The sequence below is a fragment of the Microbulbifer litoralis genome (assembly GCF_023634065.1).
Taxonomy (GTDB): Bacteria; Pseudomonadota; Gammaproteobacteria; order Pseudomonadales; family Cellvibrionaceae; genus Microbulbifer; species Microbulbifer litoralis.
This window is the reverse complement of sequence record NZ_JALKCV010000001.1, coordinates 519045-576715: the sequence shown is the minus strand read 5'-3', so window position 1 is coordinate 576715 and position 57671 is coordinate 519045. Positions and strand designations below refer to the sequence as shown.

The window sequence follows — 57671 nt, the reverse complement described above, 5'->3', positions numbered from 1 at the left end:
GCGCTGCTGCACTACTATTTTGGCAACCGCGATCAACTGCGGGACGCGGTGGTCGGGGAGCGGGTGCTGCCGCTGCTGGCGGAAGTGCAGCAAAAGCTCGAGGCCGCCGGCGATGATGTTGGCCAGTTTGTGACCACCTTTGTCGCCGCGATGGGGGAGGCGGTGACACAGAACCCGTGGTGGCCGGCGCTCTGGGTGCGCGAGGTGCTGAGCGAGGGCGGGGCCCTGAGGGAGCTGGTGATCGAGCAGGTGGTGCGCGACTTCACCGCCGTCATGACGGAGCGCTTCGCCGCGGCCCAGCGCGCCGGGCGGCTGAATGCGGCGCTGGATCCGCGCCTGCTGATCGTCTCGCTGCTGGGCCTGACGCTCTTCCCCGCCGCCGGCAGCCATATCTGGCGCGAGGCGCTGGGCGCGGACGATATCACCAGCGAGGACCTGCAGCGGCATGCACTGGCATTGCTGTCGCGGGGACTCGAGTTGCAACCTTGAATAAGGGAGGATTCATCGCGGCGATGGTTGTGTTTCGGTACCTGATTCCGCCCGCGCTGGCACTGCTGCTGACGGCGGGCTGCCAGCCGGAGCGCGACCGGGCCCTGGGAACCCTGGAGTGGGATCGCATTGCGCTGCCGGCCCCGGCGGCGGAGAGGATCGTCGCGATCCAGGTAAGCGAGGGCCAGCGCGTGGAGGCGGGACAGACCCTGTTGCAACTGGATGAACGCCGCACCCGTGCCCAGCTCGCCGCCAACCGGGCACAGGTCGAGCGACAGCGGGCTTTCCTCGAAGAGCTCGATGCGGGCCCGCGCATCGAGGAGATAGAGCGTGCCGAGGCCAGCCTGCGCGAGGCGCGTGCACAGGAGAGAGACGCGCGGGACAACTACCGGCGCCTGAGCGCCCTCGGCGACAAGGATTATGTCTCCCAGTCGGACATCGACAGCGCGAAGGCGGCTGCCGATTCGGCCGCGGCGCAGGTGGAGTCGGCCCGGGCGGCCCTGCTCGAGTTGCAGCGAGGCACCCGCAGCGAGGAAATCGCCCAGGGGCAGGCGCAACTGGCCCAGGCGGAGGCCGACGCCCGCGCCCAGGCGGTTCTCCTGGACAAGCTCCAGGTACAGGCGCCGCGGAACGGCCTGGTAGACAGCCTGCCCTATAAGTTGGGTGACGAGGCGCCGGTCGGCGGACCGCTGGCGATCATGCTGGTGGGGGATACGCCCTATGCGCGGGTCTATATTCCCGAGCCCCTGCGGGCGGATGTGCGTGTCGGCGACTCTGCGCGGGTCCATGTAGAGGGTATCGGCCAGCCATTTCTCGGCCGGGTACGCATGATCCGCAGCGAGCCCAGCTTCACTCCCTACTACGCGCTGACCGGTGACGATGTGGCGCGTCTCAGCTACCTGGCGGAAATCCAGCTGGGCGAGGATGCGGTCGACCTGCCGGCCGGTCTGCCCCTGCGCGCGGAGTTTGGCCGGCGCGAGAGTGCGCAGTTCCTGCCACCGCCGGAGCTGCTGATCAGTAGCCGCGGGCGCGGCGCCCCCCGGGGGATGCAACCGTGAGCGGTGGCGACATTGCCATTCGTGCGCGCGGCCTGACCAAATGTTTTGGCGAGCTGCGCGCAGTCGACGATGTGGACCTCACCGTGGAGCGGCGCCAGGTCTACGGTTTCCTGGGTCCCAATGGTTCCGGCAAGTCCACCAGTATCCGCATGCTCTGTGGCCTGCTGACACCGACCGACGGCGAGATCGAGGTGCTGGGGCTGCGCATTCCCGAACAGGCGGAAACCCTGCGCCAGCGTATCGGCTACATGACCCAGCAATTTTCCCTGTTTGCCGACCTGACCCTGCAGGAAAACCTGGAGTTCCTGGCCGCGGTACAGAACCTGCCGCCGAAGAAGGCGCGCGAGCGGGTGGACGAACTGCTGGAGGAATACCACTTCAGCGACCGCGCCAACCAGCTGGCCGGTACCATGAGCGGTGGCCAGAAGCAGCGCCTGGCGCTGGCCGGCAGTGTCATTCACAACCCGGAACTGCTGTTCCTGGACGAGCCCACCAGCGCCGTGGATCCGGAGTCGCGGCGGGATTTCTGGGAAAAGCTGTTTGAGCTGGCGGACGCCGGCACCACCATACTGGTCTCTTCCCACTATATGGACGAGGCGGAGCGCTGCCACCGACTGGCGATTCTCGATCGCGGCGTGCTGGTCGCCGATGGCAGCCCGGCGGAACTCACCGGCAGGCTGGCCGACCGTACGCTGGAGATAAAGGGCGAGCACCCGCGGCAGGCGAAGCACATCGTGCTGACCGTATCCGGCGTGATCAGCGCGGCGCAGATCGGCAACAGCCTGCGCGTGCTCTGCGCCGAGGCCGGAGATTGCGCGGCGCGAATTCAGGACGCACTGGCGAATGCCAGTGTCGACGCCGAGGTGGTCCCGGCCGCGCCGAATCTCGAGGATGTCTTCGTCGCCGTGACCAATAAACAACCGCAACAACAGCCCTCGGAGCACTCGTGAACCTGCGGCGCCTCTGGGCAGTGGTGATCAAGGAGTTGCGCCAGATCCGCCGCGACCGGATCACCCTGGCGATGATCATCGGTATCCCGGTCATGCAGCTGGTGCTGTTCGGCTACGCCATCAACCTGAACCTGCGCCACCTGCCGGCGGCGGTGGCCGACCAGGCGCTGACCAGCGGCTCGCGCCAGGTGGTGATGGATATGCTCGCCACCGGCGTGATAGAGCCGGTGACCGAGGCCAGCAGCCCGCAGCAGTTGATGACCCTGCTGCGCCGCGGCGAGATCAGCGTCGGTGTCGTGATCCCGCAGGATTTCGAGCGCCGCCTGGCCGCCGGTGACGAGGCCGTGCAGGTACTGGTGGACGGCAGCGACACCGTGGTGCAGAGCGCCGCCGTGCAGCTCGCGCAGATGCCTCTGACCTATACGCCCGGTGAACCGCGGGATTCCTCGGTGCCACTGCCGGCGCCACAGATCAGCGTGGTGAGTTTCTATAACCCGCAGCGGGTCTCGGCAATCAATATCGTTCCCGGCCTGATCGGCATCATCCTCACCATGACCATGGTGATGTTCACCGCGGTGGCGATCGTGCGCGAACGCGAACGGGGCAATATGGAATTGCTGATCGCCACCCCGGTCAGCAGCGCCGAACTGATGATCGGCAAGGTGCTGCCCTACGGTGTGATCGGCCTGGTACAGACCAGCCTGATCCTGATTCTCGGCATGCTGCTGTTCGACGTCCCCATCCGCGGCAGCGTACTCGATGTCTACTGGGCCGGCATACTGCTGATTCTCGCCAACCTGAGCATGGGCCTGCTGATTTCCACCCGCGCCCAGTCGCAGTTCCAGGCCATGCAGATGACTTTCTTCGTATTCCTGCCCTCGATCCTGCTGTCCGGTTTCATGTTCCCGTTCGACGGCATGCCCAGGGCGGCACAGTGGATCGCCGAAGTGCTGCCGCTGACCCACTTCCTGCGCCTGATTCGCGGCGTCATGCTGCGTGGTGCCAACCTGCTGGAGCTATGGCCGGACCTGTTGGCGCTGGTAGTGTTTATCGTGCTGATGATGGCGTTTGCGATATTGCGTTTCCGGAAGCGACTGGATTGAAATATTTCCTGTTTGCGATTTTCGGGCATACGGATTTCGAATTTATTCCTTTATTATGTCGACGCTTGGGATTCTGCTATCTTTCGTCATTATCCCGCATTTGAAATGCACAATTTATCCTCTTCTCCGTGTTAGGGTTTTGTCTGTCAGCCATCTGCGGCTGGTACAACCTGATAACAAGGAGATGTTGTGAAACTCAGAAAGCTTATTCATTTCGCCGGCCTGTCGTCGGCTACTTTCCTGATCGCCGCAACTGTGCGCGCGGATGTTGAACTGCTGCCCTATTTCGCCCACGCGACAGGTTCCCATCCGGAGGCAGTGACTATCGGGGATTTTAATAACGACGGTCGCAACGATGTATTGCTGAATACCTCGACGTATTTTGATCCGGAAAATGATTACAAGCTCAAGGTGTTCCTGCAGGATGAGAACGGCAACTTGCGGCCACCGGTCAGTTACGCGGTCGATGCGGAATACACGAGCCAACCGAAGACGATCGCCGCCGGAGACCTGAATGGCGATGGGCTACTGGATATCGCCGTCGGTATGGACCGCAGCCATATCGAGATATTCCTGCAATATACGGATGGCACTCTCTTCAGCGCCGATACCATCGACACTCCTCTTTCCACGCGTATCGCCGTGGCCGACCTGAATGGCGATGGCCTCGACGATATCGCCGGTATTGGCTGGGGCGATGACAGTGTAGGAGTTTTCTACCAGGAAGAACTGGGTATCAGCCACCAAGCGGAATTGCACTACGCACCGCATGGAGGCAACGACGATCTTGTGCTTGGCGATGTCAACGCGGACGGTGCCGACGATATCGTCGTGATGAGCGGGCAGACTTTCGCGGACAACCTGGCCGTGGTCGCATCGGACGGACAGGGTGGTTTCAAGTCGGTGGCTTTCTACGATCTCGGTGGCAACGAGCTGACAAATGCTGTCACCATCGGCGATGTTGACAGCGATGGCCTGAATGATGTCGCGGTCACCTTTGGGGGCAACCAGCCGGCAGCCTCGATCGCCGTTTTCCACCAGGGAAACGACGGTCTGCTGCAGCAACCGCAGGTACTACCCAGCTATGATATCCCCGAGACCATTGTCACCGCGGATATCAACGGGAATTCGACAGACGATCTACTGGTTTTACACGGCGGCTCGAACAAGCTGGGTGTATACGAGCAGCTTGAAGGCGGCACACTGGGCAGAGAATCCCTGTTCGGTATCCCCTACGCGTCGCATTACAACCCGCAGGGTTTGGATACCGGCGATATCAACGGCGACGGTATTCCCGACGTGGTGGTGGCAGATTACAATCGGGGGCTTGTGGTTTTGCCTGGAGCGGAAACTGCGGAGCAGGAACCACCTGTCGCCGATGCGGGTGTCGATCAATCGGTTTCGGGCAACGCGCTGGTATTGCTCGATGGCAGGGGATCTTCCGATAGCGATGGCGAGATTGTCGGGTATCACTGGACGCAGACTTTCGGCCCCTCCGTCAGCCTGAATGCCGCGGGGGACGGCACCGCGACCTTTGTCGCGCCGGACTCTCCCGGTGAAAACCTGTTACTGCAATTTCAACTCGAGGTTGAGGATAGCAGTGGTCTCGCGTCGACAGATACAGTTTCGGTCGCAGTGCAGGGCAACCTGGCGCCAACTGCCGATGTGGAGCCGGTACAAACCGTGACGGCGGGAGACCAGGTGATACTCGACGGGTCCTCATCCCACGACCCGGACGGCACGATTGTCGAATTTCACTGGCGCCAGCTTTCCGGGACCGCGGTCGATATCGAATCCTTCCCGAATGGCTCTGCCACATTCGTCGCCCCGGTTTTCGGCGGCCCCTTACAGCAGGTGAGAATCCTGGAATTTGAACTCGAGGTCGAAGACGATGATGGTCTGCGGAGCACGGCGACAGTGTTCATCTTTGTACAGGGGCTTCGATCATCTGTTACCAGTGTGCGTGATCAGCGGCCCCCGACAACCTTTTAGCTCGAGATTACAGATCCACTCTCGCGTCGGGCGGAAACGGTTTTGAGCAATACCCGCGCGAGCAGTAATGTTGCAATCGTGAAGGTGGCCAGGCCCAGATAGTCTCCGCTGACTGCGCCGAGGCCGCTGTCTGTGGGAGTGGTTCCGCTGGGGCGGTAGCTGGCCGCGGCCATGCCGGTATAGTGCATACCGCAGATGGCCACGGCCATCGCCAGCGCGCTGACCAGCTTCTGCCAGTAGCCGCGCATACAGAAGGCCATCCACAGGGCTGTGCAGGAGGCAACGGCGGCGATGATCACCGAGATCAACAGGGTATTCAGGTTGTAGTCGATTTCCATCGGCATCAGCATCGCCGCCATGCCGGCGTAGTGCATACCGGCTACACCGCAACCCATGATGCAGCCTGCCGGCAGCAGGTTGATCAACTGGTAGCGGCCGATCCCGGCGATCATGAAGCCCATCGTGCAGGCGCCGATACTGATCAGCGCCGAGAGCAGTGTGACGAGGATGTCGTAGGACACCGCGATATCCATGTCGAAGGCGAGCATGGCGATAAAGTGCATGCTCCAGACGGCGCCACCGCCCATCACTGCCGCGGCACGGAGAATGGCTGAATATTTTTCCCTGCGCGAGGCTGCAGCCGGTATGGCGGTGGCCAGTTCCAGTGCGGTATAGGAGCCGAGCACGGAAACTGCGTAGGACAGGCCCACCAGCAGCAGGTCGTGGTTGGCGAACATCATCGATATGTCCCTTTCCTTGAGAATTTGGGTGAAAAGTGACCAGAAAGATCGGTAATTGACACAATATGTGTATTTACCGCGAGGGTATCCGTCCGGTTCATTATTTTGACGCGAGTTATGATTGGAAATATCTATCGACCTGATAGTCGTCGATATTCGTGCCAAATGGTTAGCGGCCGGGCGGTCGGACTTTTCATCGCAGGGAAACTGTGAACTGAAGGGCGATAGTGCTGCCTACTGCTGTTAGGATTAACTGAAAAACACAATAACCGAGGAGGCAACACCGTGACCGCACTAATGGATAGCCTGCCGCTCTGGCTGTGGTTTCTGCTGGCGCTGGTGGCCTTGTTTGTCGCGCGCAAGCCGGTGCACCAGGGCATCTTTTCCCTGGCGCGTTTCTTTCACCAGTCCCTGCGCCTGGGGGCCAATGCCGTGGCCGGTGCCGAACAGCGCCTGCAGGAGCGCAACCGCGAGGTGTTGCTGGCGGTGGGGCGCGAGGCCGCCGAGCGCCACGTGGAGCGCGAGTTCGACCGTATCGAAGCCACGATGAAAAAGGAGCTGGCGCAGTACCCGGCCCTGCACCGGCGCCTGTGCGAACAGCTCACCGCCATCGACGAGGATTATGTGCGCAGCGCCGAGGTACCGCCGGAGCCCACCAACTGGGCCAAGGCGATCAAGGCGGTGGCGGATATCCCGGCCAAGCAGGATCCGGTGGTGGGCGACGTGCTCGAGACCATCCACCACTCGATGCGCAAGGCGGAGTCCAAGGCGCTGGAGGCCTACCGCGAATCGGCGCGGGAGCGCCACCAGTTGCTGAAGCGCATGATGCCCAACTGGCGCTCGATGCTGACCACGCTCGGGCGGGTCAACAAGAGTGTTGAATCGGTGACCCGCCGGGCCAAGGCCATCGATGGCCATATGGAGCGCTACGAGGAAATCGAGCAGGGCAGCGACCGCGCCCTGCGCATGCTGTCCTCCTCCTCCCTGAGCCAGTTCTTCATCGCCGCCTTCGTGCTGGCGATCGCCGTGGGCGGCGCGTTGATCAATTTTCACCTGATCGCGCGGCCGATGACCGAGATGGTCGGCGGCACCAGCTATATCGGCAGTTTCAAGGTGGCGGATATCTCGGCACTGGTGATTATCCTGGTGGAAATCACCATGGGGCTGTTCGTGATGGAGTGCCTGCGTATCACGCGGCTCTTCCCGGTGATCGGGGCGCTGAACGACAAGCTGCGCATGCGCATGATGTGGGCCGCATTCGTATTGCTGTTTTTCCTCGCCAGTGTAGAGGCGGGGCTCGCCTTCATGCGGGAAATACTGATGCAGGAGGACCTGGCGGTCAGCGCCCAGCTTCGCGGGGACGAGGTGGCGGCCCAGACCGGCGGAGTCTACTGGATCACCACCGCGGCGCAGATGGGCATGGGCTTTATCCTTCCGTTTGCGCTGACTTTTGTCGCGATTCCGCTGGAGAATTTCATCGCGTCCGCCCGCACGGTGATCGGTGTGGTCACCTCCTTCGCTCTGCGAATCCTGTCCGTGACCCTGCGCCTCACCGGTACCGCGGCGCTGCGCGCCGGAACCCTGTTGGTGCGGCTCTACGATATCGTTATCTTCTTTCCCCTGTGGCTGGAAAACAAAGTGCTCGACTGGCGCGCCCGGACCGTCGAGCCGACAAACGCGGAGAAAGCCCAATGAAAATTTCACTGCCAACCATTGCGGCACTGGCCTGCAGCCTGCTGCTGAGCGCCTGCGGCGAGCCAGTGGCGCACAATCGCGGTGTCTATATGCTGATCGACACCTCCGGCACCTATACCGAGGAACTGGACAAGGCGCAGCAGGTGATCAACTACACCCTGGCCAAGCTGAACCCCGGCGATACCTTCGCCGTGGCCAGTATCAACACCGGCAGTTTCAGCGAGAAAAATATCCAGGCCAAGGTCACCTTCGATGACCGCCCCAGTGTGACCAACAAGCAGAAGCAGGCATTCCAGCAGTCCATCCAGCAATTTGTGGACAATACCGAGCCGGCCTCCTATACCGACATCACCGGCGGCCTGTTGCAGGCGGTGGAATACCTGAATGAAAAGCGGCCCGGCACCAAGACCATCCTGATATTTTCCGACCTGAAGGAGGAGATCAAGGAGGGCTACAACCGCGATGTGCCGCTGCAACTGGATGGCTTCAACCTGGTCGCCTTGAACGTGACCAAGCTGCGCAGCGACAATATCGACCCGAACGAATACTTGGGACGTCTGCAGGACTGGCAGAGCCGGGTGGAGAAAAGCGGTGGCAGCTGGCGGGTGATCAACGACCTGGAGCGGCTGGAAAAAATCCTGCCGTAAGGCGCCGCGGCGCCTCCCGCGCGTGTACTTTGAATAAGGCTTCAGATGCTCTGGCTGGCACTCTTTGCAATCGTCGTTTTCCTGCTCTGGTGCTACGCCACTGCGCGCCCTGTACCCTTGACGTCGCTCTCGCTGGCGCACCGCCATCACCCACTGGTCATCTCCCACGGCGACGACGCCGGCAACGGCCTCTATCCCGGCAATACACTGTTCTACCTGCAGAAGATGGTCGAACTGGGGGTGGATGCGCTGGAGCTGGACCTGAATCTCACCGCAGATGGCCATCTGGTATTGATGCATGACGGTACCGTCGACCGCACCAGCGACGGTAGCGGTGCCATTATTGAAATGACGCTGGACGAGTTGCGAGAGCTGAACGTGGCCCATCGCTGGAGCAGTGATGGAGGTCGCTATCCCTATCGCGACAGTCCGCTGCGCATTGCCACCATTGACGAAGTCTTCGCGGCCCTGCCGGAGACGCCGATCGTTATCGAACTGAAAAACGACGATCCGCTGGCGGCGCGGGTGCTCAGCGACGCGATCGAAAAAGCCGGCTGCGAGGCACGCGTGATCGTGTCCTCTTTCCACCGCGGCGTGATACGCGAGTTCCGCCGCCTGTCGCCGCGGGTGGCCACCGGTGCCACCATGCCGGAAGCACTGCTGTTTTTTATCGCCCAGTGGCTTTTCGCCGAACGGTTGTTGAGCCCGGCCTACCAGACGATGCAATTACCCATGCACTACTACGGCATTCCGGTTTTTTCAGCGCGTTTTGTCAACGCGGCGCGCAACTGCGGCCTGCACCTGTCCGTGTGGACTGTCGATGAACCGGAGGATATGCGCGACTATATCGAGCTGGGGCTGGACGGCATCGTCACCAACCGGCCGGACAGGTTAATGGCCCTGTTGGAAGAAACCCCCGATCCGGATTTCAATCCGTAGGGACGAACCTTGTGTTCGTTCTGTTTGTTAATGCCGCTTCGGGCCGTGATGTAAAAGAGTTTAGTGGCGCCTTCGCATCGACATTAGAGTTTCTATCTATCTCTGTACGGGGCCTAAAAAGAACTATGAAGCCGATGAGAAGGCCCTGATGCCGGGAAGGGTTTCGGGACTGTCTGCGAGAGGGACCTCGCAGACAAGCCTCCAGGGATGGATTTACGGCGTGTCCCGAAACCCTTCCCGGCATCAGGGCTGCCACTGCATTTGCTTAGAACATCCAGTTTCGGGGCACGGAAATCAGAGATGAACACAGGTTCGCCCCTACAATTCCCCGACAAGCTCCCCCCGCCGCATCGATTGGTATTCTGTCGTTTCGCTGCTCTCTTCCCGGACTCTGAACCAGGCCGCGTAAAGTGCCGGTAAAAACAGCAGTGTCAGCGCCGTGGCCACAATCAGCCCACCCATGATCGCCACCGCCATGGGACCGAAAAAGTCGCTGCGCGACAGTGGGATCATCGCCAGCACGGCGGTCAGGCCCGTCAGCACGATCGGCCGGAAACGCCGCACCGTGGACTCGACAATCGCCTCCCAGGGCGCCAGTCCCTGTTTGATGTCCTGCTGGATCTGGTCCACCAGGATGACCGAGTTGCGCATGATCATGCCCGCCAGTGCGATGGTGCCGAGCATGGCCACGAAACCGAACGGCTGGCGGAAGACCAGCAGGAACAGGGTGACGCCGACAATACCCAGCGGCGCAGTCAAAAACACCATCGTGGACAGGGAGAAGCTGCGCAACTGCAGCATCAGCAGCGTCACCACCACCAGCACGAACAGCGGCATACCGGCGTTGACGGATTCCTGGCCGCGAGCGGATTCCTCCACGGCGCCGCCGATTTCCAGCAGGTAACCCGGCGGCAGCGACGCGCGGATTTCGTCCAGCCGCGGCCAGACCTGGTTCACGACGGTGGCAGGCTGCTGTTCTCCATAGATATCCGCGCGCACGGTTACCGTCGGAAGGCGGTCGCGGTGCCAGATAACGCCCTCCTCGAAGCCGTATTCCAGCGTCGCAATCTGGTTCAATGGCACGCTGCGACCGCTCCCGGTCTGCACCGCCAGGTTGCCCAGCCTGCCCAGTGCACCGCGCTCGCCGTCGCTGCCGCGCACCTGTACATCGATCAGTTCGTTGTCCTCCCGGTATTGGCTGACGGCAACGCCGGCCAGGGAACTCTGCAGTGCGCGGGAAAGATCGGCGCTGGTCACGCCCAGGGCGCGGGCGCGGGCCTGGTCGATATTGAGCTGCACCGCCTTGCTGGGCTCCTGCCAGTCCAGGTGCACATTACTCACGGCCGGATTTTCCCGCACCCGGTCCGCCACTTCGCGGGCGATTGTCCGCACTTCCGGAATATGTTCGCCGGACACGCGGAACTGCACCGGGTAGCCCACCGGCGGGCCATTTTCCAGCCGCGAGATACGCGAGCGCACCGTGGGGAACTGCTCGTGCATGGTCGAGATCAGCCAGCTGCGCACCTGCTCCCGCTCCTCGATCGATCGGGTCAGCACCACAAACTGCGCGAAACTGGCCGCCGGCAGTTGCTGGTCCAGCGGCAGGTAGAAGCGCGGCGAACCGGTGCCCACATAGGCCACGTAGTTGTCCACCAGCGGGTTTTCGGCCAGCAGTTTTTCCAGCCGCGCGGCCTGCCGTTCGGTTGCGGTCAGCGAGGCGCTCTCGCTCAGTTTCATATCCACCATCAGTTCCAGGCGTGCGGAAGAGGGGAAGAACTGCTGCGGGACAAAGCGGAACAGTGCCAGTGAGCCGACAAAAACAAGCAACGTCAGCGCGATGACCGTTTTGCGATAGCTCAGGCACCATTGCACCAGCCGGCGGAAACGCCGGTAAAACGGTTTCTGGTAGGGATCCTGTACCTCGCCGCTGCTGTCGCGGCGGGTCAGGTCCGGCAGCAGGCGGTCGCCGAGATAGGGCACGAATACCACCGCCGCCACCCAGGAGGCGAGCAGGGAGAGTGTGACCACCTGGAATATCGAGCGGGTGTATTCACCGGTGCCCGACTGGGCCGTGGCGATGGGCAGGAAGCCGGCGGCGGTGATCAGGGTGCCGGTCAGCATCGGGAAGGCGGTGCTGGTCCAGGCGAAACCGGCGGCCTTGAGGCGGCTGAAACCCTGTTCCATCTTGATCGCCATCATTTCCACGGCGATGATGGCGTCGTCCACCATCAGCCCCAGGGCCAGTACCAGGGCGCCGAGGGAGATCTTGTGCAGGCCGATATCGAAATACTGCATCAGGGCGAAAGTCATCGCCAGCACCAGCGGGATCGACAGGGCCACCACCAGGCCGGTGCGTATACCCAGCGAGAAGAAACTCACCAGCATCACGATGGCCAGTGCCTCCGCCAGCACCTTGACGAATTCACCCACGCTGCGTTTTACCGCCGCCGGCTGGTCGGAGACCTTGCGCAGTTCCAGCCCCAGCGGCAGGTCCTGTTGCAGTTCGGCAAAGGCGGCATCCAGGTTTTCCCCCAGTGCCAGGATATCGCCGCCGGCTTTCATGGACACGGCGATACCGATGGCATCGTCGCCCATAAAGCGCATGCGCGGTTGCGGCGGGTCGCTAAAGCCGCGCTGTACTTCGGCGATATCGCCCAGTTGCTGGGTGCGGCCGCCGACAGTGATCGGGAAGCGGCGGATTTCGTCGACGGAACGGAACTGGCCGCTGACGCGAATGCGCACCCGGTCGCTGCCGGTCTCCACAAAGCCGGCGTCGGCGACGGCGTTCTGGGATTGCAGCGCGGACTGCACGGCGGACATGGGAATGCCCAGCGAGGCGAGCTTGGTATTGGAGAGCTCGACCCAGATTTTCTCGTCCTGCAGGCCGACCAGCTGCACCTTGCCCACATCCTCGACCCGCTGCAGCGCCAGCTGCAGGCGCTCGGCGTAATCCTTTTTCAGCGCGTAGTCGAAATCGGCCCCGGTCAGCGCATAGATATTGCCGTAGGTGGTGCCGAACTCGTCGTTGAAAAATGGCCCCTGGATATCCGGCGGCAGTGTGTGGCGGATGTCGCCGATCTTCTTGCGCACCTGGTACCAGAGATCGGGGATTTCACTGGAGCGCATATCGTCGCGGGCGACGAACATTACCTGGGACTGGCCGGGGCGGGAGAAGGAGGTGATGCGGTCGTAGTCACCGGTCTCCATCAGCTTTTTTTCCACCCGCTCGGTAATCTGGCGGGAGACTTCCCCGGCGCTGGCGCCGGGCCACAGGGTATTGACCACCATCACCTTGAAAGTAAACGGTGGGTCCTCGCTCTGGCCCAGTTGCGTATAGGAATAGATGCCCATCAGTCCCATCAGGACGATGGCGTAGAGCACCAGCGGGCGGTTCTTCAGCGCCCACTCGGAGAGATTGAAAGCCATAGTGATTCTTCCTGAAGGTTTTCCCCCGGCCGGGGCCTTGTGGGAGCCTGCCTGCGGGCGAGGGGTCGAAACCCGCCGGCCGTTTGTATGCAGGCAGGTTCTCGCATCAATTCTGCCGGGGCTGCGAAGACTCGATTTCCACCGGCCGGTTCATCCGGTCTACCGGCCGCACCCGCTGGCCGTCCCGCAACAGTTGCGTGCCGGCGGCCACTACCCAGTTGTCGGGAGCCAGGCCATCCAGCACCGGCACCCGCTCCGTGCCGAAGGCGCCCACGGTAACCGGTGTCTTGTGCAGGGTGTTGCCGTCCGGATCCAATACCCAGACGAAGGGGTTGCCATTGTCCGCGGTCAGCGCCGCCAGCGGGATCGACAGGGCCCCGTGGCGTTCACCGGTGTCGGCAAACACGCGCGCGCTCTGGCCCAGGTCGGCTTTGACTTTTTCGTTGTCGAAGGCCACCCGCGCCTCGAAGGTGCGCGAGGCCGGATCGGCGGCGGGGGAGAGTTCGCGAATCTGCCCGTTGAAGGGTTCGCCCGGGCGCGACCAGAGTTCCAGCGTGACTGTCTGCCCCACGGCGAAGCGGTCGATCTGTTGTTCCGGCAGGTCGATGCGCACTTCCCGGTCGCCGTCCGCCGCCAGCGTGAACACTGTCTGGCCGGCGGCCACCACCTGGCCGGCCTCTGCCTGGCGCCGGGCGATCACGCCGTCCCGCGGCGCTTTCAATACCGCGTAGCCGGCGCGGTTGCGGGCCACTTCCAGGTTGGCGCGGGCCCGCTCCAGCTGCGCGGTGCTGGCATCGTAGCGGCTCTCGACGGTATCGAACTGGGACTGGCTGACCAGCTGGCGCTCCAGCAGCGAGCGGTGTCGTTGCCGTTCGTTGCTGGCGAGGCGCTGGTCGGCCTGTGCGGAATCGAGCTGGGCGCGGGCGCCGTCCAGCTCCAGTTGCAGGTCTTCTGCGTTGAGTTCCGCCAGTGGGTCGCCGCGGTTGACCCGGTCGCCCACCTGTACCAGCCGCCGGCTGATCTTGCCGCCGATACGGAAGGCGAGGTCGGGCTCGTAGCGGGCGCGCACCTCGCCGGGATAGATCTCGCGCTCCACGCCGGCCTGCTGTGGCTGCACGACGATGGCGGGGCGCGGTTGTTCGCCGGTATCGGCTTCCGGTGGCGAGCAGGCGGCGAGAGCCAGTGCCGCCGCGGCAATGCCGGTGAGAGTGAGCGATCGGACCATGGAAACTCCCTTCCCTCTACAGGTGCCAACGGGCGCCGGACCCGCCGGTAATGTTATACTGGCGAGTATAGTAATTTTATTGAACTCTCGAGTCCAGTATATGGAGCACTATGTCTGAACTGTCTTCTCCGGCCGCGTCGAGGGGCCGCCCGAAGGACCCGGCCAAGCGCCGGGCGATACTCGATGCGGCCAAGGGGCTGTTCCTGTCGGAGGGCTTTGCCGGTACCAGTATGGATGCGGTGGCCGCGGCCGCCGGCGTGTCAAAACTGACTGTCTACAGCCATTTTTCCGACAAGGCGACGCTGTTCAGCGCCGCGGTGGAGGCCAAGTGCGGCAGCCAGATGCCGATGCCGATGTTCGACCTGGAGGAGGGGGCCTCGGTGGCCGGGATGCTGCAGCGGATCGGCGAGGCCTTCCTGGAGATGATCGACAGTGAGGATTCAGTGCGCCTGATGCGACTGCTGTGCGGTATGGGCGGGCGCGATACGGAGATGGCGCAGCTGTTCTACGAGGCCGGCCCGCGGCGCACGCTGACGCAGATGGAGCGTTTCCTGCGCCGCGCGCAGGAACTGGAGTTGCTGCGGGTGGAGGACCCCGCTACGGCGGCGGAGTTTTTCTTCGGCCTGCTGCAGGGGGGCTGCCGGAACGTGCAGGTACTGATCGGCTGCTGCGAGGCGCCGTCGGAGGCGGAAAACCGCGAGCGGGTCGCCGCGGCGGTGCAGGTGTTCATGCGCGCCTACGGAACCCGCGAATAGGGTGCGCCGTGCGCACCGCCGGCCTGTTACGTCTTGATCCGGTAGCCGGTGCGGAAGATCCACCAGATCCCGGTCATGCACAGCAGCAGGAAGAGCATGGTCATGCCCAGGCTGACCCCCACGTTGACGTCCGCCACGCCGTAGAAGGCCCAGCGGAAACCGCTGATCAGGTAGACCACCGGGTTGAACAGGGTGATCTTCTGCCAGATCTCCGGCAGCATGTTGATGGAATAGAAGGCGCCGCCGAGAAAGGTGAGCGGCGTGACCACCATCAGCGGGATCACCTGCAACTTCTGGAAATCGTCGGCCCAGATGCCGATGATAAAGCCGAACATGCTGAACGTGAGCGCCGTCAATACCAGGAAACCCAGCATCCAGAAGGGGTGCACGATGTGGTAGTCGACGAAAAAGCGCGCGGTAACCAGTATCAGCAGGCCGAGAATGATCGACTTGGTGGCCGCGGCCCCGACATAGCCGGCGACAATCTCGAACGCCGACACCGGTGCCGATAGCACCTCGTAGATGGTGCCGGAAAATTTCGGGAAAAAGATCCCGAAAGAGGCGTTGGAGATGCTCTCCGACAGCAGTGACAGCATGATCAGCCCGGGAATGATGAAGGCGCCGTAGCTGACCCCGTCGATATCCCCCATGCGCGAGCCGATGGCGGCGCCGAAGACAATGAAGTAGAGCGACGTCGACAGCACCGGCGAGGCGATACTCTGCATCAGAGTGCGCCAGGTGCGGGCCATTTCGAATTTGTAGATGGCTCGGATTCCGTACCAGTTCATTCCTGCGTCTCCTTGGTCAACTGCTCTGCCTGCTCACTGCGCGCGTTGTGCACCAGCCCGACGAAAATCTCCTCGAGGGAACTCTCCCGCGTGTGCAGGTCGCGGAACTCGATGTCGGCCTCGTTCAGCCGGCGCAGGAATTCGGTAATGCCGGTATCGCTGCTCTTGATGTCGAAGCGGTAGATCAGCTGGCTGCCGTCCTCGTTCAGGGTCAGTGGCAGGTCGCGCAGTGTCTCCGGCACCTGCTGCAGCGGCTCCGGCAGGTGCAGGCTCAGCTCCTTCTCACCCATCTTCTGCATCAGGGTGTTCTTGTCTTCCACCAGTACCACTTCGCCGCGATTGATCACACCTATGCGATCGGCCATTTCCTCGGCCTCTTCGATATAGTGGGTGGTCAGAATAATGGTCACCCCGGATTCGCGCAGGCCGCGTACCATTTCCCACATATCCCGGCGCAGCTCCACATCCACGCCCGCGGTGGGCTCATCGAGAAACAGGATGTCCGGCTCGTGTGACAGCGCCTTGGCGATCATCACCCGGCGCTTCATGCCGCCGGACAGCGCCATGATCTTGCTGTCCTTCTTTTCCCACAGGGAGAGCTGGCGCAGCAGCTTCTCGAGGTAGGCCGGGTTCGGGGCCTTGCCGAACAGGCCGCGGCTGAACTTGACCGTTGCCATGACGCTCTCGAAGGAGTCGGTGGCCAACTCCTGTGGTACCAGCCCGATCTTGCTGCGCGCCACACGGAAATCGCGGGCGATGTCGCAACCGTCGGCGGTAATTGTGCCGCTGGTGGGATTGACGATACCGCAGATAATGCTGATCAATGTGGTCTTGCCGGCGCCGTTGGGACCCAGCAACGCAAATATCTCGCCGCGACGGATATCCAGGTCCACATTCTTCAGGGCGGTAAACCCACCGGCATAGGTTTTGCCGAGCCCTTTGACGGAGATAATCGATTCCACTGTATTTCTTCCTTTTCAGTATGACCCATCCAGCCTGTCGACCTGGCGCGGGACAGATCGACATCCTAACGCAAATGTCGATGTGCTGTATTGAAGTTGCATAGTTTTGTCCACTCGTCTGCCTGTTTCTGTCAGTTGTCGAGTTCGGTGAAGCTGCCGAGGCTGGCCTCGATACCGAGCCGTGCCATCAGTGTGCGGGGATTGAAGTTGTCCCTCTCGTGCCGGGCCGTCACCACGGCGCGGGCGCTCTCCAGTGCGCCCGCGCTCTGCCACTCGACCATCGTGACCAGGGTAAAATAATCCCCCGGCAGTGGTGATTCCAGCAACAGGTCGCGGACAAAGCCCGGTTGCCGCCGCAATAGCCGGTGGGTTTCCCGCACCCTGTGGAGGAACTCGGCGCGTGCGCTCTCGGGAATCCTGAACCGGTCGAGCCGGAAGATGGCAGCGGTCGGTGTCCCGGTCATGCGACGACCTCCCCGTAGGGAACCTGTGCGCGTGCACTGCGCAGTGCCGAGGCCCACCAGTGCAGGTGGGCGACCAGCCGCTGCAGGGAGCGGTTGGCCCGCTCCGGCTCGCGCAGGCGGCCGTTGTCGAACTGTTCCCAGGCATTGATAAAGCCGACGCTGTCCCGCAGCGTGACCGCGTGCAGCTCGGCGAACACCTGGCGCAACTGCTCTACGGCGCGGCTGCCACCGGAGATCCCGCCGTAGCTGACGAAGCCCACCGGCTTGGCCTGCCACTCGGCCTTGGCGGAATCGATCAGGGCCTTCAGAGGGGCCGGATAGCCGTGGTTGTATTCCGGGGTTGCGACAATAAAGCCGTCGGCCCGATCCAGGCGCTGGTGGAGATCGCCCGGGGCCGCCGGGTCTATCAGGTCGAGCTGGTAGTCGCCCAGTTCCCGGAGGCGCGCGGCGGTCCAGTTGACGATGGTGTCGCAGAGGCGGCCCTCGCGGGTGCTGCCGTAGATCAGCGCAATGCGGAGCGTATTTTCCATGGTGATTTCTCCCGTTGGTTGCAATCTGTTACCGGGCAGTGTAAAAGCTCAAGTTAACTTTAGGTCAATAGGCGACGGCAATTTATTGCCGCTGTGGAGGGGTGGTCATGGCGAAAGGTGACGGTTGCAGCAAGCTCAACCGCGAATTGAGTGTGGGAGAGGTGGCCGAGCGCAGTGGCCTGGCGGTATCCACCCTGCATTTCTACGAAAGCAAGGGGCTGATCAAAAGCTGGCGCACCGGCGGCAACCAGCGGCGCTACGCCCGGGATGTCTTGCGGCGGGTGAGTATCATCAAGGTCGCGCAACGCACCGGTATCCCGCTGGCGGAAATCAAGGCGGCGCTGGACACTCTGCCGGATGGCCGCACACCCAACAAGAAAGACTGGACGAGATTGTCGGCGCGGTGGCACGAGGAGCTGGATGCGCGCATCGAGCAGTTGACAAGGCTGCGCGATAGCCTGGACGGTTGTATTGGCTGCGGCTGCCTGTCGATGAAAAGCTGTCCCCTGCGCAATCCCGGCGACAGGGCGGCGGAACTGGGTAGCGGTGCCTGGTACCTGGAAGAGGTGCGCCGCAAGTCGTAGAGACATGGCGGCGGATCCGGGAGCGATGGTGAAAGGCTCCCGGATTCCGCTGCGCTCCATCCGGGCTACTTGTCCGGGGTGGGCCCGGAGTACGAGTCGACAGGGCGCAGCCCGGATGCAGGCGCGCTCCCGGATTCCGCTGCGCTTCATCCGGGCTACTTGTCCGGGTTGGGCCCGGAGTGCAAGTCGACGGGGCGCAGCCCGGATGCAGGGGTGCTCCCGGATTCCGCTGCGCTTCATCCGGGCTACTTGTCCGGGTTGGGCCCGGAGTGCAAGTCGACAGGGCGTAGCCTGGATGCAGGGGGCTCCCGGATTCCGCTGCGCTTCATCCGGGCTACTTGTCCGGGTTGGGCCCGGAGTGCGAGTCGACAGGGCGTAGCCCGGATGCAGGCGCGCAGCGCCGGAATCCGGGAAAGTCGGTGTCGGAAACGGGGTCGAAGTGCCCCGGATTCCGCTGCTAAGGCCGGGGGCTTTCCCGAGTGAGCCGGTAGGGCTCCACCTCGGGGTTTATATCCAGCCGCGCGACTTCCAGAATCAAGTCAGCCCCCGAACAGTTTCCGGTAGAAGGCCAGGGCGCCTGTCCGGGAATCCCTGGTCGCCTCTTCGCTATACGCCAGCGGGATTCCGAACTTCTCGCCGCGGCCGGTGGCGGCGGGGTTGGTGAAGCCGTGTTTGACGCCCGGGTAGCTGGTCAGCTCGAATTTGGCCCCGGCATTCTGCATTTCCTCGACAAAGGCGCCCACCTGCTCTGCCGGAATCATTGCGTCCGCGCCACCGGTATAGACCTGCAGTTCCGCCTTGACGCCGCCCGGTTTCGCCCGGATATCGCTGGCCAGGTTGCCGTGGAAGCTCACGACACCGTTCAGGTCTAGTCCCAGCCGCGCCATATTCAGGGCCACGGCCCCGCCGAAGCAGTAACCCTGGGCGGCGATTTTATCTGCATCCACGGTGTCGTGTTGTTGCAGGATTTCCAGCGCCGCGCGGAAGCGCGCCTCGACCGCGCCGGGTTTCTCCAGCACTGCGTTCATCAGCGCGGCGGCATCGTCCGGGTTGTCCGCCTGCTTGCCGGTGCCGAACATATCCAGTGCGAAGACGGTATAGCCCTCCGCGGCCAGTTTGTCGGCTTCCCCGCGCACAAAATCGTTGTGGCCCCACCATTCGTGAATCATCAGGATACCGGGGCGTTTGCCGCTGACGCTGTCGTCGCTGGCGATATAACCGGTAAAGGAATCGCCCTCCACGGTGTACTCGATGGTTTCGCTGTGCATGCGTTTCGCTCTCCTTTTCATCCGAATGAAACTATCTCTATTGGGGTGGGTGCGCCGTACGCAACGGCCCCGCGGTATCGACGCGGCCTGCAGAGGCGTGGTTCAGCTCTGCCAGGGCGGCCCCTTGAGCTCCACCACATTGTTTTCCGGATCGGTGATGTAGATGGAGGGGCCCTCGCCCTCGGCACCGTAGCGGGATTCCACCTGCCCCGGCTCCAGGCCCCGTTCGCGCAGGTGGGAGAGTATCGCATCGGCGTCGAAAGGGGACACGCGCAGGCAAAGGTGATCCATATTGCGACCCTCGTTTCCCGGCGGTGCGCCGCCGGCGCGGCCCAGTTTCTGGTTGACCGGTACCAGGTCGATCAGGCTGCTGCCGGCGCGCAGCTGGTAGAGGCCGATCTCGCGCTGCTCCCGTTCCCGGGTACAACCCAGTACGTCGATATAAAAATCCGTCATTGCCTGCAGGTCGCTGACGCGCAGGACGATATGGTCGATCTGTTGAATCTTGAACATGGCCGGTTATCTCAATCCGGTTATCCCAATATTGTTTTACACCCCGCCCGATCAGTGATCTTCCGGGTGAACTCAGGTCAACGGCGCCCCGAAGGGTTCGATGGTCACCCAGTCGCCGGTGTCGCAGTCGCCGCTTTCCCGGGGCAGCACGATAAAGCAGTTGGCGTGGGAGAATCCGGACAGGATATGACTGCCCTGGATTCCGGTGGTTTCCACCACCTGCAGGCCGTCGCCGTCGCGATAGGTAAAGCCGCGCTGGAAATCCAGCCGCCCCGGCGACTTGCGGATCGGGTTCAGCAGGCGCGCGCGGCCCTGGAAACGTACCAGCTCGTCGTCGGCCCCGCGTATTTTTTCCACTGCCGGCAGCACCAGTTGGTAGAGGGTGACCAGCGCGGACACCGGGTTGCCGGGCAGGCCGAAGAAGTAGCTCTCGCCGGCTGCCCGCGGCAGCCGGCCGAAGGTGAACGGCTTGCCGGGCTTGATCGCCAGTCGCCACATTTCCAGCTGCCCCAGTTCCTCCAGTACGCCGCGGGTATAGTCCGCCTCACCGACGGAGACACCGCCGCTGGTGATCACGATATCCGCGCTGTCGCGGGCCCGCTCGAAGGCCGCGCGAATCGGCCCGGGATCGTCGGGCTGGCAGCCGAGGTCGACGACGTCGATTTCCAGCTCCTCCAGCGCGGCCCTGAGCGCGATGCGGTTGCTGTCGTAGATCTCGCCGGTGCCCAGTTCCGCCGCCGGCGTCGACAGCGGTTTCAGTTCGTCGCCGACTGACAACAGCGCCGCGCGCAGTCGGCGCAGTACCGTGACCCGCTGCACGCCGGCCGCGGCCAGCAGCGCGATATCCGGCACCTTGAGGCGCCGACCGACCGGCACGAGGGTTTCGCCGCTGGTGACATCCTCGCCGCGACGGCGGATATGGGCGCCGGCAGCGGCGGCTTTCTGCAGCAGCACGCGCTTGTCATCGAGCTTGATATTTTCCTGCATTTCCACCCGGTCGGCGCCCTCGGGCAGGGCCGCGCCGGTGGTGATGCGCACGCACTGGCCGGGCTCCAGCGCGCCGGAATAGGGGTGGCCGGCCAGGCTTTTGCCCACCAGTGAGAACTGCAGGCCGTCGCCGCACAGGGCGTAGCCGTCCATGGCCGAGTTGTCGCAGGGCGGCAGGTCCAGCTGCGCACTGGCCGCCTCCGCCAGTAACCGGCCGCGGGCCTGTTCCAGCGGCAGTGTTTCGGTTTCCCGCAGTGGCGCAACGGATTCCAGCAGCTGCGCGCGCGCCCGCTCCACCGGGAGCAGGCCCTTCTGCAGGCAGGTATCGATGGTCATGGGCTCTGGTCTTTTATTGCGGCTGTTGCACCGGACAATAGCGCGATCGGCGGCAAAATTAAATCGGTGGATAGCTTCTTGAAGGGTTTGTCGCGGGAGTCCGCTTTCGAAGACTCCTGGGCAAGCGCCGGCGCGATAGCGCCTGCGGGTGGATGGCCGGAGAGAGGATCCGTGCTCAGGCGACGCTTTTCACCCGCGCCCGCAGAATCGAGGCGATCTCCGGCTTGCAGGAGCCGCAGTTGGTGCCGCAACCCAGCTGTTCACCCAGGGCCTCCACGGAGTCGGTGCCCGCGGCGATGGCGGTCTCGATCTGCTCCCGGGAGACCTGCATGCAGCTACAGACCATCTGTGCCGCCGGGGTAACCTTCTGCAACAGCTGGGCGGGGTTGTCGGGCAGGGCCTCGACCAGCCACTGCTCCAACGCGTGGCGGTCCGGCAGCCGTCGCCAGTCGTCAGCGGTAAACAGCAGCAGTTGCAATGCGTCCGTGTACACCAGCCAGCGCTGGGCGCCGGGCAGTTGCAGTTGCTGCCAGCGGAGTGGTTCGCCGACGCTCTCCAGTAACCGCTGTGCCAGTGCGCGGCAGTCGGGTGCGTCGGACAGTGCCAGTTCATAGCGGTAGCCACCATCGCAGGGTACCCGGTACCAATGCTGCAGGGATTCGATTTCGGCCAGTTGGCCCTGCAGTCGGCCCGCGGTTTGCGCCGGGCAGATCAGGCACAGGTAGGTATGCACGGTGAGCCCGCGCAGTCGCACGGCCACCTGCTTGAATTCCGGCTGCCCGGAATGCGGATCGGTTGCCGGCTCCGCCAGGGCGCTGACACGGCTGTCGCCGGCCAGGCTTTCGCTCCAGTGAATCGGCGCGAAGAGCTCGCCTTTTTTCTGCGCCGCGGTGATTTCGGCGCGGCCGCGCATGCGGCCGCGAACGCTGGCCGCTTCCACCAGCTGTCCGTCTTCGATACCGAGGTGCGCGGCGTCGGCGGGGTGGACCTGGATCCGGGGCATCTCGCTGTGATCGAGCAGTTTGCGCGCGCGTCCGGTGCGGGTCATGGTGTGCCATTGATCGCGCATGCGGCCGCTGTTCAACCACAGCGGATAGTCGTCGCTGCGCTGCTGTTGAGGCGCCAGCGGGCGTATCGGCACAAACTGCGCGCGGCCACTGGGGGTGAAAAAGTGGCCGTCGGTGAACAGCCGCGCACTGCCGCCGGGGTTGTCGGCGTTGATCGGCCACTGCACCGGTTGCAACTGGTCGTACTCGCGCTCGTTGAGAGCTTGCAATGCGGAGATATCGAAGGCGCGCGAGCGGTCGTTCTCGAAGCCGGACAGGGCGGCGTGTTCGCGGAAAATCTCCACCGGGTGCCGGTAGTCAAACGCCTCGCCGTAACCCAGCCGCCGCGCCAGGTCGCAGATAATCTGCCAGTCGTGGCGGGCTTCGCCCGGCGGCGCCAGGAAACCCCGCTGCCGCGAGATGCGCCGTTCGGAATTGGTCACGGTGCCGTTCTTTTCGCCCCAGGTGGTGGCCGGTAGCAGCAGGTCGGCGCAGCGGGCGGTATCGGTATCGGCGACACAGTCGGACACCACCACCAGTGGGCACTTCTCCAGCGCGCGACCGATACGCGCCGCATCCGGCATGCTCACCGCCGGATTGGTGGCCATGATCCAGATGGCCTTGATCTCGCCACTCTCCACCGCGCGGAAAAGATCCACCGCCTTCAGTCCCGGCTTCTGCGTCATATTGCCGGCGCGCCAGAAGCGGCCCACGCGGTCGATATCGTCCGGCTCGAAATTCATATGGGCGGCCAGCATATTGGCGAGCCCGCCGACTTCGCGCCCACCCATGGCATTGGGCTGGCCGGTAATGGAAAAGGGACCGCAGCCTGGCTTGCCAATGCGGCCGCTGGCCAGGTGACAGTTGATGATCGAGTTGTTCTTGTCGGTGCCGCTGCTGGACTGGTTGACGCCCTGGGAGTAGAAACTGATGGTTTTTTCCGTGCGCGCGAACAATCGGAAAAATTCTTTCAGTTTCTCCTTCTCGATAGCACAGGCGCGGGCGGTTTTCTCCAGTGTCCAGTCGCGCGCTGCAATTACCGCCTCGGCAAAATTTTCGGTATGTTGTTCGATGAAGGTGTCGTCGAGCCGGTCCTGTTCCAGCAGGTAATTCAACAGGCCGTTGAACAGTGCCGCGTCGCTGCCCGGTGTAATCGGCAGGTGCAGGTCTGCCATTTCGCTGGTGGCGCTGGCGCGGGGGTCGACGACCACCAGTTTCGTCTCCGCCGCCTGCATGCGCTGGAACAGGATCGGGTGGGTCCAGGCGGCGTTGGAGCCGACCAGCACCACCAGCTCGGCCTCTTCCAGATCCCGGTAACAGCAGGGCACTGCGTCTGCGCCCAGGCTGCGTTTGTAGGCGGCCACCGCGGACGACATGCACAGCCGTGAGTTGGTATCCACATTGCCGCTGCCGATAAAGCCTTTCATCAGCTTGTTGGCGACATAGTAGTCCTCGGTCAGCAACTGGCCGGACAGGTAGAAGGCGACGGAGTCGGGACCGTGCTCGGCAATGGTGCGGGCGAACTGGCGGGCCATATAGTCCATGGCGCTGTCCCAGTCGTGTTCGCGGCCGTGCAGGCGCGGGCGCAGCAGGCGGCCGCGTTCGCCGAGGGTTTCCGCCAGCGCCGATCCCTTGACACAGAGGCGGCCGGCATTGGCCGGGTGGCGCTCGTCGCCCTCGATACTGACTTCCTCGCTGGCGCCGCGCTTGTGCGTGGCGGCGACGCCGCAGCCGACGCCGCAGTAGGGGCAGGTGGTACAGGTTTTCTGGGCGTGAAACCGCTCGATCAGTGCCATTGTCAGGAATTTTCCGACCCGGTGGTAATGAGAACGGTATCGCCGTCAAAGGCGATCGGATAGGTGTCGAGCTTGACGGTTTCATCTTCCAGGCAGACGCCGTCGCCGAGGCGAAAGTGCTGTTTGTACAGCGGCGAGGCTACGGTCAACTGGCCGTCCACCTCCGCGACAATACCGCGTGCGATAACACCGGCATTGGAGAAGGGATCCCGGTTGTCGATGGCGTAGAGCTGTGGCTCTGCGCCGGGAATAAAAAACAGGGCAATGCTCTTTCTGTCGGAAGACGCATCGCCCATAAGGGCACACACTCCGGAATTGGCAACCAGATCTGATCGCTGGCAGATCGGCTGCCACTGGGTGCGGGTTATGGCAACTTGATTCATTATTTATACTCCAAAATGCAATAGTTGTGCACTGGTATTTAAAAATTCATTGTTTTGCCCATTCATGGTGCGCCGAGCAGTAGTTCCGCAGACCATGCAGTTGCCTCTCTACGCCGGTTCGGCAATCCTGACGATTTCCTCTTCCTCCGCCGGTCGCGGCTGGCCGCGCTCCTCGACAAATACGATTTTCTCGTCCGGCTCGTCGGTGTTCACGAACTGGCGGAAGCGCTTGAGCATTTCGGGGTCGTTGATGGCGGTTTTCCACTCGCACTGGTAGGTGCCCACCACATTGGCCATCTGCGCCTCCAGCTCGTCGCAGATACCGAGCTTGTCATCGACAATGACTTCGCGCAGGTAGTCGAGGCCGCCGTCCAGGTTTTCCAGCCATACGGAGGTGCGCTGCAGTTTGTCGGCGGTACGCACGTAAAACATCAGGAAGCGGTCGATGTACCTGATCAGCGTCTCGTCGTCCAGGTCGGTGGCGAACAGGTCGGCGTGGCGCGGGCGCATACCGCCGTTGCCGCACAGGAACAGGTTCCAGCCATTCTCGGTGGCGATCACGCCCACATCCTTGCTCTGCGCCTCCGCGCACTCGCGCGTACAGCCGGAGACCGCCATCTTGATCTTGTGCGGCGAGCGCAGGCCCTTGTAACGGTTCTCAACGTCCAGCGCCATCTTCACGCTGTCCTGCACACCGAAGCGGCACCAGGTGCTGCCGACACAGGACTTCACCGTGCGCAAGGATTTACCGTAGGCGTGGCCGGTCTCGAAACCGGCGTCGATCAGCTCGCCCCAGATTTCCGGCAGCTGTTCCAGCCGTGCGCCGAACAGGTCGACCCGCTGGCCGCCGGTGATCTTGGTGTAGAGGTTGTACTTCTTCGCCACCTGGCCCAGCACGATCAGTTTGTCCGGTGTGATCTCGCCGCCGGGCACGCGCGGCACGACCGAGTAGCTGCCGTTCTTCTGCATGTTGGCCATAAAGGTGTCGTTGGTATCCTGCAGGCCCACGTGCGGTTTTTTGTGTACGTGCTCGTTCCACAGCGAGGCGAGAATGGAACCCACCGCCGGCTTGCAGACTTCGCAGCCCTGGCCGCGGCCGTGTTTTTCCAGCAGTTCGTCGAAGGTCTTGATCTCCTCCACCTGCACCATATGGAAAATTTCCTGGCGAGTGTGGGGGAAGTGCGGGCAGAGGTCGTTGTTGACTTCCATACCCAGCGCCGCGAGCTCCTCGTCGACGATATTTTTCAGCAGCGCGGCGCAGCCGCCGCAGCCGGTGGAGGCCTTGGTGGCATCCTTCACTTCGCCCAGGGAGCAGCAGCCCCCCTGGACTGTCTGTACGATATCGCCCTTGCTGACGTTGTGGCAGGAGCAGATGGTGGCGGTGTCCGGCAGGGCGCCGGCGCCCAGGGTCGGCGCCGCGCCGTCGGCGGCGGGCAGGATCAGTTGTTCCGGCTGTTCGGGCAGTTCGATGCCGTTCAGGTGGTACTGCAGTAGCTGGTCGTAGTCACCGGTATCGCCCACCAGCACGGCGCCCAGCAGTTGCTTGCCTTCGCTGTCGGTGATCATGCGTTTGTAAATGCCGCTCTGCTCGTCGACAAAGGTAATGGCAGCGGCGCCCTCGGCGCGGCCGTGGGCATCGCCGATGGAACCCACCTCGACGCCCAGCAGTTTCAGCTTGGTGCTCATATCGGCACTGGTAAAGCTGGCCTCCTCGCCGCACAGCAGGGACACGGTGTTGCGGGCCATGGTGTAGCCGGGGGCCACCAGGCCGTAGATGAAGTTGTTGTACAGGGCGCACTCGCCGATGGCGAAGATATTGCCGTCGGAGGTGCGGCAGGATTCATCGATGACGATGCCGCCGCGCTCGCCCAGTTGCAGGCCGGCGGCCCTGGCCAGCTTGTCCTCGGGACGGATACCGGCGGAGAAGACGATCAGGTCGGTGGCCAGTTCGCGTTCTCCCTTAAAACGCATCCGCAGGCGACCGCCGTCCACTTCCTCGATCAGCTCAGTGGCGGTGCTGGTGTGCACGGTCACACCCAGGTCCTCGATCTTGCTTCTCAGCAGCCCGGAGCCGCCTTCGTCCAGCTGCACGCCCATCAGGCCGGGGGCGAATTCGACCACGTGGGCTTCGAGGCCCAGTTCCTTGAGCGCATTGGCCGCTTCCAGGCCCAGCAGGCCGCCGCCGACCACCACGCCGACGCGGGCGTTTTCACTGGCTGCGCGGATCGCGTCCAGGTCTTCGAGAGTGCGGTAGACGAAGCACTTCTCGTGCTCGTGGCCGGGGATGGGCGGCACGAAAGGATAGGAGCCGGTGGCCAGGATCAGTTTGTCGTAGGGTTTCCCGGTGCCGGATTCGGAGGTGACGACCCGGTTTTCCCTGTCGATGCTCACCGCGGCATCGTTCAGGTGCAGCTCGAACCCCCAGTCGCGGTACTGCTCGATCTTGCCCATGGCCAGGTCGTCGGCCGTGCGGCCGGCGAAGTATTCGGACAGGTGGACGCGGTCGTAGGCGGGTCTGGGTTCGGCGCAGAAGACGGTAACGTCGAACAGCTCTTTTTCGGGCCTTGAAGCCAGCTGCTCGAGAAAGTGGTGGCCCACCATGCCGTTGCCGATGACGATCAGTTTTTGCTTAACCATAATTCCTGCCGTGTGTTGTCTGAATTGCCCGGCAGGAGAGGGAAGGGCGGAGGTGACTCGGCACGGGCGCCTCCTCTTCTGCCGAAGAGTTCAGGCGCCGTTGCCTCGTTAGGGGGGTAAATTGTGTTGGTGACTATGGTTATTCAAGGTTTGTGCCAAGATGGAAAGCTCCGCATTTTGTGGGGTCTGGAGGCAGAGGACCTGACCGGGTGCCATAACTTGGTGCGGGCAAGGTGTATCCGCCCCATTCTGGGGCCTCGCGCGTGCACGGATTACATGATGCCGGCCATTGTTTTGTAGCCCGCGCGGATCGAGCGATAGGCGTCCTCCGGATCATCGCGCTCGACAAACCCGTATTCGAATCCGGCCAGGTCCCGCGATGCGTAGATTTTCCTGAAGTCGAGTATGCCGCTGCCCAGGTCTGCCATTGCGCCGTCGGCGGCCATGTCTTTCAGGTGCCAGAGGGGAAACCTGCCCGGGTTCTGCTGGAAGTAAAGCTGGGCGTCTCTGCCCGCCTTGGCCATCCAGTAGAGGTCCATCTCAAAAAATACCTTATCCGTTTCCGACTCCTCCAGCAGCAGCTGGTAGGGCGTGATGCCTTCTTTTGCTTCGAACTCGAAGTCGTGGTTGTGGTAGGCCATTTTCATGCCGCGCGCGTTGCAGGCCTCGCCCCAGCGGTTGAGATCCTGCGCCAATCTTTTGTATTGATCCAGGGACTGGCGTTGCGCCGGCGACAGCCAGGGCAGAACCAGATACCGATGTCCCACCGTCTGGGCATCATCCAGGATCTGCTGGAAATTCCGCCGCATCATCTCCAGCGGGAAATGGCCGGCGGGAGAGGCCAGGCCCTCGCCGTCGAGAATGGTGCGGATCTCCCGCGGTGGCTGATCGAAGTAGCCGGCGAACTCCACCGATCGATAGCCGGTTTGTGCCACCGCCCGCAGGGTTTCCGTTACGCTCCGGGCCATCTGCTCGCGCAGGGTGTAAAGCTGCACTCCGAGCGCCCTGTTGTCTCCGCCGGCCGGCTCGCGCGCGCTGCAACCGGCCGCCATGGCGCCGAGGCCGGCGGCGGTGATACCGAGAAACTTTCTTCTGTTCATGGTGTTTTCCTCATTGTGATCAAAGGCGCCCCGCCCGGATTTCTTTCACCGCATGGTCGACCGCCCGTGCCGTCAACGCCATATAAGTCAGGGAGGGGTTCTGGCAGGCCGAGGAGGCCATTGCCGCGCCGTCGGTGACAAACAGGTTTTTGACATCGTGGCACTGGTTGTAGCCGTTGAGTACCGATGTCTTCGGGTCCCGCCCCATACGGGCGGTGCCCATTTCATGAATCGCCAGCCCCGGTGCGTGATCCTGCTTGATGGGCGTCGCGTCCCCGATTCCCACCGCCTGCAGCATCTCCACCGCGGAGGACGCCATATCCTCACGCATCTTTCTTTCGTTTTCGCCCCAGGACGCGTCGATCCTGAGTAGCGGTATGCCCCAGCGGTCGCGCTTTTCGGGGTCCAGCGATACACGGTTGTGTCGATAGGGCAGCATCTCTCCGAAACCGGCCAGGTGGAACACCCAGGGGCCGGGCTGGCGCAGGCGCTCCTTGAGCGCGAGCCCGATACCGGCCTTTTGTCCGCGGCGCTGCCAGCTCGGTCGCATGGCGCCGCCCTGATATCCGAAGCCGCGCAGGTAGTCCTCGCCCTGCCGCTGCAGGTTGCGAAAGCGGGGAATGTAGATGCCGTTGGGGCGGCGACCGGAATAATAGCTGTCCAGGTGACCGTCGACGGTGCCGAAAGCGCCGGCGCTCATCGTGTGGTCCATCAGGTAGCGGCCGAGTGCCCCACTGCGGTTGGCGATACCGTTGGGGAAATGATCGGATACCGAGTTGAGCATCAGTTGGGTACTGCCGAGGGTGGAGGCACACAGGAAAATGATCCGCGCACGATAAACGCGCTCCTGCAGCGTAAGGCGGTCGACGACCCGGACCCCGGTGGCGCGCCCGGTTTGCGGATCGAAAATGATGTCCCTGGCGATGCTGTCGTGCACCATTTCCAGGTTGCCGGTTCTCTCCGCGGCGGGCAGGGTGGCGCTGAGACTGCTGAAGTAGGCCCCGAACGAACAGCCGCGATAGCACTGGTTCCGGTACTGGCATTTGCCGCGCCCCAGCTCGGTGTGCACCGGCTTGGGATCGGTGAGGTGGGCGGCGCGGCCTATGATCATGCGCCGTTCCGGAAAGGCTTTTTCAATGCGGGACTTGATCTCCTTTTCCACGCAGTTCATCGGCATCGGTGGCTGGAAAATGCCGTCCGGTAACTGCGGGATATTGTCGCGGTTACCGCTGATCCCGGCGAATTCCTCTACGTGATCATACCAGGGTGCGAGATCCCGGTAGCGGATTGGCCAGTCCACGCCGTGCCCGTCGCGTTTGTTTGCGCCGAAGTCCAGGTCGCTCCAGCGATAGCTCTGGCGCCCCCAGAGGAGTGAGCGGCCACCGGTCTGGTAACCGCGGATCCAGTCGAAGGGTTTTTCCTGGACGTAGGGGTTTTCGCGATCATTGACGAAGCGGTCGCGGCTGAATTCGTTGAAGACATAACATTTTTTCTGGGTTGCGTAGTCGCTCTCCTGCAGCTGCTCAGGCACCATGCCGCGCTGTTCCAGATCCCAGGGATTGCTGAAATCGTGTGGATAGTCCTGTCGATGGACCTTTTGGGGGCCGCGTTCGATGACCAGGGTTTTCATATTGTTTTCGGTCAATTCCTTGGCCGCCCAGCCGCCGGATATTCCCGACCCGACAACAATGACATCGTAGATTTTCTCTTTCATTACAGCCCCCTTGCCTTGCACCACACTAATAAGTCGCCCAGGCGCGACCGATTTCCCGCAATGGAACACAGCCCTTGAATTCCCCCGGAATGGGCTGGTATCGCAATTCCTCGGTTGCCCCGATCTCGGAGGTGTAGTAGCCGAACAGCACCAGTTGTTTGAATTCGCGGAAAAATACATTGCCCGGCAGTTCACTTTCCTGTGCGAATGCCTGTCGATCCAGTTTTTCCACCAGGGCGATTTGCTGTTGCTGCGTCGCATGCAGGAAACCGTCGGTGGCCGAATCCATTGGCAGGGCATCGATGTCTTCCAGACCCCGGCGAAAACGCCGGCGGTGTTCGGGAGGGTAGTGGCTGGCCACCAGGGCATCGATAAACTGCGGCACGCCGGCGCCGATGGCGCCGGCGGTATCCGTCTGCGGAATAATGATCTCGCTCAGGGTTTCAACCAGCTGAAAGTGCGAGCTGGTCAAACCGCGGGATGGATTGGATGCGGCTTCGCTATCGCCGGCGGCCATCAACGCCGAGGCAATCTGCGGGCTGACGGCCGTCGCACCGACTAGCAGCGCGATATCGCGCAGTAACCGGCGCCTTGCCGGGCTCTGGACATCATCGCTCATATTGACACCTTTTTCTTATTGTTGGAGGTGCCCTGTACACTACTTCCTATCTGGAGTAGGCCAGGCCACCGGTCGCCACTGCCTCGCTGCGAAACAGCGCGGCAAACAGTGTGAAAACCACCAGGGAGAAGGCGGCTGGCAGCAGCCAGATATTCCGCCATGCATGGCCCCCGTCGAGCGCATAGAGGTCGGTTACCCACCCCGCAATCCAGAACCCGATCAGCATCCCCAGGCCATAGGTGGCCAGGGTGACCAGGCCCTGGGCAGCGCTGCGATAGCTGGCTTCGGCCTTGCTGTCGGTATAGATCTGCCCGCTGACAAAAAAGAAGTCGTAGCAGATGCCGTGCAGCGCGATACCCAGGATCAGCAGGTAGGAGAATTCACCGGCATTACCATAGGCGAACAGAAAATAGCGCACTGCCCAGGCCAGCATCGCCGCCAGCAGCGTGACCTTTATACCGAAGCGCAGCAGGAACAGCGGTACGCAGAGCATGAACAGAACTTCCGAAGCCTGGCCCAGCGCCATTTTGGCGGTGGAGTTTTCCATACCGGCTTCCGTCAGGAAGAGGCTGGTGTTCTGGTAGTAGAAGGCGAGTGGAATACACACGAGGATGGAAAAAACAAAGAATACCCGGAAATTCCTGTCCCTGAACAGCCCGATGGATTTCAGTCCCAGTATTTCTCCCAGTGTACTGCCGCCACTTTTTTCCGTTGCCGGCGGTGTGGCCGGCAGGAACAGACTGAACAGCCCCAACAACAGTGATGCCGCAGCGCACATCGGGAAGGTGTTGGCAAGCTGACCCGCGTCAATACCCTGGCGGGAATCCCAGGCGAACACATAGCTGATGAGCAGCCCGGCGCAGATCCAGCCCAGGGTCCCCCAGACGCGGATGCCGGAGAACTCTCGAGCCGGGTCGGCCAGATGGCGGAAAGAAATGGAATTTGCCAGTGCCAGGGTAGGCATATAGAGCACCATATAGGCCAGCACGGCGGGATAGAAGGCGGAGAAGTCTGCGGCGCGATACATCAGGAACATCAGCAGTGCGCCCAGCAGGTGCAGGATGGCGAGAATTCGCTCGGCATTGAAATAGCGGTCGGCGATCAGCCCGATCACAAAGGGCGCGATGATGGCGCCCCAGGACTGGGTGGAAAATGCTATGCCGATCTGGCCGCCGTCGGCGCCGAGGTTATTGGCCAGGAAAGTCCCGAGGGTGACAAACCAGCCGCCCCAGATAAAAAACTGCAGAAACATCATGGCGCCGAGCTGGTATTTGGCAAAAGGCTTCATCGTTATTATTCCTTTGACTCATTTTATTCTTCTACGCTTTTAATACAACGCTGATGGGTGCACTTCGTTTTTCCCATCCTGCGTGTCAATCGCTCAATCCCAGTAGTTCCCGGTTCAACTGCGCATCTGTCTGCACCTTGGCAAAATCGTCGAACGCCCGATCCGCGGTGCGTATCAGGTGCTTGCGGATAAATTCGGCCCCCTCCCGCGCGCCGTCCTCGGGGTGCTTGAGACAGCACTCCCACTCCAGTACCGCCCAGCCGCTGAAACCATACTGGGTCAGGCGGCTGAAGATGCCGCTGAAATCGATCTGCCCGTCGCCCAGGGAGCGGAAGCGCCCCGGCCTGTCTACCCACGACTGGTAGCCGCCGTAGATGCCGCTGCGGCCGCTGGGATTGAACTCCGCATCCTTGACGTGGAAGGCCTTGATGCGCTGGTGGTAGATATCGATAAATTGCAGGTAATCCAGCTGTTGCAGCAGGAAGTGGCTGGGATCGTAGAGGATATTGGCCCGCGGATGCTGGCCGGTGGCCTGTAGAAAGCGCTCGAAGGTCACGCCGTCGTGCAGGTCCTCGCCCGGGTGCAGTTCGAAGCACAGGTCCACGCTGGCCTCGTCGAAGGCGTCGAGAATGGGCAGCCAGCGCCGGCCCAGTTCTTCGAAGCCGGCCTCGACAAGTCCCGCCGGGCGCTGCGGCCACGGGTAGACCGTATGCCAGAGCAGTGCGCCGGAAAAAGTCGCGTGGGCGTTGAGCCCCAGCCGCCGGCTGGCGCGAGCGGCATACAGTAACTGTTCATTGGCCCACTGGCGGCGCGCCTCGGCATTGCCACGCAGCTCGTCGGGGGCAAAGCCGGCAAACATGGCGTCGTAGGCTGGGTGCACCGCCACCAGCTGCCCCTGCAGGTGGGTGGACAGTTCGCTGATCTCCAGTCCTGCGCACTCCACCGTACCGGCGATCTCATCGCAGTAGTCCTGGCTTTCGGCGGCCAGTGCCAGGTCGAACAGCGCGGTGTCAGATGTGGGCAGCTGGATGGCCCGGTAGCCCAGCTCCGCCGCCCAGCGGCAGATACTCTCCAGGTTGTTGAACGGCGGCTCGGGGCCGAGAAACTGCGCCAGGAAGATGGCCGGGCCCTTTATACGGGTTTTTGTCTCGCTCTGTGTCATTCTGGTCTCCCTATGTGCGGATCGGGTTCGGGCGCGGCCAGCGGGTGCCATTTTTTGTCCGAGAGGCTGGCCGACACCGTGCCCTCGATAAACGCCATGCCGCGAACAGCCTCGCGGATACCGGGTACATCGCAGGCGATTTCCGGCGCCGGCTCCGCGGTGATCCGCGCGCGAATCTGCCCGGCAAAGTTGCGGTATATATTGGCGAACGCCTCCAGGTAGCCTTCCGGATGCCCGGCCGGTGTGCGCAGATTGGCCAGGGTCTCGGGTGCGAGGTTGCCGACACCGGCGCGCAGCTGCTGTGCGGGCTGGTTCAGGGAGCGCAGCCAGAGGGTATTGGGTTCCATCTGCGACCAGTCCAGTCCGGCCTTCTCGCCGTAGACCCGCAGGCGCAGCCCGTTCTCCTCGCCGGTGCACACCTGGCTGGCGCTGAGCAGGCCGCGGGCGCCGCTGTCGAATTTCAGCAGCACGGTGCCGTCGTCATCCAGCCGCCGCCCGGGCACCGCGGCGCGCAGGTCGGCGCAGATTTCGCGGATTTCGCCGCAGACATATTCCGCCAGGTTGGCGGCGTGGACACCGATATCCCCCATGCAGCAGCTGATACCCGCCTGTTCCGGGTCCAGGCGCCAGGCCGCCTGCTTGCTATTCTCCGCCGCCGCGTCCGCCAGCCAGCCCTGGGAATATTCCACCACCACCTTGCGGATGGCTCCCAGTTCCCCCGCGGCCACCCGGGCGCGGGCCTCCTTGACCATGGGGTAACCGGTATAGGTGTGTGTCAGGCCGTAGAGGCATCCGCTGCGCGCCACACAGTCCTGCAGCTCCAGGGCCTCCGCCAGGCTGCGGGTGGCGGGCTTGTCGGAGAGGACGTGAAAGCCGTTTTCCAGCGCCATGCTGGCCACCGGCAGGTGCAGGTGGTTGGGGGTGACGATGGCGACGAAATCCATGCGCTCGCCCTCGGGCAGCTGCGCTTCGCGCTCGAACATCTCCCGGTAGCTGGCGTAGCAGCGGGATTCCGGCAGGTAGAGCCCGCGGCCGGATTCCCGCGAGCGTTCAGCGCTGCTGCTGAAGGCGCCACATACCAGCTCTATCTGCCCGTCCAGCGCCGCGGCCATGCGGTGTATGGCACCGATAAAGGCACCGCTGCCGCCGCCCACCATACCCATGCGGATTTTGCGCATTGTTCTCCCTTTCGCTGAAAGAATTTCGATTCAGGCAAAGATGCTACCCAAGGGCCGGTGCGGCAGTTAGAAGAGAATCACCGCCCAGGGGGACAAAATCGGCGTTTGCGGCGGTTGGATATTGCACCAATGGTGGGCCCGGGGGTCGATATATTGGTGCATTCGGGTAATATTGGGGCGGGACCTGTCCGTTTTCTCTACAGCCCAAGTTTTGGAATTCGAAGACCTGCAGGTGGCACAAGCCGGGGCGGGATGCGCCCTTCTGGGACTGTCTGCGAGAGGGACCTCGCGGACAAGCCTCCATGGATGGGTTTACGGTGTGTCCCGGAAGGGCGCATCCTGTCCCGGCTCCCGGAACTGAACTCCGAAACCTGAGTTTACAACCCAATAATAATCCAGACGGTATGCCGGACAACTTCGATCACTCCCAGCTGCAGTCCTTTATCGACCGGGCTGGTATTCACCAACTGGTGCAGTCCTTCGACCTGCTGCCGGATATCTCCTTCTGGATCAAGGATGCCGGTGGACACTTCCTGTTTGCCAATCGGCACACCCTCGAGGTCATCGGCACGCACTGTCTGGAGCACACCATCGGCCTCACCGACTACGATATAGCGCCGCGGGACATCGCCGAACAGTTTATCGCCGACGACCAGCGGGTACTGCGGGGTGAGATCATCGACGATCGCCTGGAAATGAATATTCTCCGCAATGGCGATATCGGCTGGTTCCTGACGAGCAAACGGCCGATCTTCGATCGCGACCGGCGTATTATCGGTTCCTACGGCGTTTCCCGCCATGTGGGCCAGGCGCCGATCGCCAGAAGGATCATCGACCAGTTGCGGGCGCCCATCGATTTTATCCGCGAGCACTACAGCAGGCCCATCACCATCCGTGAGGTGGCGGACAGTGCCAATCTCTCGGTCAGCGCCCTTGAGCGACGCTTCAAGACACACCTGGGCAAGACGCCCATGCAGTTTCTCAACGAATTCCGCCTGATCAACGCCCGCCGCCTGCTCACGGAAAGCGCCCTGTCCATCGCCACCGTGGCGGAGCGGGCCGGTTTTGCCGATCCGGGCTATTTCAGCCGGCAGTTTGCGCGGCAGTTTGGCGAGTTGCCGTCCGCGGTGAGGGCCGCGCCTGCCCAACAGTGACGGGCGTAGAGGCAGCTCGCGCGCGATTCGTGACCAGGAGAGCCCGGAGCCTGTTTGGATTGACACAAAGTGCCGCTATTCCGCCCGGCGACCGGGCCCTGAAACTTCATGCGAACGCGTATCCCCGACGCTGTCAAAGGAAGTGCAACAGGTGCGACAGCAACAGCAACAACGCCACCACCTGCCAGAACAACAGCGGATTCCGCTCCATCAACGGCCGCTCCCGCCTGGGGACGAATTCCGGGTTGGCCGTATGCAGATCGTGCACGAATTCCGATAGCGCCGGGTAGCGGTGCCTGGGGTCGGCTGCGCAGGCCTTGTGCAGGGCGCCGTCGATCCACTCGGGGATATCCTCGCGGTGCTGCCGCGCGCTGGTGTATTGCAGGCTGGCGTAGTGCTTCAGCTGGTAGTGGCGGAAACCGGCGCGCTCCGGGTAGGGATAGCGGCCGGTCAGCAGTTCGTAGGCGATGACGCCGAGGGAGAAAATATCCGAGCGGTGGCTGGGGCTGTCGCCGAGGAAATATTCCGGGGCCGCATAGTTCTTGCTGCCCGGCGGGGTATCGCCGCCGAGATTCAGGTGTTCGCGGATGCCGGCGCCGTCAGCACCGCCCAGGTCGATCAGTTTCAGGCGGCCGTCGGCGGTGACCATGATATTTTCCGGCTTCAGGTCCCCGTGCACGATTTCCATGCGCTGCAGCCGGCGCAGCGCGCTGACCAGTTGGGCAATCAATTCGCGTACCTGTTCGACGGACGGCTGCGGGTGCAGCTGCATCCACTGGCGCAGGTTCTGGCCGTCGATATATTCCAGCACGTGGTACAGAAACTGCCGCCCCGGCCTGGGTGGATAGACGCGGATGATACCAGGATGATCCAGGCGGCGACCGGTCCACTCCTCGGCGATAAAGCGTTCGATATAGGCCGGGTCGTCGGAGAAATTCACCGAAGGGGTTTTTATCGCCCGCAGCTCGTCGCTGTCGATATCCCTGGCCAGGTACAACTGGCTGCGGCTGCTCGCGTGCAGCTCCTGCAGGATCAGGAAACCGTCCAGCTTGTTGCCCGGGCGCAGGTCCGGGGGAAAGGGCAGCTCGCGATTGTGGGTGAGCAGGTCGTCGTCGTTGGGCTCGACGCGGTGCACCCGGCAGACGGCGGCGCTCAGGTTGTCGCCGGAACCGGCGGCCAGGGCCGCGTCTACCAGGGCCCGGGCGGAGTCGTCGTCGGCCTGCAGGATATCGACAATGTGTGCTGCTGACAGGAAATCGTGTACACCGTCGCTGCTGACGAGGTAGATATCGCCGGGCCGCAGTTCCTCGCGGCGGTAGTCCACATCCACGTGGGCGTCCATGCCCAGCGCCCGGCTCAGGAAGGTGCGCCCCGGGCCCAGGGCGCGGCTGTGATCGCGGGTCAGTGACTCCAGTTTATCGCCGCGCAGGCGGTAGATGCGCGAGTCGCCGATATGGATCAGGTGCGCGCTGGCGCCCTTGAATATGGCCGCGGAGAAGGTGGTGAGCCAGCCCTGCCTGATCTCGCCGCCGCCGCTCTGGCGGTAGAGCCAGCTGTTCAGGGATTGCAGCACCCGCGCGGCGGCCTTTTTCAGCGGCCAGGTCTGCGGGGTGCTGTAGTAGTCGGACAGGAAACCGCTGATGGCCGCCCGCGCCGCCTCGCCGCCGGCCTCGGCACTGGCCACGCCATCGGCCACTGCGGCCAGGGCGCCGCGGCTGCGCAGTTCCGGACCGTCGGGCTGGCAGATGGCGCAGGCGTCGTCGTTTTGCTGGCGGCGGCCGGCGCTGGAGGCGCTGGAGAATGCCAGGGCGCCGTTCACCCTCTCCGCTGCCAGTGTTTCTTCCCCCGTTCCCGGTTCCAAGTTTCCGCTCCCCCTGTCAGGCGACATCGATCAGCGACACGCTGCCGTCTGGCATCACCTCCGCCATATGGCCCTGTGGTTCCTCCAGCAGGAAGAGTGCCACAAAACCGAGTACCGCGGTGGCGGCGATGACCAGGAAAAAGGTCTGGTAGGAAACCAGGCTCAGCACGGTCAGGAAACAGACGGCACCCACATTGCCGTAGGCGCCGGTCATGCCGGCGATCTGGCCGGTGAGGCGGCGCTTGATCAGCGGCACCACCGCGAACACCGCGCCGGAGCCGGCCTGTACGAAGAGGGCACAGGCCATGGCCGCGGCTACGGCCAGGTACAGTGGCCAGCTGCCGTTTATCTGGCTCATCAGGCAGTAACCGGCGGCGAGCCCGGCCACCAGTACCAGCAGCGTGGGTTTGCGCCCGCAGCGATCGCTGATCAGGCCGCCCGCGGGCCGGGCCAGCAGGTTCATCAGGGCGTAGGAGGAACCCAGCAGGCCGGCCATCACCGGGCTCAGGGTAAAAGTCTCGGAAAAGAACAGCGGCAGCATCGAGATCACCGCCAGTTCGGAGCCGAAGGTGATGAAATAGAGCAGGTTCAACACCGCCACCTGCTTGAACTTGTAGCGCAGCAGCGGCTCCGGCGGTGCGCTCAGCACTTCGCGGTTGACGCTGAAACTCTTTTTCACGTCCAGCAGGTAGAGCAGGCCCAGCCCGCAATAGACCAGCGCCGCCCAGGTTCCCGACAGCAGATTGACTTCACCGGCAAGTTTCCAGATGAGCAGTGCCAGGGCCGCGTAGAGCGGCAGCCGCATCACCAGCAGCAACACCAGATCGCCGGGGCTGGTGACTTCCATGGCACCCATTTTTTTCGGTTTGAAATAGGTGGCACCCTTGGGGGTATCGGTGACGGAGAAGTAATAGATAAAACCGTAGGCCAGGCACAGCAGGCCGGTGAGCCCGACGGCGTAGCGCCAGCCCTCGTTTCCTCCAAACAGCAGCGCGATGGCGGGCAGGCTCATGGCGCCGGCGGCGGAGCCGAAATTGCCCCAGCCGCCGTAGATACCCTCGGCGGTGCCCAACTGCCGGGCCGGGAACCACTCGGAGACCATGCGGATACCGATCACGAAGGCGGCGCCGACAAAGCCCAGCAGGAAGCGGCCCAGGGCCGCCGCGGCAAAGCTGTCCGCCAGTGCGAAGATAAAGCAGGGCACACTGCCCACCATCAGCAGGGCGGAGTAGGTACGCCGCGGGCCGTACCTGTCGGTCAGCATTCCGACAATGATGCGCGCCGGAATGGTCAGCGCCACGTTCAGGATCAACAGCGTCTTCACCTGTTCGCTGCTCAACGACAGGCTGTCGGCAATCGCCATCAATAGCGGCGCGTGGTTGAACCAGGCAAAAAAGCAGATAAAAAATGCCAGCCAGGTCAGGTGCAGCACCTTCGTTTTCCCGCGGAAGGAAAACAGGTTCAGGGAATCTCCGGACATACTTTTTCCTTATCCGTTTCTCTCATCTTCGCTATAGACGGGAAAACCCCGAACGGATCGGAGGTTTCCCAGGGTACCGGTTATTTTTTATTGGGTATCTGATTTCCGGCCTGGCTATTTCACTCAGGTGACATTGATCAGCGAAACGGTGCCGTCCGGCAGCGTCTCCGCCATCTGTCCCTGCGGCTCTTCCATCAACAGCAGTGCGGCAAAGCCGACCACGGCGGTGGCGGCAATCACCAGGAAGAAGACTTCGTAGGACACCAGGCTCAGTACCGTCAGGTAGAAGACGGCCCCGACATTGCCGTAGGCACCGGTCATGCCCGCGATCTGCCCGGTGAGGCGGCGCTTGATCAGCGGCACCACCGCGAATACCGCACCCTCGCCGGCCTGCACAAAGAAGGAGCAGAACATGGCCGCTGCCACCGCCAGGTAGATCGGCCACTCCGAGTTGATCTGGCTCATCAGCAGGTAGCCCACCGCCAGGCCCAGCACCAGGATCTGCAGTGTGACCTTGCGGCCGTACTTGTCGCTGAACAGGCCGCCGGTGGGACGGGATACCAGGTTCATGAACGCGTAGGCGGAGCCCAGCAGGCCGGCCTTGACCGGATCCAGGGTGAAGGTTTCGGAAAAAAACAGCGGCAGCATGGAGACGACCGCCAGTTCGGAGCCAAAGGTGGCGAAGTAGAGCAGGTTCAGGATCGCGACCTGTTTGAACTTGTAGCGGTGGATCGGCTCCGGCGGTGTCCTGAGAACCTCGCGGTTGACGTCGTGGCACTTGCGCGCATCCAGTGCGTAGAGCAGCACCAGGCCGATATAAATGATTGTTGCCGCGGTGCCGGGCAGCAGTGAGACACCGGCCGGCGACAGTTTCCAGGTCAGCAGTGCCAGCGCCGCGTACATCGGCAGCTTCATTACCAGCAGCAGGATGAAATCCCCCCTGCCGGTGACCTCCATGCCGCCGATTTTCTTCGGCTTGAAATAGGTGGAGCCCTTGGGGGTGTCGGTGACGGTATTGTAATAGATGAAGCTGTAGACCAGCGCGATGACACCGGTGAGGCCGACGGCATAGCGCCAGCCGTCTTCACCGCCAAAGATCAGTGCGACGGTAGGCAGCGTCATGGCCGCCGCGGCGGACCCGAAATTGCCCCAGCCGCCGTAGATACCCTCGGCAGTCCCCAGCTGCCTGGCCGGGAACCACTCCGACACCATGCGGATACCGACCACGAAACCGGCACCGATAAAACCGAGCAGGAAACGGCCCAGGGCGGCCTGCACAAAGTTTTCGGCCAGTGCAAAGATAAAGCAGGGGATGCTGCCCACGGCCAGCAGGATCGAGAAAGTCAGCCGCGGCCCGTACTTGTCGGTCAGCATGCCGATCACGATACGTGCCGGAATCGTCAGGGCGACGTTCAGGATCAGCAGGGTTTTTACCTGTTCCGGCGCCAGCGACAGGCTGTCGGAAATGGCCATCAACAGCGGTGCGTGGTTGAACCAGGCATAGAAGCTGATGAAAAAGGCCACCCAGGTCAGGTGCAGTATCCGGGTCTTGCCGCGGAAGGAGAGCAGGTTCAGGGTCTCGCTGGACATTTCGTTTCCTCTGATCGATTGCGCGGGGTAGCTTCCACGCCTTCAAATTCCGCGGGCACGAAAAAAGCCCACGGGTGCAGCCTTGGTTGTGCCTCGGCTGCGGCCGGTGGACTCCGTTGTCCATTGTCTGGTCTGTCGCGCGAACACGGGGTCCGCTGAAAATTGCTGTGCTCAGTGTGTATTCAAATTGCGTGCCATCGTTGTCTGTTCTACCGGTGGGCCGGGTTCACTTCCTGCGCTGCAGGAAGTCCAGCGTCTGCTGGTACAGGTCCTCCCGGAAGGCCTTTTCCGCACCGGCGCTGATGGGCGAAAAGCGCTCGCACAGGCCCAGCAGTTGCTGCGCCTTGTCCCCGCTGGGGCGCCCGCAGTCGCTGTCGGTGTGGGCGAACAGGTGCCAGCCGGGATTGGCCGAGGGCGGCTGGTCACCCCCGGCGTGAAGCTGGTCATTCAGCGACGGCGCCAGGCTGCCGGGCTCCAGGTCCAGGTATTCCTCCCGCGCTAGGATGGTTGCGGCATCGCGCCGCTGGCCGCGGTCCGCCAGCCAGCTGCAGGCCTGCAACAGCGCCGCGCGCAGGGCCAGGTGGGTGCGCGGGTTGCGCGCGTGCCAGGATTCGGTGGCGGCCAGCACCTTTTCCGGCATCGCCGGCAGCAGCGCATTGCAGGCGGCGACGATGGTGCCGAGCCCGCGCTGTGCGGCGATGGTGTTCCAGGGCTCGCCGACACAGTAGCCGTCGATATCGCCGCGTTTCAGCCGCTCGACCATCTGTTCCGGCGGCAGTACCTGGATCTGCAGGTCGCGGTCCGGATCGATACCGGAGCTGCGCAGCCAGTGGCGCAGTTGCAGAGTGTGGCTGGAGAAGGGGTAGACGGTGGCCAGCTTCAGCGGTGTCGCGCCCGGCGTGCGGCGCCGCAGGTAGGCGGCCAGGGCGCTGCCGGCGGCCCCGCCCGCATCCGCGGCCGAGAGCCCCAGTCTGGCATGCAGCTCTGTCGACAGGGTGATGGCGTTGCCGTTGCAACTGAGGATCAGGCCGGTCAGCAGCCGCTCCTCGCAGTGGGGCAGGGCCTGCTTCAGCGTCAGTGGCATGGGCGCGAGCATGGCGGCGGCATCGGCGACACCGCCGATCAGCTTGTCGCGCAGCGTCGCCCAGGAGGTTTCGCGCTGCAGTTGTACCTCGAGCCCGAAGCGGGCGAAGAGGCCCATCTCGCGGGCGACGATCAGCGGCGCACTGTCGGTCAGCCGCAGGTACAGCAGTTTGAGATGGGGCTTTTCCGGTGTCAGTGGCGTTGCTGCGGTCATGGCTGGGACTGTAGGTGATTGATGATCTGCTCCGCCACGGCGAGCATGGTGGAATTACTGTTCATGGCGATATTGCGCAGCGTGCGGTGTGCCGCGTCCTCGTCGAGCCCTTTCCTGGCCATCAGCAGGCCCTTGGCCCGCTCGATGGTCTTGCGCTCCTGCAGTTGCTTCTGCGTGCGCTCCAGGGACTGGCGCAATTGCTGGAAGTTGCGGAACTGGGCCATGGCGATCTCGATCGCCGGCGCCACCCGCTCGGCGCTCATACCCTCGGCCATATAGGCGCTGACCCCGGCCTCCACGGCGCGGCTGATAAAGTCGCTGCCGCCGCGGGCGGAGAACATGGCCACCGGGGTGGGGTTCTGGCGGTTGATGATGGTGAGGCTCTCGAGAATATCGCGATCCGGGGATTCGATATCGATCAGCACGATATCCGGGCGGTGGGCGTCCACGTGTTGCAGCAGCCCCTCTGCGCTGGTCAGCTGTACGAGCAGGCGGTAGCCGGCGGCGCGCAACTGCCGGCCCACCATCTCCGCGCGCTCGGGCTGGTCGTCTACCAGCATGATGCCAAGGGGTTTACTCATCGAGTCCGTCTTTTGTTTTTTCTGCTCTCGGGTTATCGGAGTTGCAAGGGCGGTGCCAGCCGCCCGGCCGGATTGTCCGCGCACAAAAAAGCCCGGCGAATCGCGGGGGAGTCACCGGGCTTCATTGCCGATAACAAAATATAATCAAAAGACGTGCCAATTGGCGCCGGCCGCGCGCGAGCGCCGTTTCGCCCCGGGGAATCCGTCCGTTCGCCGATGGCTGCCGGGTCGGCGCTTCCAGGAATCCGCCGCACTGCGCTATGCTGGTGCGGTGCCTGTTTGCCCGGCCTGATTTTGGTGCGCCGGGTACCGGCGAGTGCCGGGCGGGCTCGGCTGTCCCCCGCATCCGGGCGGTGGCACAGAGTTTGCCTGATTGAACAGGCAATCACCGATTGGAGCTGTTCTTATTCCAGAACATTGAGAACAAATCGAATTCGCTGACATCGTAAACACCGAGCCCGTCGATCTAAGTTCCCCGGAATAGGATTTGCGGGCCGTGACCGAAACCGCGACAAGCGGTCGCGGTCACCAGGGTCGGCAGAGAAATCCTCCGGCCTCCCGAGAGCCAGTACCGCCAGCGGCGCTGCGGCTCGATGACTTGGAAAGGCGTTTGATGCTTAAAGATAACCTCGGGCGCAGGTTCTATTACCTGCGCCTGTCCGTCACTGATGTCTGCAACTTCCGTTGCAGCTACTGCCTGCCCGATGGCTATCAGTCGACTGACGAATCCCCCCATCTCTCCGCCGCGGAGGCGGCGACCGTGGTGCGCGCCTTTGCCGGCCTGGGCACTGAAAAGGTGCGCCTGACCGGCGGCGAGCCGTCGCTGCGCGCCGACCTGCCGGAGATCATTGCCGCCAGCAAGGGAGCGCCCGGTATCCGCCGGGTGGCCGTGACCAGCAATGGCTACAAGCTGCCGCGGGTCATCGATGCCTGGTGCGATGCGGGGCTGGACCAGCTGAATATCAGTATCGATACCCTGGACCGCCGCGAGTTCGCCGACTTTACCGGCCACGATTGCCTGCCCAGGGTGCTCGACGGCATCGAGCTGGCGCGCGCCCTGGGAGTGCAGGTCAAGGTCAACGCGGTGCTGCTGGCCGATGGCGCCGAGCGCCGGCTGCAGGCCTTCCTGCACTGGCTGCGCGACACGCCGGTGACCCTGCGCTTTATCGAGCTGATGCGCACCGGCGACAACCGCGACTATTTCGCCAGCAACCACCTGCGTGGCGCCACGATCGAGCAGCAGCTGCTGCGCGACGGCTGGCAGCTCCTGCCGCGGGCGCGCGACGCGGGGCCGGCGCGGGAATACAGCCACCCGGATTACCGCGGCCGCATCGGCCTGATCACCCCCTACAGCGAGGATTTCTGCGACAGCTGCAACCGCCTGCGGATTTCCGCCCAGGGCCGGCTGCACCTGTGCCTGTTCGCCGATCAGGGCCTGGACCTCTACGACATCATCCGCTCCGGCGACAGCGATGCCGTCGCGGCGCGGGTGCGTGAACTGATCGGCCACAAGGAGCCCAGCCACTACCTGCAGCAGCAGCGGGTGGGCGCCACCCGCAACCTGGCAATGCTCGGTGGTTAGCCGCCTGAGTGTCTGCCCGCTGGTGCTGGCCGGCGGCCGCTCGCGCCGCATGGGACGCGATAAGGCGCAACTGCGGCTCGCCAGCGGACAGACACTGCTGGCGCGGGCGGAGTCCCTGCTGCGCAGCCTGCGGGTGCCGGGGCTGGAATTCCTGCCGCCGCTGACCAGCGGCGACAGGCCCGGTGGCATTGCGGACCGGGTGCCGGATCGCGGCCCGTTAGGCGGCCTGCACGCTGTCGCCCACTTCCTGCAGGAGCGGCAGGTCCGCTGCGACGCACTGCTGGTGATACCGGTGGATATGCCGCTGCTGCAGCGCGCCCAGTTGGAAGCCCTGTGCTGCGCGGGCCCGGAGAGCGGCGCCGGAGCGCTGTGCTTCGACCGGTTTTACCTGCCGCTGTGGCTGCGCCTGGATGAACGCTGTCGCAATTACCTGCGAGCTGCGGTCGAGCGTCCTGAAACACCGCCGGTGCGCGCGCTGATAGCAACCCTGGGTGGCTGTCAATTGCGGAAGCCGCTGGGCGACTGGCACCAAAATGTAAATACCATGCGGGAGTTTTCGAATCTCACGCTTCCGTAGCATGGGCAAAGCGAAGCGCGCTCATCACCGGGCTTGATGGGCACGTCGCCGTGCTCTTTATTTCGAGGAAAACCAGACAATGCAAGATCGAGAAAATAACGCACTATCCATCGCGGTGCTGACGGTCTCCGACACCCGCACCGAAGACACGGACACCTCCGGCCAGTATCTGGCCGAGGTACTCCAGTCCGCCGGCCACACGCTGCATGAAAAGAAAATCGTCCGCGACGATATCTACCAACTGCGCGCGGAGGTTTCCCGCTGGATCGCCGATGACAATGTGCAGGTGATCCTGACCACCGGCGGTACCGGCTTCAGCGGCCGCGATTCCACCCCGGAGGCGCTGGCGCCGCTGTTCGACAAGCGGGTGGAGGGATTTGGTGAGCTGTTTCGGGCAATTTCCTACGACGAGATCGGGTCCTCGACAATCCAGTCGCGCGCACTCGCCGGCCTCGCCAACAATACGCTGGTCTGCTGTATGCCCGGTTCCACCGGCGCCTGTCGCACCGCCTGGGAAAATATCCTCGGCCAGCAACTGGATGCGGCTTTCAAACCCTGCAATTTTGTCGCCCACCTGCGGGGGAAATAAATCGTGTTGACCCATCTGAATCAGCGGGGTGAAGCCAGTATGGTCGATGTCACCGATAAATCGGTGAGCGAACGCATTGCCCGTGCCGAGTCCCTGGTCTGTATGAGTGCCGAAGCCTTCGGGCAACTGCAGGCTGGCCAGAACAAAAAGGGCGACGTGCTCGCCACTGCGCGCATCGCCGGTATCCAGGCGGCGAAGAAAACCGCCGACTTGATCCCGCTGTGCCACCCGCTGGCCCTGACCAGGGTGCAGGTGGATTTTGAACTGGAGCCGGAATACAACCGTGTCCGTATCGCCAGTTTCTGCAAGCTCGCCGGCCGGACCGGCGTGGAGATGGAGGCGCTGACGGCGGCATCGATCGCCGCGCTCACCATCTACGATATGTGCAAGGCCGTGGATCCGGCGATCACCATCGCCCACACCCGGCTGCGGGAAAAAATCGGTGGCAAGCGCGGACACTGGGTGCCCGGTGAGTCGCGAGCGGCCGGAGACGTGGAGGAACACTGGTGATACGGGTACTTTTTTTTGCCGGGCTGCGCGAACAGTTGGCGTGCGCCGAGATTTCAGTGCCGGCGGAAACGTGCGGCACCCTGGCCGAGTTGCGCGCACACCTGGGCGGACGCGGTGAGCAGTGGCGTTCGGCGCTCGCCGACGACAATCTGCAGATGGCCCTCAACCGTTCGGTGGCTACGCCGGATACCGCCGTCGGCGGTGGCGATGAAGTCGCTTTCTTTCCGCCGGTAACCGGGGGGTGAGTGTGGCCGTCAGTATTGCCGTACAGCGGGAAGCCTTCGATGTCGGGGCCGAATACGCGCAGTTGCGACAGCACAATTGTGCGGATGGCGCCACGGCGATGTTTACCGGCTCGGTGCGGGACCTGAATATGGCGCAGTCGGTGAGCTGCCTGGAACTGGAGCACTATCCGGGAATGACGGAAAAGGTGCTGCGGGAAATTGCCGGGCAGGCCGCCGGGCGCTGGCAGCTGGGGCGGGTGCGGATAGTGCACCGGTTTGGTCGCCTGCATCCCGGTGAGGATATTGTCTTTGTCGGCAGCACGGCCCCCCACCGCCAGGCGGCACTCGATGCCTGTGCCTTCATGATGGATTTTCTCAAGACCCGGGCGCCATTCTGGAAAAAGGAAAGCGGCCCTGAAGGGGAGCACTGGGTGGCCGCACGCCAGAGTGATCTCAAAGCGCTCGATAAATGGTAGTTCGGCGAGCGGTATACGAAGCCCGTCATGATTCCGTATTGTTCACCAGTCAATTCCTGTCGTTAAACTACTGTTCAAATTCGCACAGTATCAACTGAAACTGTGCGCTGGTTATCCCGCTATCACGCCACTTGTCCCGCCCCGGTGATGATCTGATTGACCTGTGGATATGGTCGGTTTTGACAACCTGGCCAATGGGCTGGTCCGTCTGTATCCAGGCGTTATGCGGGCTGCGTAAAAGTTTCACCTGCAACTGCAGAATAGTTTCCGGGGACTATTGCCAGGCGCGAATTTCGTTATTGATAACTTTTATATGCGAATCAGTTAAATATTCTTTTAATAAGCCCGCTTGGCGTATAAACTTTTTCGTCCTTTCCGAGAGTCTGTATTTCCCGAATTCCGTTTTTCATGTTCGAGTCTTACGGGCAGGAAGTGAGCAGATGTATCAATAAAAATGCCGATGAAGGCTTTGCGACGTTGCAGGAAGTTGGCGGCAGGCGTAAAGCCGAATCCGGCAAACTGACTGACGGAGCAAAGCGGTGATCATAGCCATACCGAAAGAGACTGCAGCTGGGGAGGCGCGGGTAGCGGCCACTCCCGACAGCGTGCGGCGTTTGCGTGACCTGGGGTTTTCGGTCGCGGTGGAAACAGGGGCGGGTGCGGAAGCCAGCTTCACCGACGACGCCTATGAGCAGGCCGGCGCGAAGATCTGCCCGGATATCACGGCGTGCCTGGAAGGGGCCGGCCTGGTCCTGAAAGTGCAGGCCCCGAGTGATGAAGAGCTGGAGCTGATCCCCGCCGGCGCGACCCTGGTCGCTTTCCTGAAGCCGGCCCAGAATGGCGACTACCTGAAAAAACTCGCCGACAGGAATATCAATGCCCTGGCGGTGGAATCGATTCCGCGTATCTCCCGGGCGCAGAAGATGGATGCGCTCAGCTCCATGGCCAATATCGCCGGCTACCGCGCAGTGGTCGAGGCGGCGCACAATTTTGGCCGCTTCTTTACCGGCCAGATTACCGCTGCCGGGAAAATACCGCCGGCCAAGGTGCTGGTGATCGGCGCCGGTGTCGCCGGCCTGTCGGCCATCGGCACCGCCAAGAGCATGGGTGCCGTGGTGCGCGCCTTCGACACCCGCGCCGAAGTGCGCGAGCAGGTGGAGTCCATGGGAGCGGAATTCCTCACCGTGGATTTCGAGGAGGAGGGCTCCGGCTCCGGCGGCTATGCCAAGGAGATGTCCAAGGAGTTTATCGACGCGGAGATGGCGCTGTTCCGCGAGCAGGCCAAAGAGGTGGACATCGTCATCACCACCGCGCTGATTCCCGGCAAACCTGCCCCCAAGCTGTGGCTGGCGGATATGGTCGACAGCATGGCCGAGGGCTCCGTGGTCGTGGATCTGGCGGCGGAGAACGGCGGCAACTGCGACTACACGGTGCCGCACGAGAAGACGGTCGAGAGCGGCGTCACCATTATCGGCTACACCAATCTGCCCAGCCGCGCCGCGACCCAGTCCTCCACCCTCTACTCCACCAACCTGGCGCACCTGCTGAGTGAGCTTTCGCCGGAGAAAGACGGAGAGATCAACCTCAATTTCGACGACGAGGTGATTCGCGGGGCGACCGTGGTCAAACAGGGCGAAGTCACCTGGCCGCCGCCCGCCCCCAAGGTTTCCGCCCAGCCGAAACCGGCCCCGGAAAAGAAACCCGAGCCGGAACCCGTAACGGAGGAGAAAACACCCGGGCGCAAATCGCCGCTGGCGATACTGGCGTTCTGGGCCGTGGCCGGTGCGCTGTTGCTTTGGCTCGGTCGCGTGGCGCCGCAGGAATTCGTCTCCCACTTCACCGTATTCGTACTGGCGATCTTTGTCGGCTGGCAGGTGATCTGGAACGTGACCCACGCGCTGCATACACCATTGATGAGTGTGACCAATGCCATTTCCGGTATCGTCGTTGTCGGCGCACTGCTGCAGGTGGGCGCCACCGGCTCCGGCCTGGTCACGCTGCTCGCCTTTGTCGGTGTGCTGGTGGCGAGCATCAATATCTTCGGTGGCTTTTTCGTCACCTACCGCATGCTGAAAATGTTCCACCGCTAACAGAGGAGAAAAACGATGAACGGTATGATTTCCATGGCTTATCTCTTCTCCGCGGTGATGTTCATTCTCAGCCTGGGCGGATTGTCCAGCCACGAGACGGCGCGACGCGGCAATATCTACGGCATGGTGGGTATGGCGGTGGCCATTATTGCCACCATCGCCGGCATCGCCACCGGCGCCTACTGGATGGTGGCCATCGCCATGGCGGTGGGTGCGGCGATCGGTATCTTCCTCGCCAGGCGCGTGGCCATGACACAGATGCCGCAGATGGTGGCGCTGTTGCACAGCTTCGTCGGCCTGGCAGCGGTGTTGATCGGCTGGGGCGGGTTCCTGGATCCGCGCCTTTCACTGACCGGTGCCGAGCACGTCGTGCACAACACCGAGATCTATCTGGGTATCTTTATCGGCGCCATCACCCTGACCGGTTCTCTGGTGGCCTTCGGCAAACTGCAGGGCCTGATTTCCGGCAAGCCGCTGATGCTGCCGGCGCGCCACTGGCTGAACCTGGCCGCGATCCTGGCCTGTGTGGTTCTGGGTGCACTGTTTATTCCCGCCGACCTGGGGGCGGGCACTGTGATCAACCTGCTGATCATGACCTCCATCGCGCTGCTGCTGGGCATTCACCTGATCGCGGCCATTGGCGGCGCCGACATGCCGGTGGTGATCTCGATGCTGAACAGCTACTCCGGATGGGCCGCGGCGGCCACCGGCTTTATGCTCAGTAACGACCTGCTGATCGTGGTGGGTGCGCTGGTGGGCTCCTCCGGTGCCATCCTCAGCTACATCATGTGCCGCGGCATGAACCGTTCCTTTGTCAGCGTGATCCTGGGCGGCTTCGGCTCCGACGGTGGCGAAGTGGCCGAGGGCGAGATCGAGGGCGAGGCGGTAGAGACCAGTGCCGACGAAGTGGCCGCAGACCTGGATGCTGCCGAGAGCATCATCATCGTGCCCGGTTTCGGCATGGCCGTGGCCCACGCCCAGCAGGCGGTCAGCGACCTGACCGACAAGCTGCGCAAACAGGGCAAGACGGTGCGCTTCGGTATCCACCCGGTGGCCGGCCGCCTGCCCGGACATATGAACGTGCTGCTGGCGGAAGCCAATGTGCCCTACGATATCGTGCTGGAAATGGACGAAATCAACGATGATTTTCCCGACACCGATATGGTGCTGGTAATCGGCGCCAACGACACGGTCAACCCGGACGCGGTGGAAAAGCCCGGTTCGCCGATTGCCGGCATGCCGGTGCTGGAGTGCTGGAAGGCCGGCAAGGTGGTGATCCTCAAGCGTTCCATGGCCTCCGGCTACGCCGGCGTCGCCAACCCGCTGTTCTACAAGGAAAATGCGCGCATGCTGTTCGGCGACGCCAAGGACAGCCTGCAGGCGGTGTTGGGCAAACTGACCGGCTGACCGTTTTTTCCCGTCGATTGAAACCGGCGGCGGTGGTAACCTTCGGGGCTTCAAAAATAAGAAACTGGAGCTCGTTCACATGGAGGCTACTGTCCGCCGCCTGGTTTTGTCTTTATCCCTTCTTTTCAGTGCCCTTTATCTGTCCGCCTGTGGTGGGGGCGGCGGCGACGGTGGTTCCGACAGTCCGCCCGACGTCGATGACGGTAATGACCAGGGCACTTGGGAAGAGGGGGTATTTCTGCCGGCCTCGACCTTTGCCAGCCGCTGCGTCAATCCGCGTAGCGGCACCGATCCCGACGGCAGGCGTTACCCCGATGTAAAGGGGACGAGGTTGGACGAGAACAACTGGCTGCGCTCCATGAGTAACGATCTCTATCTGTGGTATGGCGAGATCGAAGATCAGGACCCGGCCAATTTCAACGATTCCATCGAGTATTTCGGCGAGCTCAAAACGTTCGCCCAGACCGCTACTGGTGAGGATAAAGACAGGTTTCACTATACGGCGCCGACCAGTGAGTGGAGAGCGCAATCGGAATCGGGAGTCTTCGTTGGCTACGGTCTGCAGTGGGCCCTGCTCGAATCCTATCCGCCGCGCAAGGCGGTAGTAGCCTATACAGAGACCGAAAACGGGGACGGCCTGCCGCCGGTGGTAACACGGGGAGCGGAAGTGATTTCCGTCGATGGAGTGGATCTGGAATACGGCGACGATGTGGATACCCTGAACGAGGGTATGTGGCCCGCTGAAGTTGGCGATGCGCATATCTTCGAGCTGCTGCCGGTCGGAGCGGAAGAGCCCATCGAAATTGAACTGACTGCCCGGGCCGTGAAATCCGAACCGGTGCAGCTTGTTCAGTCTATTCCCGGGGCGATGGGCCGTCGTATCGGCTATATGTTGTTCAACGACCATATCGCCACCGCGGAGCCCCTTTTGATTGATGCTGTTAATCAGTTGGAGAGCTGGGATGTCGATGATCTGGTATTGGATCTCCGTTACAACAGCGGTGGCTACCTGTACATCGCCAGTCAATTGGCCTATATGCTTGCCGGCGATACTGCCGAGGGCCAGACTTTCGAGCAGGTAGTCTGGAATGACAAACATCCGGAAACCGATCCGGTGACAGGCGCACCCCTGACCCCGGAGCCTTTCATGACAGTTACGTCCGACAATAGCGGCTTGCAGAAGGACCTGCCATTGCCGGCTCTGAATCTGTCGCGTGTATTCGTGCTGACCGGCGGCAGTACCTGTTCCGCCAGCGAATCGATCGTCAATAGTCTGCGGGGCATCGGTATGGAGGTGGTCCAGATCGGCAATACCACCTGCGGCAAACCCTACGGTTTCTACGGTCTGGACAACTGCGGCACCACCTATTTCACTATCCAGTTCAAGGGCGTCAATGCCGATGGTTACGGCGACTACACGGACGGTTTCTTCCCCGATGGCAATACGGGTACCGAAGCCGACCTTCCGGGCTGCAGGGTCGGTGATGATTTTACCCATCCATTGGGCAATCCGGATGAAGCGCGGCTGGCTGCGGCGATTCACTATATCGAGACCGGCAATTGTCCGGAGGATATCCCGGCGGCAGGCTATTCGCGCGGTGCTATAGGTTCCTCGCTATCCAACAGCGACGGCAGGGTTTCCAAGTCTATCTGGCGCAGCAACCGGATCATGGTGAGGTGACCAGATGAAGACTGCAAACACCATTCGCTGTTGCGTTGCCGCGTTGCTGTTGACCGCCTGCGGCTCCCAGCCGGCGCAGGGCACGCCGGTGCCCGCCCTGCTGGAGAACACGGATGACAACAGTCACGCAGAGCTGGAGCGCGCCGTCTCCGAAGCGCTTCACGGAGTAACCGTGACGCTGGCCGATGACGCGCTGACCGAGGAGAGCTTGCTGATCATCGAGCGCCGCCCGGTGCGCAACCTGCAGCATCCCGGCGGCCTGAATGGCCGCAAGCTGAAGAAGCCGGAGAAGTTCCGGTTGATGACTGACGGTTCCGGCTGCTGGCTGGTCAAGCTGTCCGACAACAGCCGCTGGTCGCTGCCGGGCGCCAGCTGTGTGCCGGAACAGTCGGCGGAGGATTAACCTCCCCGCGAGAGGAAGTGCGGGGTTGTGGTGCCGGCGGCAGCGTTGCCGGTAATCCCGCCGGTGGCGCCGGGTATATCAGCGCAGCAGGTTGGACAGTTTGGCGTTGGGTTTCTCCGCCGCCCGGTAGATCAGGGCGATCTTGCCGATCTCCTGCACCAGTTCGGCCCCGCTTTTGTCGCACAGCTCGGCGATCACCTGGTGGCGCAGTTCGCGGTCCGCGACCACCAGTTTGACCTTGATCAGCTCGTGGTCTTCCAGTGCGCGGTTCAGTTCTTCCAGTACGCCTTCGGTCAGGCCCTTGCCGGCGACGGTGACCACCGGCTTCAGATTGTGCCCGATGGTGCGCAGGGCTTTTTTACGGTCGGCGGTTAAAGGCATACAATACTCCATTACCACATCTATCTTATTGTAGAAGCGGCCCGGGGCCGCGATCAGTGCCTGCTAGCGGCAAGATCGCGGCCCCGGGCCGCTGCTACGGGATCTGAGGAAGTATTGTACCCGATGGGCCGATCCAAGAGCAGCCACCGCTGGCTGCGAGAACATTTCAACGACCAGTACGTCAAACAGTCCCAGAAAGAGGGCTACCGCTCCCGTGCCAGCTATAAACTGCAGGAACTGCAGAAGAAAGACCGGCTGATCAAGCCGGGCATGACGGTGGTGGACCTGGGGGCGGCGCCCGGCGGCTGGTCCCAGGTGGCGGTGGAACTGGTGGGTCACAAGGGCCGCGTGCTGGCCTCGGATATCCTGCCGATGGACGCCCTGGCCGGGGTGGAGTTCGTGCAGGGCGATTTCACCGAGGAATCGGTGCTCAATGCGCTGCTCGACCGCCTGGGAGAGGAGAAAGCCGACCTTGTGATTTCCGATATGGCCCCCAATATGAGTGGTGTGCGCGATGTCGACCAGCCGGCCTCCATGTACCTGGTGGAGCTGGCTGTGGATATGGCGCGACAGGTACTGAAGCCGGGTGGCGGATTTGTCGCCAAGGTATTCCAGGGCGAGGGCTTCGACGCCCTGATCCGCGACCTGCGGGCCAGTTACAGCAGCGTTGTGACCCGCAAGCCGGGTGCGTCCAGGGCCCGCTCCCGCGAGGTCTACCTGGTGGCGCGGGGCTTCAGGGGCTGATCGGCCATTTCTGGCCCGGGGCCCGATATGGTATAAGCGTCCCTGCGCGCGAGGGCGCGCCGAAGTACATGCCTATACTGGTGTGACTGAATATTAGCGCGGCACAGGGCGTGCCGCCGGTCGGGCGCGCCCGGCCACAGCGTCAACAATGCGAGAGGGTGATCCCTTTGAACGATATGGCAAAGAATCTTGTACTGTGGTTGATCATCGCGGCGGTACTGCTGATGGTGTTCCAGAACTTCAAACCGCAGTCCCGGGACGAGTCCCTCAGCTACTCCCAATTCGTGCAGGACGTGCAGTCCGGCCAGGTGAAAAGCGTGGTGGTCGACGGCCTCACCATCACCGGCGAGAAGAACGACGGCAGCCACTTCAAGACCATCCAGCCGCAGATCATCGATGACGAGTTGACCAACGAACTGGTGCGCAGCAATGTACAGTTCGTCGGCCGCGAGCCGGAATCCCCCAGCATCTGGCAGCAACTGCTGGTGGCCAGCTTCCCGATCCTGATCATCATCGCCGTGTTTATGTTCTTCATGCGCCAGATGCAGGGCGGCGCCGGCGGCCGCTCCGGCCCCATGGCCTTCGGCAAGAGCAAGGCGCGCCTGCTGGGCGAGGACCAGATCAAGACCACTTTCGCCGATGTGGCGGGTGTGGACGAGGCCAAGGAAGACGTGCAGGAGCTGGTCGAATTCCTGCGCGACCCGAGCAAATTCCAGCGCCTGGGCGGCGCTATCCCCCGCGGCGTGCTGATGGCGGGCCCGCCCGGCACCGGTAAGACGCTGCTGGCCAAGGCCATCGCCGGCGAGGCGAAAGTGCCTTTCTTCTCCATTTCCGGTTCCGACTTCGTGGAAATGTTCGTCGGTGTGGGCGCGTCCCGCGTGCGCGATATGTTCGAGCAGGCCAAGAAACAGGCGCCCTGCATCATCTTTATCGACGAAATCGACGCCGTCGGTCGCCACCGCGGCGCCGGTGTCGGCGGCGGTCACGACGAGCGCGAGCAGACCCTGAACCAGCTGCTGGTGGAAATGGACGGTTTCGAGGGCAACGAGGGCGTCATCGTCATCGCCGCCACCAACCGCCCGGACGTGCTCGACCACGCGCTGTTGCGCCCCGGCCGTTTCGACCGCCAGGTGTTTGTCGGCCTGCCGGATATCCGCGGTCGCGAGCAGATCCTCAAGGTGCATATGCGCAAGGTGCCGGTGGACGACAAGGTCGATGCGCAGACCATCGCCCGCGGAACCCCCGGTTTCTCCGGTGCCGACCTGGCCAACCTGACCAACGAGGCCGCCCTGTTCGCCGCCCGCGCCAACAAGCGCGTGGTGACCATGGAGGAGTTCGAGCGCGCCCGCGACAAGATCATGATGGGCGCCGAGCGCAAGTCCATGGTCATGAGCGAGAAGGAGAAGGTGAACACCGCCTACCACGAGGCCGGCCACGCGATCATCGGCCGCCTGGTGCCGGAGCACGACCCGGTGCACAAGGTCACGATCATTCCCCGCGGCCGCGCCCTGGGTGTCACCCAGTTCCTGCCGGAGGAGGACAAGTACAGCATCTCCAAGCGCGCGATCGAATCGCAGCTGTGCTCCCTGTTCGGCGGCCGTATCGCCGAGGAGATGACCCTGGGCGTGGACGGTGTGACCACCGGCGCCTCCAACGATATCGAGCGGGCCACCGAGCTGGCGCGCAATATGGTCACCAAGTGGGGGCTGTCCGAGAAACTCGGCCCGCTGCACTACGGCGAGGACGATAGCGGCCAGCCCGGCGCCGGCAATCCGGTATCCGGCAACACCTCCAACGAGATCGATACCGAGGTGCGCCGCATTATCGACAGCTGCTATGAGCGCGCGCAGACACTGCTGACCGAGAATCGCGATATTCTCGAGGCGATGAAAGACGCGCTGATGGAATACGAGACCCTCGATGCCGAGCAGGTCGACGACCTGATGGCCCGCCGCAAGGTGCGCCCGCCGCGCGACTGGCACGACAACGACTTCGGTTCCGGCGGCAGCGCCAGCGGTGAGCCCGCCGGCGATGGCGAAAACCCGATCGGCGGCCCCGTCTCCGGGCACTGACCAATAAATGGTGAATGCGGAGTACGCGCACTGACATAGTGTTGCAGGAGCGGCCGCTGGCCGCGATCCAACTGCCGGGGTTCCCGGTAGCTGGATCGCGGCCAGCGGCCGTTTTTACGGCACAGCAGTGGACCGGGTATTCCGCATTCCGCGTTTCGTATTCCCTGTGAATCTCACCATTCCGTATCCCCTATGAATCTCACCTGCGGCAAAAACACCCTGGATCTCTCCCGCCCGGTCGTCATGGGCATTCTCAACACCACTCCGGACTCCTTCTCCGATGGCGGCAGCTACTATGCCGACGGCCGGCTGGATCTCGACCTGGCACTGCGCCGGGCCGAGCAGATTCTGGAGGAAGGCGGCGCCATTATCGATGTCGGTGGCGAGTCCACCCGGCCGGGCGCCGCGCCGGTCTCGGAGCAGGAGGAACTGGACCGCGTGGTACCAGTGGTGGAGGCAGTGGTCTCCAGGCTGGGCGCGATCGTGTCCGTGGATACCAGCACCCCGGCGGTGATCACCGAATCTGCAGCCGCAGGCGCCGGGATCATCAATGATGTACGCGCCCTGGAGCGCCCCGGGGCCGTGGAGGCGGCGGCCGCAACCGATCTGCCGGTCTGCATCATGCACATGCAGGGGCAGCCCGGCACCATGCAGCGGGATCCGCACTACGACGATGTGGTGGCCGAAGTGGGTGCCTACCTGCTGGAGCGGATGCAGGTCTGTGAGCGCGCCGGTATCGGGCGCGAGCGAATGATTTTTGATCCGGGTTTCGGGTTTGGCAAGAACGATGACCACCACCTGGCAATGATGCGGAACCTCCCGGAGCTGGCGCCGTCGGATATTCCGCTGCTGGTGGGAGTGTCGCGCAAGTCGATGGTCGGCCGCCTGCTCGGGCGCGACGTCCGCGACCGCCTGCCCGGCAGCCTGGCCCTGGCCATGCTGTCCGCCCAGCGCGGCGCCAGGATACTGCGTGTACACGATGTCGCCGCCACGGCGGACGTCCTCAAAATGCAGCAGCTGGTGGACGGCCCCTCTTAACTCCCGAGAACCTGAACCTTGAGGGACGTAGCCCGGATGGAGGCGCGCAGCGCCGGAATCCGGGGCCAGGTGGCGACGGGTTCCCCGGATTCCGCTGCACTCCATCCGGGCTACGTCTGTCTCTCATGCAATGAACAGAATCGAGAACCAACAATATGGCGAGAAAGTATTTCGGCACCGACGGTATCCGTGGCCGCGTAGGCGAGGGCGTGATTACGCCCGAATTCATGCTGCGGCTCGGCTACGCCGCCGGCAAGGTATTCGGCAAGCTGGCGGCCAACAAGCGCTCCGGCCGGCCCAGCATCCTGATCGGCAAGGACACGCGCGTGTCTGGCTATATGTTCGAGGCGGCGCTGGAGGCGGGCCTGATCAGCGCCGGCGTCGACGTGGGGCTGCTGGGGCCGATGCCGACACCGGCCATTGCCTACCTGACGCGCACCTTCCACGCCAGTGCCGGTATCGTGATCAGCGCCTCACACAATCCCTACCAGGACAACGGCATCAAGTTCTTCAGCGCCGACGGCAGCAAGCTGCCGGATCAGGTGGAGCTGGATATCGAGGCGGCGCTCGAACAACCCATGGTCACAGCGGCCGACCTGGGCAAGGCCTGGCGCATCGACGATGCCGCCGCCCGCTATATCGAATTCTGCAAGGCCTCCACCCCCTGGGGCTTCTCCCTGGAGGGCCTGAAGGTCGTACTGGACTGCGCCAACGGCGCCACCTACCACATCGCGCCCAAGGTATTCCGGGAATTGGGAGCACAGGTGTCCACCATCGGCGTCGCGCCGGATGGCGTCAATATCAACCTTGAGTGCGGCTCCACCAAGCCCCGGCAACTGCAGCAGGCAGTGCGGGAGCAGGGCGCCGACCTGGGGATCGCCTTCGACGGCGACGGCGACCGGGTGCTGTTTGCCGACTGCAACGGCGAACTGGTGGATGGCGACCAGTTGCTGTTCATGATCGCCCTGCACCGCCAGCAGTTCCTCGGCGGCTGCAACGGCGTGGTCGGCACCCAGATGAGTAACTACGGCTTCGAGCTGGGGCTGCGCGAGCGCCAGATCCCGTTCGATCGCGCCAAGGTCGGCGACCGCTACGTGCTGGAAAAGATGCAGGCCAACGGCTGGAGCCTGGGTGGCGAGTCCTCCGGCCATATCATCTGTGCCGACGCCACCACCACCGGCGATGGCATCATCTCCGCCCTGCAGGTACTGCGCGCCGTGTGCGATTTTGACGAACCGCTGCACCAGTTGAAGGGGCGCATGACGATGCTGCCCCAGCATATGATCAATGTCCGCCTCGCCCACCGCGATGGCGTGCTGGACCACGGGGATGTCAGGGCCGCGGTGCGCGCCGTCGAGGGCGAGCTGGCGAGTCGCGGCCGGGTACTGTTGCGCCCGTCCGGGACCGAACCCCTGATTCGGGTCATGGTCGAGGGCGAGGACCGCGCCCAGGTGGAACAGCTGGCCGGGCAGATTGCCGAGGTGGTCGAAAGAGTCGGCAACGCATGACCCACCGGGGGTTTGGAATGCGGAATGATTTCGCATTTACATTCCCCGGCAA

General features: G+C 63.0%; 50 protein-coding genes and 1 riboswitch (1 of these 51 only partly in view). Of the genes, 25 read left to right on the top strand and 25 right to left on the bottom strand.

Annotation, left to right across the window (positions count from 1 at the left end):
• The 5 genes from MWN76_RS02260 to MWN76_RS02240 all read left to right on the top strand — a co-directional run.
• Positions 1-489, top strand: the 3' portion of a protein-coding gene (locus MWN76_RS02260) for a TetR/AcrR family transcriptional regulator (protein ID WP_250458991.1). The gene continues 150 nt to the left of window position 1, outside the view; the window shows 489 of its 639 coding nt (coding positions 151-639); its start codon lies beyond the left edge, outside the window; the stop codon is at positions 487-489.
• Positions 490-512: 23 nt separating this feature from the next.
• Positions 513-1547, top strand: coding sequence for an HlyD family secretion protein (locus MWN76_RS02255; protein WP_250458990.1), 1035 nt, complete (start codon positions 513-515; stop codon positions 1545-1547).
• Complete coding sequence (locus tag MWN76_RS02250; protein WP_250458989.1) at positions 1544-2497, top strand: ABC transporter ATP-binding protein; 954 nt, start codon at positions 1544-1546, stop codon at positions 2495-2497. The genes MWN76_RS02255 and MWN76_RS02250 overlap by 4 nt, the downstream gene beginning before the upstream one ends.
• Positions 2494-3600 (top strand): ABC transporter permease, encoded by a 1107-nt coding sequence (locus tag MWN76_RS02245; protein WP_250458988.1) that lies wholly within the window; start codon positions 2494-2496, stop codon positions 3598-3600. Before MWN76_RS02250 ends, MWN76_RS02245 begins: the two co-directional genes overlap by 4 nt.
• Positions 3601-3789: 189 nt before the next feature.
• Positions 3790-5592, top strand: coding sequence for an FG-GAP repeat domain-containing protein (locus tag MWN76_RS02240; protein ID WP_250458987.1), 1803 nt, complete (start codon positions 3790-3792; stop codon positions 5590-5592).
• On the opposite strand, the gene MWN76_RS02235 is transcribed toward MWN76_RS02240, so the two are convergent.
• A complete protein-coding gene (locus MWN76_RS02235; protein ID WP_250458986.1) occupies positions 5589-6332 on the bottom strand; it encodes an MHYT domain-containing protein in 744 nt (247 codons plus the stop codon). The genes MWN76_RS02240 and MWN76_RS02235 overlap by 4 nt on opposite strands.
• A 285-nt stretch (positions 6333-6617) precedes the next feature.
• On the opposite strand from MWN76_RS02235, the gene MWN76_RS02230 reads away from it, so the two are divergent.
• Genes MWN76_RS02230 through MWN76_RS02220 form a run of 3 tightly spaced genes read left to right on the top strand, consistent with a single transcriptional unit; the run spans position 6618 to position 9613 of the window.
• Positions 6618-8027, top strand: a complete 1410-nt coding sequence (locus MWN76_RS02230) for a hypothetical protein (RefSeq protein ID WP_250458985.1) — start codon at positions 6618-6620, stop codon at positions 8025-8027.
• The gene (locus tag MWN76_RS02225) at positions 8024-8674 is read left to right on the top strand and encodes a vWA domain-containing protein (protein WP_250458983.1); all 651 of its coding nucleotides are present in this window, start codon (positions 8024-8026) and stop codon (positions 8672-8674) included. Before MWN76_RS02230 ends, MWN76_RS02225 begins: the two co-directional genes overlap by 4 nt.
• A 45-nt stretch (positions 8675-8719) precedes the next feature.
• Positions 8720-9613: a glycerophosphodiester phosphodiesterase family protein gene (locus MWN76_RS02220; RefSeq protein ID WP_250458981.1), complete on the top strand. Its 894-nt coding sequence runs from the start codon at positions 8720-8722 to the stop codon at positions 9611-9613.
• A 318-nt stretch (positions 9614-9931) separates the two neighbouring features.
• Here the strand turns inward: MWN76_RS02220 and MWN76_RS02215 are convergent, their stop codons facing one another.
• Together MWN76_RS02215 and MWN76_RS02210 are read right to left on the bottom strand one after the other, a co-directional pair.
• Positions 9932-13039, bottom strand: coding sequence for an efflux RND transporter permease subunit (locus MWN76_RS02215; RefSeq protein WP_250458979.1), 3108 nt, complete (start codon positions 13037-13039; stop codon positions 9932-9934).
• Between the two features lie 106 nt (positions 13040-13145).
• Positions 13146-14264 (bottom strand): efflux RND transporter periplasmic adaptor subunit, encoded by a 1119-nt coding sequence (locus MWN76_RS02210; RefSeq protein WP_250458977.1) that lies wholly within the window; start codon positions 14262-14264, stop codon positions 13146-13148.
• Positions 14265-14374: 110 nt separating this feature from the next.
• Here MWN76_RS02210 and MWN76_RS02205 point away from each other — a divergent pair, with 110 nt between their 5' ends.
• Positions 14375-15019, top strand: coding sequence for a TetR/AcrR family transcriptional regulator (locus tag MWN76_RS02205; protein ID WP_250458975.1), 645 nt, complete (start codon positions 14375-14377; stop codon positions 15017-15019).
• 26 nt (positions 15020-15045) lie between these two features.
• Here MWN76_RS02205 and MWN76_RS02200 read toward each other — a convergent pair whose 3' ends face one another.
• The 4 genes from MWN76_RS02200 to MWN76_RS02185 all read right to left on the bottom strand — a co-directional run bounded on the left by MWN76_RS02200 (position 15046) and on the right by MWN76_RS02185 (position 17763).
• Positions 15046-15807 carry an ABC transporter permease gene (locus MWN76_RS02200; protein ID WP_250458973.1) on the bottom strand — a complete coding sequence of 254 codons (762 nt, stop codon included), beginning with the start codon at positions 15805-15807 and terminating at the stop codon, positions 15046-15048.
• Positions 15804-16769, bottom strand: a complete 966-nt coding sequence (locus MWN76_RS02195; RefSeq protein WP_250458971.1) for an ABC transporter ATP-binding protein — start codon at positions 16767-16769, stop codon at positions 15804-15806. The genes MWN76_RS02200 and MWN76_RS02195 overlap by 4 nt, the downstream gene beginning before the upstream one ends.
• Positions 16770-16900: 131 nt before the next feature.
• The gene (locus tag MWN76_RS02190) at positions 16901-17233 is read right to left on the bottom strand and encodes an antibiotic biosynthesis monooxygenase family protein (protein ID WP_250458969.1); all 333 of its coding nucleotides are present in this window, start codon (positions 17231-17233) and stop codon (positions 16901-16903) included.
• Complete coding sequence (locus MWN76_RS02185; protein WP_250458967.1) at positions 17230-17763, bottom strand: NADPH-dependent FMN reductase; 534 nt, start codon at positions 17761-17763, stop codon at positions 17230-17232. The genes MWN76_RS02190 and MWN76_RS02185 overlap by 4 nt, the downstream gene beginning before the upstream one ends.
• Positions 17764-17870: 107 nt before the next feature.
• On the opposite strand from MWN76_RS02185, the gene soxR reads away from it, so the two are divergent.
• Entirely contained in the window at positions 17871-18347 is a 477-nt protein-coding gene (gene soxR / locus MWN76_RS02180) for a redox-sensitive transcriptional activator SoxR (RefSeq protein WP_250458965.1), read from the top strand.
• A gap of 539 nt (positions 18348-18886) precedes the next feature.
• Here the strand turns inward: soxR and MWN76_RS02175 are convergent.
• The 12 genes from MWN76_RS02175 to MWN76_RS02120 form a co-directional block, all read right to left on the bottom strand.
• Positions 18887-19615 carry a dienelactone hydrolase family protein gene (locus MWN76_RS02175; RefSeq protein ID WP_250458964.1) on the bottom strand — a complete coding sequence of 243 codons (729 nt, stop codon included), beginning with the start codon at positions 19613-19615 and terminating at the stop codon, positions 18887-18889.
• Between the two features lie 102 nt (positions 19616-19717).
• The gene (locus MWN76_RS02170) at positions 19718-20128 is read right to left on the bottom strand and encodes a VOC family protein (RefSeq protein ID WP_250458962.1); all 411 of its coding nucleotides are present in this window, start codon (positions 20126-20128) and stop codon (positions 19718-19720) included.
• A gap of 72 nt (positions 20129-20200) precedes the next feature.
• Complete coding sequence (gene moeA, locus MWN76_RS02165) at positions 20201-21451, bottom strand: molybdopterin molybdotransferase MoeA (protein WP_250458960.1); 1251 nt, start codon at positions 21449-21451, stop codon at positions 20201-20203.
• Between the two features lie 175 nt (positions 21452-21626).
• The gene (locus MWN76_RS02160) at positions 21627-24293 is read right to left on the bottom strand and encodes a nitrate reductase (protein ID WP_250458958.1); all 2667 of its coding nucleotides are present in this window, start codon (positions 24291-24293) and stop codon (positions 21627-21629) included.
• 2 nt (positions 24294-24295) lie between these two features.
• On the bottom strand, positions 24296-24676 hold the full coding sequence (gene nirD / locus MWN76_RS02155; protein ID WP_250458957.1) for a nitrite reductase small subunit NirD: 381 nt from the start codon (positions 24674-24676) through the stop codon (positions 24296-24298).
• 108 nt (positions 24677-24784) lie between these two features.
• On the bottom strand, positions 24785-27313 hold the full coding sequence (gene nirB, locus MWN76_RS02150; RefSeq protein WP_250458956.1) for a nitrite reductase large subunit NirB: 2529 nt from the start codon (positions 27311-27313) through the stop codon (positions 24785-24787).
• Between the two features lie 272 nt (positions 27314-27585).
• Positions 27586-28413: a sugar phosphate isomerase/epimerase family protein gene (locus MWN76_RS02145; RefSeq protein ID WP_250458955.1), complete on the bottom strand. Its 828-nt coding sequence runs from the start codon at positions 28411-28413 to the stop codon at positions 27586-27588.
• Positions 28414-28432: 19 nt separating this feature from the next.
• On the bottom strand, positions 28433-30127 hold the full coding sequence (locus MWN76_RS02140) for a GMC oxidoreductase (protein ID WP_250458954.1): 1695 nt from the start codon (positions 30125-30127) through the stop codon (positions 28433-28435).
• Positions 30128-30152: 25 nt separating this feature from the next.
• Positions 30153-30746 (bottom strand): gluconate 2-dehydrogenase subunit 3 family protein, encoded by a 594-nt coding sequence (locus MWN76_RS02135; protein ID WP_250458953.1) that lies wholly within the window; start codon positions 30744-30746, stop codon positions 30153-30155.
• A gap of 46 nt (positions 30747-30792) precedes the next feature.
• A complete protein-coding gene (locus MWN76_RS02130) occupies positions 30793-32034 on the bottom strand; it encodes an MFS transporter (RefSeq protein WP_250458952.1) in 1242 nt (413 codons plus the stop codon).
• Between the two features lie 85 nt (positions 32035-32119).
• The gene (locus MWN76_RS02125) at positions 32120-33196 is read right to left on the bottom strand and encodes a sugar phosphate isomerase/epimerase family protein (protein WP_250458951.1); all 1077 of its coding nucleotides are present in this window, start codon (positions 33194-33196) and stop codon (positions 32120-32122) included.
• A complete protein-coding gene (locus tag MWN76_RS02120) occupies positions 33193-34374 on the bottom strand; it encodes a Gfo/Idh/MocA family protein (protein ID WP_250458949.1) in 1182 nt (393 codons plus the stop codon). Before MWN76_RS02120 ends, MWN76_RS02125 begins: the two co-directional genes overlap by 4 nt.
• A gap of 404 nt (positions 34375-34778) precedes the next feature.
• On the opposite strand from MWN76_RS02120, the gene MWN76_RS02115 reads away from it, so the two are divergent.
• Positions 34779-35528, top strand: coding sequence for an AraC family transcriptional regulator (locus MWN76_RS02115; RefSeq protein ID WP_250458947.1), 750 nt, complete (start codon positions 34779-34781; stop codon positions 35526-35528).
• Between the two features lie 133 nt (positions 35529-35661).
• Here MWN76_RS02115 and MWN76_RS02110 read toward each other — a convergent pair whose 3' ends face one another.
• The 5 genes from MWN76_RS02110 to MWN76_RS02090 all read right to left on the bottom strand — a co-directional run bounded on the left by MWN76_RS02110 (position 35662) and on the right by MWN76_RS02090 (position 42337).
• The gene (locus MWN76_RS02110) at positions 35662-37389 is read right to left on the bottom strand and encodes a bifunctional protein-serine/threonine kinase/phosphatase (protein WP_250458946.1); all 1728 of its coding nucleotides are present in this window, start codon (positions 37387-37389) and stop codon (positions 35662-35664) included.
• A gap of 16 nt (positions 37390-37405) precedes the next feature.
• Positions 37406-38869: a NarK family nitrate/nitrite MFS transporter gene (locus MWN76_RS02105; protein WP_250458945.1), complete on the bottom strand. Its 1464-nt coding sequence runs from the start codon at positions 38867-38869 to the stop codon at positions 37406-37408.
• 123 nt (positions 38870-38992) lie between these two features.
• Entirely contained in the window at positions 38993-40459 is a 1467-nt protein-coding gene (locus MWN76_RS02100; protein ID WP_250458944.1) for a NarK family nitrate/nitrite MFS transporter, read from the bottom strand.
• 226 nt (positions 40460-40685) lie between these two features.
• Positions 40686-41756 carry a CmpA/NrtA family ABC transporter substrate-binding protein gene (locus MWN76_RS02095; protein WP_250458943.1) on the bottom strand — a complete coding sequence of 357 codons (1071 nt, stop codon included), beginning with the start codon at positions 41754-41756 and terminating at the stop codon, positions 40686-40688.
• Positions 41753-42337: an ANTAR domain-containing response regulator gene (locus tag MWN76_RS02090; RefSeq protein ID WP_250458942.1), complete on the bottom strand. Its 585-nt coding sequence runs from the start codon at positions 42335-42337 to the stop codon at positions 41753-41755. Before MWN76_RS02090 ends, MWN76_RS02095 begins: the two co-directional genes overlap by 4 nt.
• 438 nt (positions 42338-42775) lie before the next feature.
• Positions 42776-42962: riboswitch (molybdenum cofactor riboswitch) on the top strand.
• Here MWN76_RS02090 and moaA point away from each other — a divergent pair.
• From moaA to MWN76_RS02040, 10 genes are all read left to right on the top strand, one after another.
• Positions 42951-43919 carry a GTP 3',8-cyclase MoaA gene (gene moaA, locus MWN76_RS02085; protein ID WP_250458941.1) on the top strand — a complete coding sequence of 323 codons (969 nt, stop codon included), beginning with the start codon at positions 42951-42953 and terminating at the stop codon, positions 43917-43919. Its footprint overlaps the riboswitch before it by 12 nt.
• Positions 43912-44496 (top strand): molybdenum cofactor guanylyltransferase, encoded by a 585-nt coding sequence (gene mobA, locus MWN76_RS02080; RefSeq protein ID WP_250458940.1) that lies wholly within the window; start codon positions 43912-43914, stop codon positions 44494-44496. Before moaA ends, mobA begins: the two co-directional genes overlap by 8 nt.
• A gap of 79 nt (positions 44497-44575) precedes the next feature.
• On the top strand, positions 44576-45085 hold the full coding sequence (moaB, locus tag MWN76_RS02075) for a molybdenum cofactor biosynthesis protein B (protein ID WP_250458939.1): 510 nt from the start codon (positions 44576-44578) through the stop codon (positions 45083-45085).
• Entirely contained in the window at positions 45086-45595 is a 510-nt protein-coding gene (gene moaC / locus MWN76_RS02070) for a cyclic pyranopterin monophosphate synthase MoaC (protein ID WP_345780045.1), read from the top strand.
• A complete protein-coding gene (moaD, locus tag MWN76_RS02065; RefSeq protein WP_250458938.1) occupies positions 45592-45840 on the top strand; it encodes a molybdopterin converting factor subunit 1 in 249 nt (82 codons plus the stop codon). Before moaC ends, moaD begins: the two co-directional genes overlap by 4 nt.
• Positions 45837-46295 (top strand): molybdopterin synthase catalytic subunit MoaE, encoded by a 459-nt coding sequence (moaE, locus tag MWN76_RS02060; RefSeq protein WP_425606576.1) that lies wholly within the window; start codon positions 45837-45839, stop codon positions 46293-46295. The genes moaD and moaE overlap by 4 nt, the downstream gene beginning before the upstream one ends.
• A gap of 539 nt (positions 46296-46834) precedes the next feature.
• The gene (locus tag MWN76_RS02055; protein ID WP_250458935.1) at positions 46835-48385 is read left to right on the top strand and encodes a Re/Si-specific NAD(P)(+) transhydrogenase subunit alpha; all 1551 of its coding nucleotides are present in this window, start codon (positions 46835-46837) and stop codon (positions 48383-48385) included.
• Between the two features lie 15 nt (positions 48386-48400).
• The gene (pntB, locus tag MWN76_RS02050) at positions 48401-49792 is read left to right on the top strand and encodes a Re/Si-specific NAD(P)(+) transhydrogenase subunit beta (protein WP_250458933.1); all 1392 of its coding nucleotides are present in this window, start codon (positions 48401-48403) and stop codon (positions 49790-49792) included.
• 79 nt (positions 49793-49871) lie between these two features.
• Positions 49872-51473: a S41 family peptidase gene (locus tag MWN76_RS02045; protein WP_250458930.1), complete on the top strand. Its 1602-nt coding sequence runs from the start codon at positions 49872-49874 to the stop codon at positions 51471-51473.
• 4 nt (positions 51474-51477) lie between these two features.
• Positions 51478-51876, top strand: coding sequence for an LPS-assembly lipoprotein LptE (locus tag MWN76_RS02040; protein ID WP_250458929.1), 399 nt, complete (start codon positions 51478-51480; stop codon positions 51874-51876).
• Between the two features lie 78 nt (positions 51877-51954).
• Here the strand turns inward: MWN76_RS02040 and MWN76_RS02035 are convergent, their stop codons facing one another.
• Positions 51955-52257, bottom strand: a complete 303-nt coding sequence (locus tag MWN76_RS02035) for a YhbY family RNA-binding protein (RefSeq protein WP_250458927.1) — start codon at positions 52255-52257, stop codon at positions 51955-51957.
• Positions 52258-52380: 123 nt separating this feature from the next.
• Here MWN76_RS02035 and rlmE point away from each other — a divergent pair, with 123 nt between their 5' ends.
• The 4 genes from rlmE to glmM all read left to right on the top strand — a co-directional run bounded on the left by rlmE (position 52381) and on the right by glmM (position 57619).
• Positions 52381-53001 carry a 23S rRNA (uridine(2552)-2'-O)-methyltransferase RlmE gene (gene rlmE, locus MWN76_RS02030; RefSeq protein WP_250458925.1) on the top strand — a complete coding sequence of 207 codons (621 nt, stop codon included), beginning with the start codon at positions 52381-52383 and terminating at the stop codon, positions 52999-53001.
• Positions 53002-53177: 176 nt separating this feature from the next.
• Positions 53178-55073: an ATP-dependent zinc metalloprotease FtsH gene (gene ftsH, locus MWN76_RS02025; RefSeq protein WP_250459325.1), complete on the top strand. Its 1896-nt coding sequence runs from the start codon at positions 53178-53180 to the stop codon at positions 55071-55073.
• 192 nt (positions 55074-55265) lie between these two features.
• Positions 55266-56111 carry a dihydropteroate synthase gene (folP, locus tag MWN76_RS02020; protein ID WP_250458923.1) on the top strand — a complete coding sequence of 282 codons (846 nt, stop codon included), beginning with the start codon at positions 55266-55268 and terminating at the stop codon, positions 56109-56111.
• A 155-nt stretch (positions 56112-56266) separates the two neighbouring features.
• Positions 56267-57619, top strand: a complete 1353-nt coding sequence (gene glmM / locus MWN76_RS02015; RefSeq protein ID WP_250458921.1) for a phosphoglucosamine mutase — start codon at positions 56267-56269, stop codon at positions 57617-57619.
• Positions 57620-57671: the final 52 nt, after the last annotated feature.

Bases quoted from the DNA above. Each gene is read 5' to 3' on its own strand.
- MWN76_RS02090 (WP_250458942.1), bottom strand. From the start codon at position 42,337: ATGAGTAAACCCCTTGGCATCATGCTGGTAGACGACCAGCCCGAGCGC.
- MWN76_RS02100 (WP_250458944.1), bottom strand. From the start codon at position 40,459: ATGTCCAGCGAGACCCTGAACCTGCTCTCCTTCCGCGGCAAGACCCGG.
- MWN76_RS02175 (WP_250458964.1), bottom strand. From the start codon at position 19,615: ATGCACAGCGAAACCATCGAGTACACCGTGGAGGGCGATTCCTTTACC.
- rlmE (WP_250458925.1), top strand. From the start codon at position 52,381: ATGGGCCGATCCAAGAGCAGCCACCGCTGGCTGCGAGAACATTTCAAC.
- MWN76_RS02235 (WP_250458986.1), bottom strand. From the start codon at position 6,332: ATGATGTTCGCCAACCACGACCTGCTGCTGGTGGGCCTGTCCTACGCA.
- MWN76_RS02255 (WP_250458990.1), top strand. From the start codon at position 513: ATGGTTGTGTTTCGGTACCTGATTCCGCCCGCGCTGGCACTGCTGCTG.
- MWN76_RS02215 (WP_250458979.1), bottom strand. From the start codon at position 13,039: ATGGCTTTCAATCTCTCCGAGTGGGCGCTGAAGAACCGCCCGCTGGTG.
- MWN76_RS02185 (WP_250458967.1), bottom strand. From the start codon at position 17,763: ATGGAAAATACGCTCCGCATTGCGCTGATCTACGGCAGCACCCGCGAG.
- MWN76_RS02225 (WP_250458983.1), top strand. From the start codon at position 8,024: ATGAAAATTTCACTGCCAACCATTGCGGCACTGGCCTGCAGCCTGCTG.
- pntB (WP_250458933.1), top strand. From the start codon at position 48,401: ATGAACGGTATGATTTCCATGGCTTATCTCTTCTCCGCGGTGATGTTC.
- moeA (WP_250458960.1), bottom strand. From the start codon at position 21,451: ATGACCATCGATACCTGCCTGCAGAAGGGCCTGCTCCCGGTGGAGCGG.
- MWN76_RS02125 (WP_250458951.1), bottom strand. From the start codon at position 33,196: ATGACACAGAGCGAGACAAAAACCCGTATAAAGGGCCCGGCCATCTTC.
- MWN76_RS02200 (WP_250458973.1), bottom strand. From the start codon at position 15,807: ATGAACTGGTACGGAATCCGAGCCATCTACAAATTCGAAATGGCCCGC.
- MWN76_RS02105 (WP_250458945.1), bottom strand. From the start codon at position 38,869: ATGTCCGGAGATTCCCTGAACCTGTTTTCCTTCCGCGGGAAAACGAAG.
- glmM (WP_250458921.1), top strand. From the start codon at position 56,267: ATGGCGAGAAAGTATTTCGGCACCGACGGTATCCGTGGCCGCGTAGGC.
- MWN76_RS02160 (WP_250458958.1), bottom strand. From the start codon at position 24,293: ATGGCACTGATCGAGCGGTTTCACGCCCAGAAAACCTGTACCACCTGC.
- MWN76_RS02190 (WP_250458969.1), bottom strand. From the start codon at position 17,233: ATGACCGGGACACCGACCGCTGCCATCTTCCGGCTCGACCGGTTCAGG.
- moaB (WP_250458939.1), top strand. From the start codon at position 44,576: ATGCAAGATCGAGAAAATAACGCACTATCCATCGCGGTGCTGACGGTC.
- MWN76_RS02145 (WP_250458955.1), bottom strand. From the start codon at position 28,413: ATGAACAGAAGAAAGTTTCTCGGTATCACCGCCGCCGGCCTCGGCGCC.
- MWN76_RS02135 (WP_250458953.1), bottom strand. From the start codon at position 30,746: ATGAGCGATGATGTCCAGAGCCCGGCAAGGCGCCGGTTACTGCGCGAT.
- MWN76_RS02205 (WP_250458975.1), top strand. From the start codon at position 14,375: ATGTCTGAACTGTCTTCTCCGGCCGCGTCGAGGGGCCGCCCGAAGGAC.
- MWN76_RS02220 (WP_250458981.1), top strand. From the start codon at position 8,720: ATGCTCTGGCTGGCACTCTTTGCAATCGTCGTTTTCCTGCTCTGGTGC.
- nirD (WP_250458957.1), bottom strand. From the start codon at position 24,676: ATGAATCAAGTTGCCATAACCCGCACCCAGTGGCAGCCGATCTGCCAG.
- moaA (WP_250458941.1), top strand. From the start codon at position 42,951: ATGCTTAAAGATAACCTCGGGCGCAGGTTCTATTACCTGCGCCTGTCC.
- MWN76_RS02045 (WP_250458930.1), top strand. From the start codon at position 49,872: ATGGAGGCTACTGTCCGCCGCCTGGTTTTGTCTTTATCCCTTCTTTTC.
- MWN76_RS02210 (WP_250458977.1), bottom strand. From the start codon at position 14,264: ATGGTCCGATCGCTCACTCTCACCGGCATTGCCGCGGCGGCACTGGCT.
- soxR (WP_250458965.1), top strand. From the start codon at position 17,871: ATGGCGAAAGGTGACGGTTGCAGCAAGCTCAACCGCGAATTGAGTGTG.
- MWN76_RS02040 (WP_250458929.1), top strand. From the start codon at position 51,478: ATGAAGACTGCAAACACCATTCGCTGTTGCGTTGCCGCGTTGCTGTTG.
- MWN76_RS02170 (WP_250458962.1), bottom strand. From the start codon at position 20,128: ATGTTCAAGATTCAACAGATCGACCATATCGTCCTGCGCGTCAGCGAC.
- MWN76_RS02130 (WP_250458952.1), bottom strand. From the start codon at position 32,034: ATGAAGCCTTTTGCCAAATACCAGCTCGGCGCCATGATGTTTCTGCAG.
- MWN76_RS02120 (WP_250458949.1), bottom strand. From the start codon at position 34,374: ATGCGCAAAATCCGCATGGGTATGGTGGGCGGCGGCAGCGGTGCCTTT.
- MWN76_RS02140 (WP_250458954.1), bottom strand. From the start codon at position 30,127: ATGAAAGAGAAAATCTACGATGTCATTGTTGTCGGGTCGGGAATATCC.
- folP (WP_250458923.1), top strand. From the start codon at position 55,266: ATGAATCTCACCTGCGGCAAAAACACCCTGGATCTCTCCCGCCCGGTC.
- MWN76_RS02115 (WP_250458947.1), top strand. From the start codon at position 34,779: ATGCCGGACAACTTCGATCACTCCCAGCTGCAGTCCTTTATCGACCGG.
- ftsH (WP_250459325.1), top strand. From the start codon at position 53,178: ATGGCAAAGAATCTTGTACTGTGGTTGATCATCGCGGCGGTACTGCTG.
- nirB (WP_250458956.1), bottom strand. From the start codon at position 27,313: ATGGTTAAGCAAAAACTGATCGTCATCGGCAACGGCATGGTGGGCCAC.
- MWN76_RS02035 (WP_250458927.1), bottom strand. From the start codon at position 52,257: ATGCCTTTAACCGCCGACCGTAAAAAAGCCCTGCGCACCATCGGGCAC.
- MWN76_RS02095 (WP_250458943.1), bottom strand. From the start codon at position 41,756: ATGACCGCAGCAACGCCACTGACACCGGAAAAGCCCCATCTCAAACTG.